Annotated in this window: 43 protein-coding genes and 1 pseudogene (1 of these 44 running past the window's edge); 26 read left to right on the forward strand and 18 right to left on the reverse strand. The window is 65.4% G+C overall.

Annotated features, from left to right (window positions below; all coding sequences use genetic code 11):
• Positions 1-971, forward strand: the 3' portion of a protein-coding gene (locus WKW79_RS20305) for a CoA transferase (RefSeq protein ID WP_340336999.1). It extends 532 nt beyond the left edge of the window; only the last 971 of its 1503 coding nucleotides appear in the window; the start codon falls outside the window, past its left edge; its stop codon occupies positions 969-971.
• Positions 972-975: 4 nt separating this feature from the next.
• On the opposite strand, the gene WKW79_RS20310 is transcribed toward WKW79_RS20305, so the two are convergent.
• Positions 976-1458: a LuxR C-terminal-related transcriptional regulator gene (locus tag WKW79_RS20310; protein ID WP_340337000.1), complete on the reverse strand. Its 483-nt coding sequence runs from the start codon at positions 1456-1458 to the stop codon at positions 976-978.
• Between the two features lie 5 nt (positions 1459-1463).
• Positions 1464-2348 carry a S1C family serine protease gene (locus WKW79_RS20315; RefSeq protein WP_340337001.1) on the reverse strand — a complete coding sequence of 295 codons (885 nt, stop codon included), beginning with the start codon at positions 2346-2348 and terminating at the stop codon, positions 1464-1466.
• 230 nt (positions 2349-2578) lie between these two features.
• Between WKW79_RS20315 and WKW79_RS20320 the strand changes: the two genes are divergently transcribed.
• Positions 2579-3214: an MliC family protein gene (locus tag WKW79_RS20320; protein WP_340337002.1), complete on the forward strand. Its 636-nt coding sequence runs from the start codon at positions 2579-2581 to the stop codon at positions 3212-3214.
• A gap of 36 nt (positions 3215-3250) precedes the next feature.
• On the opposite strand, the gene WKW79_RS20325 is transcribed toward WKW79_RS20320, so the two are convergent.
• Both WKW79_RS20325 and WKW79_RS20330 read right to left on the reverse strand, forming a co-directional pair.
• Complete coding sequence (locus tag WKW79_RS20325; RefSeq protein WP_340337003.1) at positions 3251-3982, reverse strand: SDR family oxidoreductase; 732 nt, start codon at positions 3980-3982, stop codon at positions 3251-3253.
• Between the two features lie 152 nt (positions 3983-4134).
• Positions 4135-4734, reverse strand: coding sequence for a VOC family protein (locus WKW79_RS20330; RefSeq protein WP_340337004.1), 600 nt, complete (start codon positions 4732-4734; stop codon positions 4135-4137).
• Between the two features lie 115 nt (positions 4735-4849).
• Here WKW79_RS20330 and WKW79_RS20335 point away from each other — a divergent pair.
• The 15 genes and pseudogenes from WKW79_RS20335 to WKW79_RS20405 form a co-directional block, all read left to right on the forward strand.
• Positions 4850-5545 (forward strand): annotated as a pseudogene (locus tag WKW79_RS20335) (dienelactone hydrolase family protein); the annotation flags it as partial.
• Between the two features lie 274 nt (positions 5546-5819).
• Positions 5820-6842 (forward strand): hypothetical protein, encoded by a 1023-nt coding sequence (locus tag WKW79_RS20340; protein WP_340337006.1) that lies wholly within the window; start codon positions 5820-5822, stop codon positions 6840-6842.
• The gene (locus tag WKW79_RS20345; protein ID WP_340337007.1) at positions 6839-9907 is read left to right on the forward strand and encodes a T6SS effector BTH_I2691 family protein; all 3069 of its coding nucleotides are present in this window, start codon (positions 6839-6841) and stop codon (positions 9905-9907) included. The genes WKW79_RS20340 and WKW79_RS20345 overlap by 4 nt, the downstream gene beginning before the upstream one ends.
• On the forward strand, positions 9904-10623 hold the full coding sequence (locus WKW79_RS20350; RefSeq protein ID WP_340337008.1) for a DUF6708 domain-containing protein: 720 nt from the start codon (positions 9904-9906) through the stop codon (positions 10621-10623). The genes WKW79_RS20345 and WKW79_RS20350 overlap by 4 nt, the downstream gene beginning before the upstream one ends.
• A complete protein-coding gene (locus WKW79_RS20355) occupies positions 10620-10880 on the forward strand; it encodes a hypothetical protein (RefSeq protein WP_340337009.1) in 261 nt (86 codons plus the stop codon). The genes WKW79_RS20350 and WKW79_RS20355 overlap by 4 nt, the downstream gene beginning before the upstream one ends.
• Positions 10881-11455: 575 nt before the next feature.
• On the forward strand, positions 11456-12628 hold the full coding sequence (locus WKW79_RS20360) for an ABC transporter substrate-binding protein (protein ID WP_340337010.1): 1173 nt from the start codon (positions 11456-11458) through the stop codon (positions 12626-12628).
• Positions 12629-12669: 41 nt separating this feature from the next.
• Positions 12670-13890 (forward strand): dienelactone hydrolase family protein, encoded by a 1221-nt coding sequence (locus WKW79_RS20365; RefSeq protein WP_340337011.1) that lies wholly within the window; start codon positions 12670-12672, stop codon positions 13888-13890.
• Position 13891: 1 nt separating this feature from the next.
• A complete protein-coding gene (locus WKW79_RS20370) occupies positions 13892-15241 on the forward strand; it encodes an aromatic ring-hydroxylating dioxygenase subunit alpha (protein ID WP_340337012.1) in 1350 nt (449 codons plus the stop codon).
• Positions 15231-15764, forward strand: coding sequence for an aromatic-ring-hydroxylating dioxygenase subunit beta (locus tag WKW79_RS20375; protein ID WP_340337013.1), 534 nt, complete (start codon positions 15231-15233; stop codon positions 15762-15764). Before WKW79_RS20370 ends, WKW79_RS20375 begins: the two co-directional genes overlap by 11 nt.
• Positions 15764-16369, forward strand: coding sequence for a cysteine hydrolase family protein (locus tag WKW79_RS20380; RefSeq protein ID WP_340337014.1), 606 nt, complete (start codon positions 15764-15766; stop codon positions 16367-16369). The genes WKW79_RS20375 and WKW79_RS20380 overlap by 1 nt, the downstream gene beginning before the upstream one ends.
• A 22-nt stretch (positions 16370-16391) precedes the next feature.
• Entirely contained in the window at positions 16392-17195 is an 804-nt protein-coding gene (locus WKW79_RS20385; RefSeq protein WP_340337015.1) for an SDR family oxidoreductase, read from the forward strand.
• A gap of 79 nt (positions 17196-17274) precedes the next feature.
• Complete coding sequence (locus WKW79_RS20390) at positions 17275-18195, forward strand: branched-chain amino acid ABC transporter permease (RefSeq protein ID WP_340337016.1); 921 nt, start codon at positions 17275-17277, stop codon at positions 18193-18195.
• 7 nt (positions 18196-18202) lie between these two features.
• Positions 18203-19171, forward strand: a complete 969-nt coding sequence (locus tag WKW79_RS20395; RefSeq protein ID WP_340337017.1) for a branched-chain amino acid ABC transporter permease — start codon at positions 18203-18205, stop codon at positions 19169-19171.
• Entirely contained in the window at positions 19168-19923 is a 756-nt protein-coding gene (locus WKW79_RS20400; RefSeq protein WP_340337018.1) for an ABC transporter ATP-binding protein, read from the forward strand. The genes WKW79_RS20395 and WKW79_RS20400 overlap by 4 nt, the downstream gene beginning before the upstream one ends.
• 71 nt (positions 19924-19994) lie before the next feature.
• Positions 19995-20639: an ABC transporter ATP-binding protein gene (locus WKW79_RS20405; RefSeq protein WP_340337050.1), complete on the forward strand. Its 645-nt coding sequence runs from the start codon at positions 19995-19997 to the stop codon at positions 20637-20639.
• Here WKW79_RS20405 and WKW79_RS20410 read toward each other — a convergent pair.
• Positions 20624-21361 (reverse strand): helix-turn-helix domain-containing protein, encoded by a 738-nt coding sequence (locus WKW79_RS20410; RefSeq protein WP_340337019.1) that lies wholly within the window; start codon positions 21359-21361, stop codon positions 20624-20626. The genes WKW79_RS20405 and WKW79_RS20410 overlap by 16 nt on opposite strands.
• A gap of 105 nt (positions 21362-21466) precedes the next feature.
• On the opposite strand from WKW79_RS20410, the gene WKW79_RS20415 reads away from it, so the two are divergent.
• Together WKW79_RS20415 and WKW79_RS20420 are read left to right on the forward strand one after the other, a co-directional pair.
• Positions 21467-22603 carry a branched-chain amino acid ABC transporter substrate-binding protein gene (locus WKW79_RS20415; protein ID WP_340337020.1) on the forward strand — a complete coding sequence of 379 codons (1137 nt, stop codon included), beginning with the start codon at positions 21467-21469 and terminating at the stop codon, positions 22601-22603.
• Positions 22603-23955: an aspartate aminotransferase family protein gene (locus tag WKW79_RS20420; RefSeq protein ID WP_340337021.1), complete on the forward strand. Its 1353-nt coding sequence runs from the start codon at positions 22603-22605 to the stop codon at positions 23953-23955. Before WKW79_RS20415 ends, WKW79_RS20420 begins: the two co-directional genes overlap by 1 nt.
• A 25-nt stretch (positions 23956-23980) precedes the next feature.
• On the opposite strand, the gene WKW79_RS20425 is transcribed toward WKW79_RS20420, so the two are convergent.
• Both WKW79_RS20425 and WKW79_RS20430 read right to left on the reverse strand, forming a co-directional pair.
• Complete coding sequence (locus tag WKW79_RS20425) at positions 23981-24964, reverse strand: AraC family transcriptional regulator (RefSeq protein WP_340337022.1); 984 nt, start codon at positions 24962-24964, stop codon at positions 23981-23983.
• A 357-nt stretch (positions 24965-25321) separates the two neighbouring features.
• Entirely contained in the window at positions 25322-26134 is an 813-nt protein-coding gene (locus WKW79_RS20430) for an outer envelope protein (protein ID WP_340337023.1), read from the reverse strand.
• A gap of 214 nt (positions 26135-26348) precedes the next feature.
• Here WKW79_RS20430 and imuA point away from each other — a divergent pair, with 214 nt between their 5' ends.
• Genes imuA through WKW79_RS20450 form a run of 4 tightly spaced genes read left to right on the forward strand, consistent with a single transcriptional unit; the run spans position 26349 to position 32717 of the window.
• Positions 26349-27203: a translesion DNA synthesis-associated protein ImuA gene (imuA, locus tag WKW79_RS20435; protein ID WP_340337024.1), complete on the forward strand. Its 855-nt coding sequence runs from the start codon at positions 26349-26351 to the stop codon at positions 27201-27203.
• On the forward strand, positions 27172-28476 hold the full coding sequence (locus tag WKW79_RS20440) for a Y-family DNA polymerase (RefSeq protein ID WP_340337025.1): 1305 nt from the start codon (positions 27172-27174) through the stop codon (positions 28474-28476). Before imuA ends, WKW79_RS20440 begins: the two co-directional genes overlap by 32 nt.
• A complete protein-coding gene (locus WKW79_RS20445; protein WP_340337026.1) occupies positions 28469-31795 on the forward strand; it encodes an error-prone DNA polymerase in 3327 nt (1108 codons plus the stop codon). Before WKW79_RS20440 ends, WKW79_RS20445 begins: the two co-directional genes overlap by 8 nt.
• Positions 31796-31811: 16 nt before the next feature.
• On the forward strand, positions 31812-32717 hold the full coding sequence (locus WKW79_RS20450; RefSeq protein ID WP_340337027.1) for a hypothetical protein: 906 nt from the start codon (positions 31812-31814) through the stop codon (positions 32715-32717).
• Positions 32718-32759: 42 nt separating this feature from the next.
• On the opposite strand, the gene WKW79_RS20455 is transcribed toward WKW79_RS20450, so the two are convergent.
• Positions 32760-33569 (reverse strand): esterase/lipase family protein, encoded by an 810-nt coding sequence (locus WKW79_RS20455; protein WP_340337028.1) that lies wholly within the window; start codon positions 33567-33569, stop codon positions 32760-32762.
• Positions 33570-33671: 102 nt separating this feature from the next.
• On the opposite strand from WKW79_RS20455, the gene WKW79_RS20460 reads away from it, so the two are divergent.
• Positions 33672-34364 carry a Crp/Fnr family transcriptional regulator gene (locus WKW79_RS20460; RefSeq protein WP_340337029.1) on the forward strand — a complete coding sequence of 231 codons (693 nt, stop codon included), beginning with the start codon at positions 33672-33674 and terminating at the stop codon, positions 34362-34364.
• Here WKW79_RS20460 and WKW79_RS20465 read toward each other — a convergent pair.
• Both WKW79_RS20465 and WKW79_RS20470 read right to left on the reverse strand, forming a co-directional pair.
• Entirely contained in the window at positions 34359-35861 is a 1503-nt protein-coding gene (locus WKW79_RS20465) for a wax ester/triacylglycerol synthase family O-acyltransferase (protein ID WP_340337030.1), read from the reverse strand. The two genes, WKW79_RS20460 and WKW79_RS20465, sit on opposite strands and share 6 nt — an antisense overlap.
• A gap of 16 nt (positions 35862-35877) precedes the next feature.
• Positions 35878-36837, reverse strand: coding sequence for an alpha/beta fold hydrolase (locus WKW79_RS20470; RefSeq protein ID WP_340337031.1), 960 nt, complete (start codon positions 36835-36837; stop codon positions 35878-35880).
• A 334-nt stretch (positions 36838-37171) separates the two neighbouring features.
• Here WKW79_RS20470 and WKW79_RS20475 point away from each other — a divergent pair, with 334 nt between their 5' ends.
• The gene (locus tag WKW79_RS20475) at positions 37172-39412 is read left to right on the forward strand and encodes an LTA synthase family protein (protein ID WP_340337032.1); all 2241 of its coding nucleotides are present in this window, start codon (positions 37172-37174) and stop codon (positions 39410-39412) included.
• A gap of 9 nt (positions 39413-39421) precedes the next feature.
• Here WKW79_RS20475 and WKW79_RS20480 read toward each other — a convergent pair whose 3' ends face one another.
• Together WKW79_RS20480 and WKW79_RS20485 are read right to left on the reverse strand one after the other, a co-directional pair.
• Positions 39422-40372 (reverse strand): cupin-like domain-containing protein, encoded by a 951-nt coding sequence (locus WKW79_RS20480; protein ID WP_340337033.1) that lies wholly within the window; start codon positions 40370-40372, stop codon positions 39422-39424.
• 358 nt (positions 40373-40730) lie between these two features.
• Positions 40731-41486: a hypothetical protein gene (locus WKW79_RS20485; protein WP_340337034.1), complete on the reverse strand. Its 756-nt coding sequence runs from the start codon at positions 41484-41486 to the stop codon at positions 40731-40733.
• Positions 41487-41948: 462 nt separating this feature from the next.
• On the opposite strand from WKW79_RS20485, the gene WKW79_RS20490 reads away from it, so the two are divergent.
• On the forward strand, positions 41949-42548 hold the full coding sequence (locus WKW79_RS20490; protein ID WP_340337035.1) for a recombinase family protein: 600 nt from the start codon (positions 41949-41951) through the stop codon (positions 42546-42548).
• 65 nt (positions 42549-42613) lie between these two features.
• Here WKW79_RS20490 and WKW79_RS20495 read toward each other — a convergent pair whose 3' ends face one another.
• From WKW79_RS20495 to WKW79_RS20520, 6 genes are all read right to left on the reverse strand, one after another.
• Positions 42614-43015: a hypothetical protein gene (locus WKW79_RS20495; RefSeq protein WP_340337036.1), complete on the reverse strand. Its 402-nt coding sequence runs from the start codon at positions 43013-43015 to the stop codon at positions 42614-42616.
• A gap of 1439 nt (positions 43016-44454) precedes the next feature.
• Positions 44455-44934 carry a hypothetical protein gene (locus WKW79_RS20500; protein WP_340337037.1) on the reverse strand — a complete coding sequence of 160 codons (480 nt, stop codon included), beginning with the start codon at positions 44932-44934 and terminating at the stop codon, positions 44455-44457.
• A gap of 163 nt (positions 44935-45097) precedes the next feature.
• Positions 45098-45472: a hypothetical protein gene (locus WKW79_RS20505; protein WP_340337038.1), complete on the reverse strand. Its 375-nt coding sequence runs from the start codon at positions 45470-45472 to the stop codon at positions 45098-45100.
• Positions 45472-45867: a hypothetical protein gene (locus tag WKW79_RS20510; protein WP_340337039.1), complete on the reverse strand. Its 396-nt coding sequence runs from the start codon at positions 45865-45867 to the stop codon at positions 45472-45474. Before WKW79_RS20510 ends, WKW79_RS20505 begins: the two co-directional genes overlap by 1 nt.
• An 18-nt stretch (positions 45868-45885) precedes the next feature.
• The gene (locus tag WKW79_RS20515) at positions 45886-46368 is read right to left on the reverse strand and encodes a hypothetical protein (protein WP_340337040.1); all 483 of its coding nucleotides are present in this window, start codon (positions 46366-46368) and stop codon (positions 45886-45888) included.
• Positions 46369-46534: 166 nt separating this feature from the next.
• Entirely contained in the window at positions 46535-46804 is a 270-nt protein-coding gene (locus tag WKW79_RS20520) for a hypothetical protein (protein ID WP_340337041.1), read from the reverse strand.
• Positions 46805-48269 lie beyond the last annotated feature (1465 nt).

Raw genomic sequence — 48269 nt, forward strand, 5'->3', positions numbered from 1 at the left:
AATTGGAGGAGGCGAGTGCGCAGGCCGGCATCGTGATGCCGATGCTGCGTTCGGTCGAGGAGTTCATGGAGGAGCCGCAGTACCTCGATGTGCTGCGCCACCTGCCACTGATCGAGATCGAGCGCATCGGCGACTCCGCGCCCGAGCCCTTCACGCTCGACCCGCGGCAGCCGCTCGACGGTGTGCGTGCGCTCGGCCTGGCGCGCGTCATCGCGGGGGCCGGCACGGGCCGCACGCTGGCCCTGCATGGCGCGGATGTGCTCAACGTGTGGCCGCCCGGTGATTTCGAGAGTGACTTGCTCTATGCCACCGCCAACGTCGGCGTGCGCTCCGCGCTGCTCGACGTGGCTGATCGCGAGAACGGCGGCTTCGAGCGCATGCAGGCCTTGCTGGTCGGCGCCGATGTGTTCTATGCCAACCGGCGCCAAGGCTATCTGGCGCGCCGCGGCCTTTCCGCGCAGCAGGCCGCCGCCGTGCGGCCCGGCATCATCCACGCGAGCATCAGCCTGCATGGCGAAACCGGCCCCTGGGCCGGCCGACCGGGTTTCGACCAGACGGCGGGCTGCGTGACCGGCGTGATGACGCTGGAAGGCTCGGCGAGCCAGCCCAAGCTGCCCCTCATCATGGTCGTCAATGACTACCTGGGGACCTGGTTGCTGACCACGGGCATCGTGGCCGCGCTGATGCGGCGCGCGCGCGAGGGCGGTAGCTACAGGGTGCATGTGTCCCTCACGCGCTTGTCGCTGTGGCTCTACACGCTGGGCCTGTTCGACAAACCTTATGCGCATGCCACCGCGAACAGCGGCGAAGCCCATCGCTACCTGGACCCGGAGGTGTTCCAGGCCGAAACCCCGATGGGTCTCTACCAGGGCGTGACGGACCAGGTGCGCATGTCGCTCACGCCAGGCCAGTACCGCCAGGTGCTGGTACCGCGTGGGTCGTCGCGTGCGGAGTGGCTGCCGAAAGCCTGATCGCCTACAAGCCGATCAAGCCGCTGCGCAGCCCGGCGCTGACGGCCTCGGCACGCGTCGAGGCCTCGACCTTCGCGAGGATCTGTCCGACGTGGTACTTCGCGGTGTGCATCGAAATGCCGAGCACCCCGGCGATGTCGCGATTCGACAGCCCCTTGCCGAGCAGCTCGAAGACCTCGAGTTCGCGCGGCGTCAGCGGCTCGTGCGGGGGTGCGCCAGTCAGCCATGGCGTCTCGCGCACCGACAGGCCTTCCAGTACCGCGGCCAGCGCCGCGCGCAGCCGGGCGGCACTTGAATCGAGCGCGAGCTGTGCACTCGCACCGCTCGCGCCGCGCACGACGATGTCCTCGTCGAGCTGGACCCATGCGTCTGCATCGTCGGCCGCACGCCCGACCCGCACGTCCCAGTCACCCACCGCGCGCAATGCCGTGCAGACGCCCTCCGCCAGCAGCGGAGACGAACCGGTCACGACGATGCTGCGCCGCATCGACGCTATCCGCAGCGCGAGGCCGGCCGCTCGCCGACCTCCACCGTGATCTCGTGCGCCGCGCCGCCGCGCGACAGCAGCACACGAACCTGCGCGCCGACGGTCATCCGGTCGCGCAGGGCGGCCAGGCTGGTGACCGCCTCGCCGTCGACCTTCACGATCACGTCGCTGACGAGGATGCCCGCGCGTGCGGCGGGCCCGTCATCGGCGAGCGAGCTGACCAGCAGGCCATCGACCGCGCTGCCGTCGAACGTGGCGCGCACAGGCTGTGCGGCGATGCCGAGGTACCCGTGGCGCATGCGGCCATGCGACAGCAACTGGTCGAGCACGCGGTCAATCGTTGCCACCGGCAGCACCACGCCATGGTGGCGCGACAGCGCGTCGCTCGCAATCCCGATCACCTTGCCCGCGCCATCGGCCACCGGCGCGCCCGTCAGGCCCGGATACAGCCCGCCGTCGAGCCGGATCAACTGGTCGACCCGCCCGCCGCGCCAGGTGCGCCATTCGCCGGCCACGGAGCCGACGTGACCGAAGCTGGCCTGCGCCAGGCCGGAAGCGTCGCGGCCCAGGGCGAATACGAAATCGCCGATGCGTGATGTGCCGGCTGCGGCCCGCTCGGCGACCGGCATCGACCTCGACTCGAATGTCACTACCGCCAGATCCGTGCTGCCGTCGGTCCCGCGCACTTCTCCCGGCACGTGTTCTCCGTCCGGCAACGCCAGCGACACGCTCGATGCACGCCAGACGGCCGATGCACTCGTCACGACGACGCCTGCGCGCCACAGCACACCGGAGCCGGAACGCCGGCGCGTCGCGACACCGACCACCGAAGGGGCCAGGCGCGCGACCGCATCGGGCAACGCGGAAGAGGAATTCGAAACGTCCATCATGAGCTCCAGTTTCTTCAAATGATGGCTGCCATCGTGCACAGAACCGACCCGTCGCGCCCCGGTCGACCGGTGGAGCCGGACCTGACCGTTCGGGCGGGTCGAAGGCTCACTTGGGGACGATGGGGGATCAGGCAAGTACACGAATGGGCAGTTCGCATGGATCGCGGCCCGAGGGTTGCATCGACGGCCGACCTCCGCAACACTGGATGGCTTTCCCCAAGGAGCATGCCATGACGCTTGCACGGACCCGTACCCTGTCGGTCGCCACGCTGCCCATCATGCTGCTGGCCAGCGCGCAGGCCTTCGCCGCATCGCCGAGCTTCAGTTGTGCCAAGGCCAGTGGCGCCGCGGAGGAGGCCATCTGCAAGGACGACATGCTGGCGGCGCTGGATCGCGAAAACGCACGCGTCTACAGCCTCGCGCGCGGCATGCCCGGCCTGGACCCCTGGAAGCGGAATCAGCTGATTGCGATGCAGCGGGGCTGGATCAAGGGGCGGAACGACTGCTGGAAGTCGGAGGATGCGAAGGCCTGCGTCCGCGATGCGTACATGATGCGCATCGCGGAGATTCGCGGTGGCTATGCGGCCGCACGAGCGAAAGGCGGCGTCAGCATTGGCCCCGTGTCCGTCAAGTGCCAGGGCACGGCCGCCATGAACGCGACATTCGTCAATGTCGACCCGCAGCTGGCCTACCTGGGCGGAGGCGACACCGGCTTCGTGATGACGATTGACCGATCAGGCTCAGGCGCGAAATACACGGGCAAGACCGCGCAAGGCGAAGCCACGTTCTGGCAGAAGGGGCCGGAGGCCATGGTGCAGCTGCCCGGCGGCAAGGACATGACATGCAACGTCGGGCCGCTGAAGTGAAGCCACGCCGCGGTGTCCGACGCGGCTGCGTGCCCCTCAACCCGGCAGGTACTTCGCCAGCTCCCGCTCGATCACCTTCGGCTCGTCCTTCATTCCGGCGTTGATCCAGCCCGCGAAGTCGCCGACGTAGACCTCCTCGTCGCCGCTCTCGATCCCCGCCAATACGGCCTTGGCGACTTCGGCTGGCGACGACATCGGCCCCTGGAAGTCCTTGCTCATGTCGGTGTCGACGGCGCCCGGCATCACGGCGACCACCAGCGTGCCCTTGGCCGCCATTTCGGCACGGACGCCTTCGGTCATGCGCAGGCCGGCGGCCTTGGCAGCACACAGCGAGCCCATGCCAGGGATCGTGACCTTCGCGAGGATCGACATCATGTTGACGATGGCGCCGCTGCCGTCGAGTTGCGGCGCGAAGGCGCGGCACATGGCCAGCGTGCCGAGGTAGTTGGTCGCGACTTCGGCGTGCGCGTCGTCGAGCGAGCCGGCCGAGAGAAAGCCCTGGTGGCGGTTGATGCCGGCGTTGTTGACCAGCAGGTTGACGTCGGTGCAGCGCGCCTTCACTGCGGCGATCTGCTGTGCATCGGTGATGTCGAGGGTCAGCAGTTCGAGCCGCCCAGGGTTCGCCTTGGCGAGCGCATCCAGCGATGCGGTGTTGCGTGCGCTGGCATAGACCTTCTTCGCGCCGGCGGCCAGCAGGTGCTGCACGAGTTCGAGGCCGATGCCGCGGTTGGCGCCGGTGACGAGGGCGATGGCGTTCTGGATCTTCATGGTGGACTCTCTTTCTTCAGTGGATGGGGCGCTTGTGGTTCGTCGCATGGCGACAGCGAATCGTCATTGATCCCGGACAGGGCGATGGCGTCGAGCGGGTTGTGAAGAGTGAAGCGGGATGGATGGAGCCGGATGCGCGGCGCGTCCTCGTCCTATTTGTCCGGCGCCTTGGGCGTCCACAGCACGGTGCGCGCCGTCGCCTCGTAGGCCATGCCGTTCGGGTAGCTGATCAGCTCCAGTTGCAGGCCCCAGGGCGCCAGGAAGTAGTTGATCGTGTGGCCGGCGGCGGGCCCTTCGGTCACCGGAAGCGGCCCGGCCAACACGCGCACGCCCTTCGCCTTCAGGTAGGCCACGGCGGCGTCGATGTCGTCGACGTAGAAGGCCAGGTGGTGGCCGCCGATGTCGCTGTTCCTGGGAATGTCGTTGCGCTGGTCCGGCGCGCTGTACTGGAACAGCTCGATGTTCGATCCCATCCGGCACCGCAGCAGCGCGATCTTCTCGATCACCGCGCGCGGATGGACGTTGAGCGTGTCGGCCATGAAGCTGCCACTGTCGTCGCGGTATGGGCCGAAGGTGGTGATCAGCTCGCAGCCGATCACGTCCACGAAGAAGCGGATGGCCGCGTCGATGTCGGGCACGGTGATGCCTGTGTGGTCATGGCCGCGCAGGCTGGGAATGCCGCCGGGTGCGGGCGCCGAAGCGCCGCCACCTTCCGGCGCGGGCGCTTGCAGTCGATATCCTGTGCGATTCATCTGGTCGTCCCATCCTGGCGTCAGTTGATCATGCAAGCAGCGTCGCGCCAGCAAACTGCTTTACACCTAAACTATATGAGCGCAGCATGCGCGCCCTCACTCAGGAGAACCCTAGATGGCAAGCCAGTACATCGACATGAAGGCCGCTGACGGCAGCGGCAGCTTTCGCGGCTACCTCGCGTTGCCGCCCTCGGGCACCGGCCCGGGCCTCGTGATTGCACAGGAAATCTTCGGCGTCAACAAGACCATGCGCGACGTGGCCGACGCCTACGCCGCCGAAGGCTACGTCGTCCTGGTCCCCGACATCTTCTGGCGCCAGGAGCCGAACGTCGAACTCGGCTACACCGAGGCCGACTGGCAGCGCGCCATGGCCTTCTACGGCCGCTTCGACGAGGCCAAGGGCATGGAAGACATCCAGACCGCCATCACCACCCTGCGCGCCCGGCCCGAAGTGAGGAACCACAAGGTCGGCACCGTGGGCTTCTGCCTCGGCGGCAAGCTGGCCTACCTTGCGGCCTGCCGCACCGATGCGGACGTGTCCGTCGGCTACTACGGCGTGGGCATCGACGCCGCGCTGGGCGAGGCGGACAACATCAGGAAGCCGCTGGTGCTGCACATCGCCGAGCTCGACAAGTTCTGCCCACCCGAGGCCCGCGACAAGATCCTGAAGACGCTGGCCGGTCGCCCTCACATCACGCTGGACGTGTACCCCGGCCAGGACCATGCGTTTGCGCGCGTGGGCGGGGATCACTACGACAAGGCGTCGGCTGATCTGGCGCATGAGCGGACGGTTGGGGCATTCAAGGCGGCCGGGCTGGTTTGAGCAAAGGGGGCGGGCGATGCGCCAATGCGTCGCCCCAGGACCAGGCGTCTCGCTTGCGAATTCGCTTTAAATACTGAGTTCGCCCGACTTGCACCACTAGGAGTGGCCGGTGGGCGCAAGTGCTGCAGATGTTCTTCAATCGCCTGCGATACGATAGGCGCGGTGCCGTTGAGGCATCAAGGGAGGGTGGTCAAGCGCGCCAACTGAGGTTGAGCAAAGTGCACGCTGCCCGTGTTTTGCATTCATCACACCGGCAGCCGCCATGTCAGAAATATCCCTCCCACCTTGGCCGTGGGACGCGCCCCCACGGAAACTCCTTGAGGAGCGCATTCAGCAACTTGCTGACCAGTTGCGTCCTGGTCCCGTCTACCTGCTCGTGGACCCAGGCTTGGGCGGTGATCCACCGGGGATTGATATAGGTGGAGAGCCTGCAGTCCATTCGCCAACCGACTCGCAGCAGGCTCGCGAACGCGCTTGGGGCCGCTCGGTTCTTTCACTGCATGTTCCCGAGTTTCGTGGGCATAAGGAAATTGAGTTCCCGTACCTGGTACGCCTCGAAGGTGTACGAGATCCACTGCTGGCTGTCAGCGTTGAATGGGCCATGCGAGAGCATCTTTTTGTTTGCGCCCAAGGGGGCGGCGCCTACCGCATTGGTGGATGGATCCAGCCGAATGGTGCCTTGGATGATCGCAACATGTTGGCGCGCCTGTCATCGGGCATCGACGATGAGGGGTTGGCGCTCGCGCGGCAATTGACCCATTTGATCCAATGGGGAGACAAGCTGCTTCGCCTCTTTGATCGACGCGTGCTGCACACCCTGCGTGTTGGCAGCACTCGCATCGATTGGTCCGGCGCTCTGCGGGGCATCCGGACCTGGATCTATCTCGATCACAACTTCAACCTGCATTCTCAACAGGGCTCACGTGGCCAGCCGTCCAGCCTGCCCTTGATGCAGGGCGCCACCCACACTGGCCTTGTCCGTCATTTCCAGGCGATTCATGGTGCGCAAAGCACCATCTTGCGGACGACATTTCCCTTGTCAGACGACAGCTTGAGCGTCATTGCCGCGAAGGTGAAAAAGATGGAACACCGCTTGAGCTATCCCGAAGATCGGGCCGCCTATGCCGCTGAGGCTGTGCTTGAACCCGCTTTCGAGTATTGGCCAGGGCTCCCTAAGCTGATCATGGAAATCCGACGCACGCGCCAGGAGTTGGCTGATGCACTCGACGACCTACGCCACGAGTGGGCCAGCAAGCCCATAGATCAATGGAGCGCCGCAGCATGAGCAAGGAAGAATGCAAGAGATGTGACAACAAAGCCGGTTTGTCGATCCTTCTGGTGCGCCCCAGCGCGATTGCCAAGGACCCCGACTTTGCGCCGGACGACGCGGCCAGAATGCAGACGCACGATGACAGCGTGCGTGCGCTCGGACTCCCCTCACTGGAAAAGTCCCGGCATGTGCTGCGCATGCTGCGCAAGGGTGGTTTTGTCTATGCCTACTACACCAAACGCCCGCCGCAATTGCGCAGGTCATGGCAGGCCTTTCGAGTCCAGGGCAGCGGTGCGTTGATCCCAGAAAGTCAAATCGTATGGGCCGACACGAAGGCGGAATTCTCTTGCAGTCGCAAGGATTCGCACCCACACGACGTTCGCACCTTGTGCATCGAGCTACCCGAGGATGACCCGGGCAGCGCCGGCCCGGTGTGGATCGGATTCAGCATGAACTGGTGGGACGACAAGTTGCGCAACACCATTCAAGCCAATCCGGCCGCCTCCGGCATGGTGTGTATCGACCCGCTGGCTGAACTCGGCGGCGTCAAGAATGCGTTCAAGGCAGAGGCGGGCAAGATGGAGGAATACATCGCCGATTTCGGCTTGCGGTCGTTCCGCCACGGAAGTAGCAAGAAGTTCTGCAAACTCCCAGATGGCGGTACCGAGCCCGCTACGCCGTTTTATAACGCGGTAGCTGACAAGACGTGCGGTCAGGCGAAAAGTCTGCAAGAAGTGATGCAGCGGCAGGCGGCAAAGCACCCGTTGACCAAAGCCAAGGAATTCGTACTGGCCATCCCTGACCCCGTCGGGTTTGTCGCAGATCTGAACGGCATTCGCGTCGCCATCGATCGGTTCCACAAGCAGCAGTGGCTTGCAAACGATGACTGGGTGCGCTCCGAGACATGCTATTCCACGCTCGAAGGCATGCGAAAAGCCATCATGGCCGCGGGCGTGCGGCAGGCGCCCGAATGGGCAACTCGTGCCTCGGAAAAACAGTGGAAGTCGCTGCAGGGGCGTGACGTCCCGTACGAGTGGGCGCCGAATCCCGATGGCACCTATGCGTCGGACGGGAGCCGAAATGGCCGGATGAGACCGATCGGTCCGAACGCAGTCGCCATTCGCAAGCGCATCGAAAGAGACGGCCTGGCAATCGGAAAGCGCAACTGGGGAAAGTTCACCGCCGAGTTGAATATGGGGAAATTTGAGGCCTGGCCGGCCAAGCGTGACCAGATCGACAGGATGTTCGCGGATTCCCTTGCCACCTACGAAGCGGACTGGATGGCCGCGCTCGATCGCGATGCGACGCGCGATTACTTCAAATTCGGTTTCGATGAGAACGACGAGGGCAAACTGACGGCCTGTGTCGAGGCGGGCTACGTCTACTGTCGCGAAAGCGATTTGATGCATTTCCCGCAGCCGCAGGCCATCAAGCACACGGCGCGCTGGACCGGGATCATTCTGGATTCGGATCTGACCGATCCCAAGGCTGTGGCGCTGCGAGCCTTCTTTGGAAACCAGCGCAGTATTCTGACCAAGGTCAAGGCCATCCTTGTAGGCAACGCCGATCGTCGCGCGACCGAGGCCAAGGACGGCCAGAATGAAATCACGGATATCCGGGACAAGACTTATGACTTGCTCAAGGGTGCGCTGTCACACGAACTCGGCGCGCGCTTCAATTGGCTGCACCCGCGTCTGATGGCGTTGTCGGCGGGTGGGCTGGCTGCGAGCGCGGCCGGCGCGTTGCAGACTATTTCTATCCTGTCGGGAGGGAAAGCGGCCCCGGACGCCCCAATGGCCAGGAAATATTTGGGCATTCTCGGTGGACTGACGCTCGCGCAGCAACAACTCGATCGGGTGTCAGAAGCTACCAAGCCCGGCGGTAACAAGGCCTTGCTGTCCACCATGCTGTATATCAGGACAACGGTTGATGAGGCCACTGCAATGCGCGTGCTCAATGGGTATGTGCCCAAGGACCAACTTGGAAACTCTGTTGTTGTCTCCCGTGGCGGCATCGTTGAACTGCATCTGATCACGGACGTCAAGACTGCGCTGGAGATCAATGAGGGAAAGATCAAGGTCGATCAAGTGCCAGGGGCGCGCGTTGAGGTCGCGCGTGCAACAGGGGGCAAAGCTGATCAGAGCCTTGACGAATTGCAAGCGCAGACCAAGAGCCTACCGGTTAAACAAGCGTTGACACCAGCACAGGTGGCGCAAGTGATGGAACGTCAGGCCGTCGCCAAGGAGCTGAGACTGACCAGTGTGGAAGGCCGCGTTGCAATGGGTGCCATGCTGGTGCAAGCACTAGGGCTCTATCAGGGTGTGCCGCAATTGTTGGGCGAGTTGAACAAGAGCGAGCGCGACCAGGACAAGATCGAGGACGCAGCGATCGGCGTACTTGACAGCATGGGGGGCTTCGTGGGCGCAACATGTGAGGGGCTGGCCGCCGTATACAAGTCTTCGCTGCTCATGAAGCAGGGAGGCGCGCAGTTGGTGGAAATCAGCACGGAGCTCACGGTACTGCGTACAGCGGCGGCGCTGACGGGGATGCTGGGTGCGGCTATTACCGTCTATTCAATGGGCAAGAAAGCCGATGCGGCGCAGGTGGAGGGCGATTCGCAATCAGCCTTTGGATATCGGTTGTCGTCCCAGATGGGACGTGCGTTGCTTGCGACCGGTGGCATTGCGGCCGTCGACGCCGTAGCCCAAAAGGTCGCCAGCCGCACTATTGCCCGCCTTGTGCTCTTGCGCGTTGCGGGCACAGTTGCAACGGAAGCCGCTGTAGCTGGTGCTGCCGGCACGGTCGCCAGCGTCGTGTCCGGTCTCGGTCTGGTACTCATGCTTGTGGCGGTCGGTGGCTATATCTATGGCGTCGTCAACGAACGTGATTCGCATCAGCGCTGGGCTGGCCGCTGCTATTTCGGAAAAGACACCGACAAACGTTTTGAGACAGCCAGGGCCGAAGAAGGCTGGCTTATGGCGATCGAGTACGAGGCCGACGCGCAGGAAGACGTTCGCCGCAAGTCGCAGCAATATCCCGCCCCGTCGCGCCCCGATTGGGGTATGGGAACTATGCTGTGATTGGCTTCAATACCAGCGGCATCAGCACAGATGATGCGCGAAGAGAAGGCTTCATTTCAGGGTTGATACAGCGCTATGACAAGCGGCTTCCAGGCGGGGGGCACGCAGATCACCAGGCGCGATTGAGCGGCCTCTACCGACATTCAATTGAACTCAATGGCGGCTCACTGGTCAGTGCCGGCGGGTATGTCACGACAGTTGGCTTGATCGGCGGCGTTTCCGGAACCGTGGCAGAGTGGCATTCATTCGTATATGAGATCGGCTACGGAGCGTGGTTCTTCGTCATAATCGGTTTCCTTGCCATGTGGGCGGTGTTCTTCGTCGGCGTGTACTTCGAGATGTTCAGCCCGAGCGAACAACCCATCTATTTCGATCGGTCGCGCAGGAAGGTCTACTACGTGCACCAAGGCCGCAAGAAGCGGTTCATCCTGTTCGGCCCTGCGAAGGTCGAGGCGCGCGAGGCAGACTGGTCCTTGGTGGACTGCGAATTGCATGCCAAGATGGGCGGAAGTACCACCAGCATCAGCCGCACTTACCATCTTCTCTTTCTTGTGCGTGCGAACAAGACGGATCCAACGATCGTGGATTCATTCGTGCTGCCCTCCGTAGAGTTTCCCGGGGCGCTGTGGGAGTACATCCGGCAATACATGGAAGCCGACATGCCGCCGCTGACGGCCGGTGAGACTGCCCCTGTCAAGGGAAGGGCTTCGACATGATCGAAGCCTTGAAGCGGCGCAGGCGCGACTACTGGCGCGACTGGAAGGAATTGCCATGGACGCAACTTTGGCAGCACATGGTTCTGCCGCTATTCCTTGTCTTCTTCGTCGTCAATCGCTTTGTGGTGTGGACAGCGCAGACCGTGACGTGGCCTCAAGCCATTAGAGAGGCATTGGGCGCACCGATCACCGATGCGGATCTGGCCGCAGACACATTGCACACGCTGCGCTCCGCGGTAGAAACATCGGCCCCATAAGTTCGATCGTTGAAGTTGGCCAATCGCGACTCCTCGTTCACGACCTTAACGCACGAGCGGACGGCCGGGGCGTTCCAGGCGGCGGGGCTAGTGTGAAGCTGCATGCAGCGGTCCAAACCATGCCTGCCGCGCACCAAACCGTACAGGGCTGTCCCGCCGCTCCTCCAAAGGGCCGGTCCTCAGATCACCCCCAAGAGCCCGGCACGCGATACCCTCCGGTCGCCGCCTCTGTGCCGCCGAGCAGCGCAGCGTGTCGCGGATCAGGGCTGGCGATTGTCTGAGCGCAGCGCAGCGGAGCGAGTTCGAGCCAGACCCCGCGACACGCGAGCAGCGCAGGGCAGTCGCGTAGCGACCGACACAGTGAAGGCGACCGGAGGGCATCGCGTGCCAGGCGGACGTCGATGTGCGCGCAAGTCAGAACAGAAACTGACGCCCGTCCAAACCACCAACTCATCAAATCGGACAAACCCTCGGTCTGCCCGATTCGACCAAAACCTGCCAAATCTGGCTTGCACATCCCCCGCAAAGCACTGCACCATCCGTGGAGAGAACGAACCCCACTCGCTGGAGACACGATGAAGTTTGGATGGATCGCCGCCGCGCTGACCGCGGCCGCCTGCATTGCACCCGCGCACGCGGCCGACAAGATCAAGGTGGGCTTCCTGTCCACCCTTTCCGGGCCGGGCGGTGCCCTCGGCGTCGACATCCGGGATGGCTTCCAGCTCGCCCTCAAGCACCGCGGCGACAAGCTCGGCGGCCTGCCCGTCGAGCTCTCCATCGTCGACGACCAGCAAAGCGCCGACACCGGCCGCCAGGCCGCGGAACGCATGCTCAAGCGCGACAAGGTCGACGTCATGACCGGCATGGTCTTCTCCAACGTGCTGCTGCCGATCATGCCGAGCATCCTCGGCAACGACACCGTCTACCTTTCCACCAACACCGGCCCCGCCGAGTATGCCGGCGACAAGTGCAACAAGAACTTCTTCGCCGTCGCCTGGCAGAACGAGGACATCCCCGCAGCCATGGGCCAGTACGTCGACGGCAAGGGCCCCAAGAGCGTCTACCTCATCGCGCCCAACTACCCCGGCGGCCGCGAATCCATCGGCGGTTTCAAGCGCCTCTACAAGGGCAAGATCGCCGAAGAGGTCTACGTCAAGATGGGCCAGCTCGACTTCTCCTCGGAGCTCGCGCAACTGCGCGCCTCAGGCGCCGACTCGGCCTTCTTCTTCCTGCCGGGCGGCATGGGCATCAGCTTCATCAAGCAGTTCGTCGCCTCGGGCCTGAGCAAGGACATCACGCTCTACGCGCCCGGCTTCTCCGGCGACCAGGACACCATCAAGGCCGTCGGCGAGCCGATGCTCGGCATGTTCAATTCATCGCAATGGGCCGCCGACCTGCCGAACGAGGCCAACCAGAAGTTCGTCGCCGACTTCGAAAAGACCTATGGCCGCATCCCAACGCTCTACGCCTCGCAAGGCTATGACGCCGCCATGCTGCTCGATGGTGCCGTGCGCGACGTCAAGGGCAAGATCGAGGACAAGGCCGCCTTCCGCAAGGCGCTGCGTGCGGCCAACTTCAAGTCGGTGCGCGGCAACTTCAAGTTCAACGTCAACCAGTACCCGATCCAGAACTACTACCTGCGCGTCGTGGGCCGCGACAAGGATGGGCGCATCACCAACCGCACGATGAAGACCATCCTCGCCGACTACCACGACCCCTTCGCGTCCTCCTGCAAGATGGCGCAGTAATCATCCAACCCACGACAACCACCAACCGGAAGAGACACCCCATGGGAAGCTACATCACCGTCCAGGCCGCCGATGGCAGCGGCCAGTTCCGCGCCTACCTCGCCACGCCCGCCTCGGGCAAGGGCCCCGGCATCGTGCTCGCGCAGGAAATCTTCGGCATCAACGCCTACGTCCGTGAGGTCGCCGACTACTACGCGGAAGAAGGCTACGTCGTCCTCGCGCCCGACCTGTTCTGGCGCCAGGAGCCCAACGTCGAGCTGGGCTACACGCCGGAGGACTGGCAGAAGGCCTTCCAGTTCTACCAGGGCTTCGACGAGAACAAGGGCGTCGACGACCTGGCCGCGACCATCGCCGCGATGCGCACACGGCCCGAGGTCACCGGCGGCGTCGGCGTGCTCGGCTTCTGCCTCGGCGGCAAGCTGGCCTACCTCGCGGCCTGCCGCACCGATGCGGACGTCAGCGTCAGCTACTACGGCGTCGGCATCGACAAGAACCTCGACGAGGCGAAGAACATCCGAGGCAAGCTGGTGCTGCACTTCGCCGAACTCGACCAGTTCTGCCCGGCCGAGGCACGCAACACCATCATGCAGTCGCTGGCCGGCAACCCGCATGTGCAGATGTACCTCTACCCCGGCGTCGACCATGCCTTCGCCCGCACCGGCGGCGACCATTTCGACAAGCCCTCCGCGCTGATGGCGCACCAGCGCTCCATCGCGGCCTTCAAGCGCGCCATCGGACCGGAGCATGACCTGTCGGCCCTGTGGGACAAGCACTGCGAATACGAGTTCGGCACGCGCAACGTCGACGACACCATGGCCACCATGGTCGCGCAGCCCTACGTCAACCACATCCCGACGATGACCGGCGGCGTGGGCCACGACCAGCTCAAGCACTTCTACGCCAATCACTTCGTCAACAGCAACCCGCCCGACACGAAGCTCGTGCCGCTGTCGCGCACCATCGGCGCGACGCAGATCGTGGATGAGATGCTGTTCTGCTTCACCCACACCTGCGAGATCGACTGGATGCTGCCGGGCGTGCCGCCCACGGGCAAATACGTGGAGATCCCGCTGGTCGCCATCGTCAAGTTCCGCGGCGACAAGCTCTACCACGAGCACATCTACTGGGACCAGGCCAGCGTGCTGGTGCAGATCGGCAAGCTCGACGCCGCCGGCCTGCCGGTGGCAGGTGCTTCGACCTCGCGCAAGCTGCTGGACGAGTCGCAACCCTCCAACACGCTGATGAAGAACTGGAAATACTGACATGTCGCGCTCGGACGAGCAAATCGCCGCACTGGTGCGCGGCGACAGCGTGCACAAGTCGGTCTACACCGACCCGGACCTGTTCGCGCTGGAAATGCAACGCATCTACGGTCGCGTGTGGATCTACGTCGGCCACGAGAGCCAGGTGCCCAACCCCGGCGACACGCACACCACCCGCATCGGCGACCAGGACGTAGTGATGGTGCGCGCGGCCGACAAGCAGGTCCACGTGCTCTACAACCGCTGCCCGCACAAGGGCGCGAAGCTGGTGGCCGAGGGCGATCACAACGTCGGCAAGTTCTTCCGCTGCCCGTACCACGCGTGGACCTTCAAGCTGGACGGCCAGCACCTGGCTGCGCCGATGAAGCTGGGCTTCGAAGGCACCTGCTTCGACCCGAAGCACCCGGACTTCTCGATGCGCCAACTCGCGCGGGTCGAGAACTACCGCGGCTTCGTGTTCGCGAACCAGAGCGCGGAAGGGCCGGGCCTCAAGGACTTCCTCGGTGGCGTGATCAGCTCCATCGACAACCTCTGCGACCGCTCGCCCTCGGGCGAGGTGGAAGTGGCGGGCGGCGTGTTCCGCGTGCTGCAACCGTCGAACTGGAAAGTGTTCTACGAGAACCTGCATGACACCATGCATGCCCGCGTCACGCACGAGTCCTCCTTCATGGCGGCACGCGACGAAGCCAAGGCGATCGGCAACATGCCGCTGGAACTGCACATCATGGACGGCAACGGCGAGCCCTATGAGTTCTGGGAAAAGCTGGACCTCTGCGCCTACGACAATGGCCACGGCTACATGGAAGGCATCTTCGACCCGGGCGCCGCCGACAAAGACCCGGTCACGCGCTCGCACTTCGAATCCCTCAAGCAGGCCTACGGCGAAGAACGCGCCCGCGAGATCCTCGGCATGAACCGCCACAACACCATCATCTACGGCAGCGGCTCGCCGCACACCGTGTTCCAGCAGTTCCGCGTGATCCGTCCCATCTCGGTGGACCGCACGCTGGTCGAGATCCAGGTGTTCCGCCTCAAGGACGCGCCGCCCGCGCTGTTCAAGCGTGCGCTGGTCTATGCCAACCTCATCAACTCGCCCTCGTCGAACGTCATGCCCGACGACATCGAGGTCTATGGCCGCTGCCAGGACGGCAACCTCAACCACGGCGGCGACTGGGTCAGCATGCACCGCTACCACGGCACCGACCGTGAAATGACCGGCGGCATGGTGTCGACCAACGGCACCAGCGAACTGCCGATGCGCAACCAGTTCAAGGCCTGGAAGCAGTTCATGATGAGCGAGAGCGCCTTCGCGCAAGCCGAGCCAGCGAAGGAGCCGGCCCATGCTGCTTGACCTAGACTTCGATGTCTCCACCGACAAGCTGAGCCCGGTCGACGTGCCGATGGAGACTTGGCTGCGCCTTCAACAGTTCGTCTACCGGGAAGCCCGCCTGCTCGACGAGCGCCGCTGGGACGACTGGCTTTCCCTGTGGACCGACGACGGCATGTACTGGCTGCCACAGCAGCACGGCCAGGCCAGCCCCTACGACCACATCTCGCTCGCGTGGGAAGACAAGATGCTGCGCGAGGTGCGGGTGCGCCGCGTCGAGCATGCGCGCAATTGGTCACAGCAGCCGCCGACCCATGCGACACGCCTCGTCGGCAACGTGAGCGTGGATGGCACCGATGCCGCCGGCAACCTGGTCGTGCGCGCCGTGTTCCAGATGACCGAATGGCGCAAGCGCCAGACCCGTCAACTCGCCGGCGACTACATCTACAAGCTCGCGGCCGAGGGCAACGGCTGGCGCATCCGCATGAAGCGCGTGAACCTGGTCAACTGCGACGCGGCCCACGAGAACCTGGAAATCTTCATCTGATGGCCGCCAAGCCCAAACCCAAGCCGGGGGTGCTGCTCGCGCTTCACTACCAGAACGACGTGCTGCATCCGGAAGGGAAGATCCGTGTGGGCCTGAGCGCCGACAGCCCGGTGCGCAGCGCGGTCATTGCCGCGGCGCACGCGCTTCTGCAGGGCGCACGGCAGCGGAACTGGCCGATCGTGCATGTGCGCATCGCCTTCCGTCCGGACTACGCCGACCTGATCCAGAACGCACCGATCTTTCGCAACGTCGCGGCCATCGGCGCGGTGGTGGAGGGGTCCTGGGGTGCAGCGTTCTACGAGTCGTTGGCGCCGGATGCGGATCGGGCCAATGAGTTCGTGGTGCGGCACCGGCGCGTGAACGCCTTCTATGGCACGCAGCTCGAGGAGTTGCTGCGCATCGTGGATGCCCGGCGCCTGGTCATCGCTGGCGTGGCCACGCATTCGGTGGTCGAGAGCACAGTGCGCCATGCGGTGGACATGGGCTACGAGGTGACCGTCGCGGCGGATGCCTGCGCCTCCGCGCAGCCGGCCGAGCACGAGGCCTCGCTGCGCAGCATGGACCTGATCGCGCGAATCGCGCGTGGCGAGGCGGTGTTTTCATGAATCGACACAGGGAGGCTTCGCCGTGAGCGCGGACCTGACAGGCAAGGTCGCCATCGTCACCGGCAGCACGCATGGCGTGGGCGCCGACATTGCGCGGGTGCTGTCCGCGTCGGGCGCGCATGTGGTGGTCGTCGGTCGCAGCAAGGATGCGGGCCATGAGCTCGTCTGGGAGCTCACCGAGCGCGACGGTGCGCAGGCCATCTTCTGTGGCATGGACATCGAGCAGGATGCGCACATCGACCAGTGCGTGAAGACCACGCTGGAGCGCTTCGGCCGCATCGACATCCTCGTCAACAATGCCTGCATCTATACGGACGAAGGCATCGCGTCGAGCCGTGCGCAGTGGCACCAGACGCTGGGCGTCAACCTGGTATCGGCAGCGATCTTCTCGCAGAAGGTGCTGCCGCACATGCAGCGCGGCAGTGTGATCGTCAACCTGGGCAGCGTCGGCGGCAAATTCGGCTCGGCGGGGCGCGCGTTGTATCCCGCTTCCAAGGCCGCGATGCTGCAACTGACCAAGAGCATGGCCGTGACAGTTGCGCCGCAAGGCATCCGGGTTGTGGCCGTGTCTCCGGCCTGGACCTGGTCGCCATCGGTCGAGTCGCTGAGCGAAGGTTCGCGCGAGCGTGCCGATGCGGTGGCCGCGCCGTTGCATCCGCTCGGGCGCGTGGGCGATGGCGCCGAGGTGGGCAACGTGGTGGCCTTCGTCTGCTCCGATGCGGCCTCGTGGATCACGGGCGTGGACATACCGGTGGATGGCGGTTATTCCGTGCTGGGCCCGGACCAGGGCCTGGGACCACGCGCCTGGTTCGAGCGCGGAAAATGAGACATGGCCAACCCCCTTTGCATGGGGGCAGCGGACTGGCAAGGCCGTTTTCGCGGTGTTTCTGGAAGGGAGAGGGTTCTTGAATTCGGTTCTGCTCCTGGAGCATGCCCTCAACGGGCTGCAGTTCGGGTTGATGCTGTTCCTGCTCGCGGCGGGCCTGACGCTGATCTTCGGCATCATGGATTTCATCAACCTGGCGCACGGCTCGCTCTACATGGCGGGCGCGTATTTCGCAGCCACCTTCACCGAGATGAGCGGCTCTTTCTGGCTGGGCCTGCTGGGCGCGGTGGTGGCCACGGCCATCGTCGGTGCGGTGCTGGAACTGGTCATCTTTCGGCGGCTCTACAAGCGCGACCACATGTCGCATGTGCTCGCGACCTTCGCGCTGATCCTGATCTTCAACGACGCCGCGCGGATGATCTGGGGGCCGCAGCCCCTGATGCTGAACACGCCGCCCTCGCTGTCGAATCCGGTGGAGTTGCTGCCCGGCTTTTCGTACCCCGCGTTCCGCCTGTTCATCATCGGCGCGGGCCTGGCGGTGGCGGGCTTGCTGTACCTGCTGGTGGTCAAGACCCGGCTCGGCATGCAGGTGCGCGCGGGGGCTTCCAACCGCGACATGGTGCGGGTCATGGGCGTCAACATCCAGCGCATCTTCACGGTGCTGGTGGCGCTGGGCGCGGCGCTGTGCGCGATGGCCGGGGCGCTGCTGGGCTCGGTGTTGTCGGTGCAGGTCGGCATGGGTGAGAGCATCCTGATCCTGGCCTTCGTCGTGATCGTGATCGGCGGGATCGGCTCGGTGCGCGGCGCGCTGTTCGGCGCCATCCTCGTGGGCGTGGTGGACACGCTGAGCCGCAGCCTGCTGCCCGCCGCACTGAAGGCGGTGGCGCCCGCGGACATCGCATCGAACCTGGGGCCGACACTGGCTTCCATCCTCATCTACGTGCTGATGGCGACGGTGCTCTTCTTCAAGCCCGAGGGGCTGTTTCCCGCGCGTGGTTGAAGGCCGTATGAAAAGCACCTTGCACCACGCGGTCTCCGCGCCGCTGGCCCTGGGCTTGCTGGCGCTGCTGGCAGCCGTTCCATTCATCGCGCAGGCCACGGGGCTCGAGTTCTACGTCGGCTTCGCCACGCGGCTGCTGATCTTCTCGCTGGCGGCGACGAGCCTCAACCTCATCCTCGGCTTCGGTGGCATGGTGAGCCTGGGGCATGCGGCCTACTTCGGCTTCGGCGCCTACCTGGTCGGCATCCTCATGCAGCAGGGCGTGGCCTCGGCATGGATCGCATGGCCGCTGGTGATGGTGGCCAGCGGCGTGCTCGCGCTCGTCATCGGCATGGTGTCGCTGCGGACCAAGGGCGTGCACTTCATCATGATCACGCTGGCCTTCGCGCAGATGATGTTCTACGTGATGACCTCGCTGAAGACCTATGGCGGGGACGACGGCATGAGCCTGTCGGGACGCTCGACGCTGGGCGCATCGGCACTTGACCTGGCCTCGGAGCCGGTCTTCTACTGGGTCGTGCTGGCGGTGACGGCCGTTGCGTCGTACCTGCTGTACCGGCTCATCAACTCCCGCTTCGGCCGCGTGATCCAGGCCATCCGCGAGAACGAGGTCCGCATGCAGGCGCTGGGCTATCCGGTGTTCCGCTACAAGCTGGCCTGCCTGGTTATCGCCGGAGCGCTGGCGGGCCTGGCGGGCGCGCTGATCGCCAACCAGAACATGATGGTCACGCCGGCGCTGCTGCATTGGTCGCAGTCGGGCACGCTGATGGTGATGGTCATCCTGGGCGGCATGGGCTACCTGTCCGGCGGCGTGCTGGGCGCGGTCGCGATGCTGGGGCTGGAGGAGATCCTGTCGGCGTATACGACGTACTGGCAATTCGCGCTGGGCATCATCCTGCTGTGCGCGGTGATTGCGTTTCCGAAGGGGTTGGCCGGGATGCTGGAGCGAGTCTTCCCAGGCAAAGGCAAGGCATGACCGAACCCATCCTGCAACTCCATGACCTGGTCAAGCGCTACGGTGGCCTGACGGTGACGGATCGCCTGAACCTCGTCGTCATGCCACGGCAGGTGCACGCCATCATCGGCCCGAACGGCGCGGGCAAGACCACGTTGATCCAGCTCATCGCAGGTGCGTTGAAGCCCAACAGCGGGCGCATCGTCTTCGGTGGCCGCGACGTCACGGCGCTCGCCATGCACGAGCGTGTCGCGCTGGGCCTGGCGCGCTCCTACCAGATCACCAACGTCTTCAAATCCTGCTCGGTGCTCGACAACCTCGCGCTGTCGGTACAGGCCCGCAAGGGTACGAGCATGCGCTTCTGGCGGCGCGCGATCGACGAGACCGCGCTGTTCCGCGAGGCCGCCGAAATCGGCGAGCGCGTGGGCCTGGCCGATCGGTTGCAGGTCATTGCCGCCAGCCTGTCACACGGCGAGCAGCGCCAGCTTGAACTGGGCCTGGCCTTGGCCAGCGCGCCGCAACTCTTGCTGCTGGACGAGCCCATGGCCGGCATGGGCCCCGAGGAATCGGCGCGCCTGATTCCCCTGATCAAGGAGCTTGGCCGGCAACACACCGTGGTGCTGATCGAGCATGACATGGACGCGGTGTTCCAGTTGGCCGACTGCATCTCGGTGCTCGTCGCGGGGCAGGTGATGTCGACCGGCACGCCGGATCAGATCCGTGTCGATGCCGCGGTGAAGAAGGCCTACCTGGGCGACGAGGTGGTCGCGTGACCGACGCCCGCGAAGTCCTGCGCGTCGATGCGATCGACGCCGGCTACGGGCAGAGCCAGGTGCTGTTCGGCATGCACCTGTCCATTCGCGAGGGCGAGACGGCGACGCTGCTGGGGCGCAATGGGGCAGGGAAGACCACGACGGTGCGCGCGATCCTCGGACTGACACCGCTGGCCAAGGGCAGCATCCACTTCAACGGCCGGCGCGTCGATACGTGGGCCACCGACCGTATCGCCCGACTCGGCGTCGCGCTGGTGCCGGAAGGGCGGCAGATCTTTCCGAACCTCTCGGTCACGGAGAACCTCATCGCCTTCGCCGCGAACCGCAGCGGCGCCAAGGGTCCGTGGACCCTTGAGCGCGTGCATGCGTTGTTCCCGCGCCTGAAGGAGCGTGCCCGCAACATGGGCAACCAACTCTCGGGAGGCGAGCAGCAGATGCTCGCGATCGGCCGGGCGCTCATGACCAATCCGGCGCTGTTGATTCTGGACGAAGTGACCGAGGGCTTGTCGCCGCTCATCCGCGAGGAGATCTGGACCTGCCTGCGCCAGCTCCGTGCCGAAGGCCAGACCGCCCTGGTCATCGACAAGTACGTGGAGCGCCTGCTGTCGCTGGCCGACCATCACACGGTGGTGGAGAAGGGCCGTGTCGTGTGGACCGGCAGCAGCGCGCACCTGCGCGAAGCGCCGGACATCTGGCACCGCTACGTGGGTGTCTGAAGCCGCGTCATGACCAGCAGGATCTGTGCGTCCTTCCTGCTCGTGGACAGGTAGGCATGGCCGATGCCGCTGTCGAAATAGATCCACTCCGATTTCTTCAGCGCCACCGTCTCGCCGCTCTCGAAGCACAGTTCGATCGCGCCCGACAGCACCAGCAGGAACTCCTGCCCCGGATGCGAGCCATAGCCTTCGAACTCGTCCATGCTGCGTGCCCGGATCCGGCTGTACGCCGGCGTCATGCGCTTGTCCGCAAAGTCGTTGGCCAGCAGGTGATGGTCGTAGTGGTCGCTGATGTAGTTGGGCGTGGACTCCAGCGACGAGCGGCTGTAGATCGTCGGCTTGACCTTGCGCGCCGACCTGGCCTTGGGCTCCGGCTGGAACAACTGGGCGATGTCGATGCCCAGCGAGAGCGCGACTGCGGCGAACTTCTCGTAGCTGATGGACACCTGGCCGAGTTCCATCTTCGACAGCGTCGGCAGCGACACGCCCGACTTCTCGGACAACTGCTTGAGCGTGAGGCCGCTGCTCTTGCGGACTTCGCGGATGCGATGGCCCATGGCCTGGCGGTCGATCTGCGTGGCCTGCGATGGGGCGGTGGTCGCCGCTTTCGCCACGGGCTTGGCCGCTGGTGGCCGGACCTTTCGGGGAGGGGCCTTCGCGAGAGGAGGTGTCTTGGGCACGATGGCGGCAGTATGCCTTGGCGAGGCATTGGTGGAAACCATGTTCTCCCTTGTGAGAATTCTCATTTACGATAATTGCCGCGAGTCAACCGACGGGGAGGAAGTGCTCTACGGGGCTCGTATCGAACAATATCTGGAGCCAATCAAATGAAGCCTTTCCGATTCATTCTCGTTGCCGGTCTCGCCACGACTTGCGTGGCCGTCTGGGCGCAACAGCCCACCCAAACTGTCACCATCGGCTACGTCGGGCCCACTTCCGGCTCCATGGCCCACTACGGTGTGGATGCCCGCAATGCCGTGACGCTCGCCATCGACGACCTGAACCAGCAGGGCATGGTGATCGACGGCAAGCGCATCGAATTCAAGCTCGCAGCCGAGGATGATGCGGGAGACCCCAAGCAAGGCACCCTCGCCGCGCAAAAGCTCTGCGATGCCAAGGTCGCGGGCGTGGTGGGCCATATCAACTCCGGCAGCGCGATCCCGGCCGGGCGCATCTACAGCGAATGCGGCATTCCGCTGATCTCTCCGGGCGCCACGAATCCCCAGTTCACCAAGCAAGGCTACAAGAACGTGTACCGCCTGGTGGCCAACGACAACGCGCTCGCCACCGGCCTGGCACGTTATGCGGCCGAGCAGTTGAAGGTCAAGCGCGTGGTGGTCATCGACGACCGCTCCGCCTACGGCCAGGGCGTGGCCGAGGTGTTCGAGCGCGAGGCGCGTGCCGCGCACATCCAGGTCATCTCGCATGAGTTCACCACCGACAAGGCCACGGACTTCCAGTCGATCCTGACCGCCATCAAGGCCAAGAACGCGCCCGCCATCTTCTTTGGCGGCAACGATGCGCAGGCCGGTCCGATGCTGCGCCAGATGGAGCAACTGGGCATGGGCGACGTGCGCCTCATGGGCGGTGACGGCATCTGCACCACGCAACTCGGCAAGCTGGCCCAGAACGCCAAGCCGCTGGCCAATGTCGTGTGCGCCGAAGGCGGGCTTTCCGTCGAGAAGATGAACAACGGCAAGGCCTGGAAGGCGAAGTACGACCAGCGCTTTCCCAAGGAGTACGTGCTGTTCGCGCCCTATGCCTACGACGGCGTGATGGTGATGGCCGACGCGATGAAGCGGGCCGGCTCGACGGACCCCGCCAAGTACATGGCGGAACTCCCCAAGACCAACTACCGCGGCTTGTCGACACGCGTGCAGTTCGACAGCAAGGGCGACCTGAAGAACCCGCAGTTCACGCTGTACACGTACCAGGACGGTGTCAAGACGCCGCTGTACGACTGATGATCATTGACGACTACCTTCGCAAGACGCCGACTTCGGCGCAGTGGTCGCAACGTGCTCGCAAGAGCATGCCCGACGGCGTCACGGTCGATACGCGCGTGTTCAATCCGTACAGCCTGTACGTGGCCCGCGCGTCCGGCGTGCACAAGACCGACGTGGACGGCAATGTACTGCTGGACTTCTTCGGCGGCCATGGCGCCATGGTGCTGGGGCACTGTCATCCGCGTGTCACGGCGGCGGTCACCGAGGCGATGGGCCGCGGCGTCCAGTACGCCGCCTGCCATCCGCTGGAAGTGGGTTGGGCCGAGCGCATCGTCCGGCACATTCCCGGCGCCGCGAAGGTGCGATTCACCGGCAGCGGCACGGAGTCCACGATGCTGGCCTTGCGCCTGGCGAGGACACGCACCGGCCGCGAATGCATCGTTCGCGTGGCCACGCACTACCACGGCTGGCATGACTTCGCCACCTCGGGCTACAACGCGCAATTCGACGGTTCGCCTGCGCCCGGCGTGCTGGGCGAGGTGGCGGCGAAGACCTTGCTCGTGCCGCCCAACGACATCGCGGCGCTCGAGCAGGTGTTCGCGCAGCACGGTGCGTCCATCGCGGGTGTCATCGTCGAGCCGCTGGGCTCGCACTTCGGACTGGTGCCCGTGGCCGACGCGTACTTGCAGCGATGCGCCGATCTGGCGCGCTCGCATGGGGCGCTGTTCATCCTCGACGAGGTGGTGTCGGGCTTCCGCATCGCACCGGGCGGTATCCAGAGCCTGCTGGGCCTGCGGCCCGACCTGACCTGCCTGGGCAAGGCGGCCACGGGCGGCATGCCGGGCGGCGCGGTCGCGGGCAGCGAGGACGTGATGGGCATGCTGCAGTCGTCGTCGCCGCGCAAGGTCTTGCACCAGGGCACCTTCACCGGCAATCCGGTCACGGCGGCAGCGGCGATCGCGGCCATCGACGAGATCGTCGAGAAGGATGTCTGCACGCACATCAACGCACTGGGCGACTACGCACGCGCGAGCCTCAACGACATGTTCGACCGCAAGGGCGTGCGCTGGCTCGCTTATGGACGCTATTCGGGCCTGCACCTGATGCCGGGCTTGTCGCCACGAGGTTCCGATCCGTTCGCGATCACGCGCGGGGAGGTCGCCAAGCCTTCCGCGGAACTGGCGGCCGCGTTGCGCATGGGCCTGATCCTGGAAGGCGTGGACATCGGTGGGCGCGGGACGGTGTTCCTCGCCTGGCCGCATCAACGCGAGCACGTGGACCAACTTGTCACGGCCATGGACCGTGTGTTGGAGCGCCTGGGCGAGGATGGGTTGCTGGACGCGTACGAAATGACGCAGGCGACCGCCTGAACCTCGCGTCTCGCGGGCTCGGCAGCTACGCCGCCCTCAGCGTCTGCAAGGGCGATTCACCATAGCGCTTGCGATAGGCCGTGCTGAATCGCCCCACATGGTTGAAGCCCCAACGCAGTGCGATGTCCGTGACCTGCGCCCCGGGTGGCGCACTGAGCAGGTCCTGCCGCGCCCGCTCCAGCCGGGCGGTGCGCACATAGGCCATCGGCGACTGTTGCAGGTGCTTCTGGAAGGCCAGGCACAGGCCGCGGACACTGGCACCGCTGGCCTTGGCGACCGTCTCCAGCGTCAGCGTTTCATACAGGTGCGCATGGATGAAATGCTGTGCCGCGCGCACCTGGCGCGGCGCCGCGGCGCGTTGCGACTGCGACAGGCGCACTGAATAGTTGCTGCCCTGGCGCAGCAGCAGATGATGGATGAGCGCTTCTTCCTGCACCGGCAGCAGTTGCGGCGCCAGCGCCTGCGAAGGCATGTGCAGGCTGCAGAAATGACTGGCGAGCTGGTGCTGCCAGCTGCGGCCCGTGTCGTTGTCGAGATGCAGTTCAGGGTCGAACTCGATCGGCCGGCGCAACTCGTCGTCGAGGAGGTTGCGACACGTGTTCTCCACCCGTTCGCGCGGGATCTTCACCAGCAATTGGCGGCAGCCCTCGTGCCAGTCGAGTTCCAGGCCGAGGCTGGGCGAGATCACCGCGCCGGTGCTGGGTGAAGCCGCCACGGGCCGGCCGTCCACGCGGATCGCGGCGGAGCCCGCCAGCGGCACCTGGAACAGCACGAAGCCGTCGAGTTGCCCCGGTTCGATATGCACGGCCGCGCCGTACTGGAGAACGAAGAAGGAGAGCGAGCCCACATGCGCACCGAACAGTGCCGCATCGACCTTGCCCTTGCCCCAGGACAGGTCGTGTTCCTTGAATGCGAGGGCGGTCTGGTGCTTGACCACGTCGGGGTCGTCGGAGACGAACACAGGCGACTGGCAAATCGGCTGCATTTCCGAACTGAACCACGCTTCCATGAAGTGCCCTTTGCACTGTGTGCCGCCGCAGCGGAATTGAACCTGGAAAAACTGATACCGATCACGGTGTACTCAGGCGCATCCAACTGCTTGTTCCAGGTTCAACCGATTTCGCGTCGAATTATAGGAATCGGGTCGCACCGCTCTCATAGGGTCTGTATTGACCCACCCCCGAAGCGCCTGCGGCGCCCGGGCGGCCGCCATAGGCGGCTGCTCTTGCGGGCCGTCCAAGCCTGCGCAGGCAGGCTTGGAGCCGCGGCCCTCAGCCCCTTCGAGGGGGCGCACCCAGTGGCCCGGCAAAGCCGGTTCCACGGGTGCTCCCGAACAGAACGCACGGACGGCATGCGTCGTTGGTGTTTAGAAGTGGTATTCGGCGCGGATCTGCGGCGTCTTGGCGAGCGAGCCCGGGACGCTGCTGGGGTTGCCGAACTTGTTGCGCCAGTACTGGTATTCCAGGCCCACGCGGAACTTGTTCTTGCCCCAGTTGAGCGGCACGCCCGCGTCGTACCAGAGGATGCCGTCGAAGTTGGTTTCGGTCGCCGTGTTGTTGCCGAACTCGTCCTTGCCCTTGGGCGCGATCCAGTTCAGGTAGCCCTCGAAGGACAGGTTGGTGTCACCCAGCGGTATTGCCCAGGTCACGCTGAGCGCGGGGTGCGTCTTGTAGTAGTAGCGGCGGTCGATGCTGTTCGGCTCGTTGCTTTCCCACAGGGCCAGCACGCCGATGTTGAGGAAGCCGGGCACGTCCATCATCACCGTCGGGCCGAGCACGACCATCTGCTTGCGCGAGGCGTAGCCGGGGTCGTTCTTGTGGTTCCAATCGAAGCCGCTGGTGATGCCCAGGCCGCGCACCGGGCCGAAGGCGAAGCTGCTGCCGGTGATCTTGCCGAGGTCCAGCGTGTTGCGGTAGACGATGTAGGTCTCGGTCGCGTCGCTGTCCTTGCTGTCGGACTTCAGCACGTCGATGTTGAGGTAGTTGGTGCCGTACTTGAAGCCGTCGGCATGGGTGAAGTTGACGATGTTCTTGGCGATGTCCTGCCTGTTGTAGGGCTCGCGGAACTGGGTCCCGTAGCGGTAGCCGATGGAGGTGTCGCTCCAGTCGAGGAAGTCGGCATGGGCGAAGGAACTGGCGAAGGCGAGGGCGGCGAGCGCCGAGGCGGCTTTGAATTTCATCGGGGAACTGTTGTTGGGGACATGGAGAAAGCGCCTGGGGGCGCGACACATCTGGTTGCAACATTTGTGCCAAAACTGACCGATGGGTCAGTAGCGATTGTAAGACCTGTAAGGGTATACCCTTGTCTCTCCCTTCCGGACTCGACTGGACTGTCAAAAAGAAAAACCCGGTGGGCTCGAAATACTGTATAAAAATACAGTTATCGATTCCATCATGGGCCTCCTTTCCCTCGACCCTTTCTTGACTTCGGGGCGTCACAACGTCTGGCGCGGCGACGAGCTCGGCGGCGCCGACGCACAGATTGTCGCGACCGGCCATGCGGCGCTGGATGCGCAGTTGCCTGGCGGCGGCTGGCCGGTTGGCGCGATGACGGAGGTGCTCCAGTCCGCGCCCGAGGCGCATGTCTGGCAACTGCTGCTGCCCGCGCTGGCGCAGGCGGTGCAGGCGCGTGGCGGGCCGGTCGTGCTGATCGGTGCGCCGCAGGAGCCCTTCGGGCCGGCGCTTGCGGCGGGGGGCTTGCCGGTGGAGGCCTTGATGTGGATCCGAGGGGAGGCTGCGGGCGCCCGCCTTTGGGCCTGCGAGCAGGCGCTGCGCTGCGCCGACATCGCGGCCGTGCTGGCCTGGCTGCCGCAGGCGCGGGTGGGTGAGTTGCGTCGGCTGCAACTGGCGGCCGCGCAGCATGAAGGGCTGCTGTTCGTGTTCCGGCCGGAATCCGTGGCGCAGAACGCTTCGCCCGCGCGGCTGCGCCTGCAGGTGGTGCCGGAAGCGGAAGGCCGGATGCAGGTCCACCTGCTCAAGCGCCGCGGCCCGCCGCTCGCAGCGCCCCTCACGCTGCCGGCGCGCAACGGGCGCATGACGGCGCTGCTGGCTGCCAGCCAGTTGCGTCGCAAGGCGCGGTTGCAGCAGTTGGGCGGGGTGCCGGTGGAGGCGGGGGCGACGGTGGTGAGCATTCCACTTGGGCGGCAGCGAGGTCTCGAAGTGCCGGGCGTGGGGGCCGAGGTTCGCGCCGGGCCGAGCGCTTGGAAAGGAGCACCCAGTGCACTGGATCGCCCTGCGCTGGTCGCCTGAATCCGGCCTCCCGCGCGATGCGCTCGGCTGGTGGGCGCTGCAGTTCACGCCGCGCGTCACCTGGCTCGACGAAGGCTTGCTGCTCGAAGTCTCCGCCTGCGAACGCCTGTGGGGTGGCCGACTTTCGTTGATGCGCCAGATTTCCGCGTCGAATCCGTCAGAGGCGCCCGTACAGCGGGTCCAGGGCGCCACCAGCCTCGTCGCGCTGGCTCGCCTTCGCATGTTCGCCCGCGGCCAGAAGCCGCCGGCAGATGTGCCGGCCGCCTTGCCGCTCGACACCCTCAGCGCGGCGCAACCGCACCTGGACGTGCTGGCCCGTCTCGGCTGCCAGACCTGGGGCGATGTCGCGGCGCTGCCGCGGGGCGGGCTGGCAAGGCGCTTCGACACGACCCTGAGGACTGCACTCGACATCGCCTGGGGCCTGCGCCCCGACCAGCACACCTGGCTCACGCTGCCCGACGTGTTCGAGCAGAAGCTGGAACTGCCCGCACTCGCCGAAACCGCGCCCGAGCTCATGTGGTCGGCCAACCGCCTGCTGTCCGCCCTGCAGATCTGGCTGCGCGGCCGCCAGCGCGGTGCGGTGGCACTGGAGCTGGAATGGACGCTCGATCTCCGGCGCCTCAACGGCGTCGACCTGCCCCCGCACCAGCACATCACCGTGCGCACGGCCCAGCCCACGCAGGACATGGCGCACCTGCGCCGCCTGATGAGCGAGAAACTGGCGCTCACCCAGCTCGCCGCTCCCGCGAGCTGGCTGCGCCTGCGCACGTTGGAGACCGCGTCCTGGGCCGGCGCCAGCACCAGCTTCCTGCCCGAGGATTCGCGCAAGGGCGACAAGCTGCATGAACTGGTGGAACGCCTCAGCGCGCGGCTCGGCGCGCAGCAGGTGCTCGTGCCGGTGACGCAGGCCGACCATCGGCCCGAAGCCATGCAGGCTTGGCAACCGGCGCTGGGCCGCCCCCGCGCCGCCAAGCCCGCCTTGCAACCCGATGGCTTGTATCCGCCCTGGCTGTTGCGCCAACCCCTGCCGCTGGAAATTCGCGGCGGCCATCCCTATTACCGCGGCAAGCTGCGCCGCCTGAGCGGCCCGCAGCGGCTGGAGGCGGGCTGGTGGGGCGGCAAGGAGGAAGAGGGCGGCCATCCGGCGGTGCGCGACTACTACATCGCCGAAAGCCCCGAGGCAGGGCTCGTGTGGGTGTACCGCGAGCGCCTCTCCGCCCCGCTGGCCCTGGACCAGGCGCCGCGCTGGTACCTGCAAGGCCTCTATGCCTGAACTCAGCGACAAGCAACTGCAGGCGCGCATCCCGCATCCGCTGCGCGTGCCGCCCAAGCCATCGATCGTGCCGGGCCTGCCCGATTACGCCGAGCTGCATGCGCTGAGCAACTTCAGCTTTCAGCGCGGCGCATCGAGCCCGGAGGAACTGGTCGAACGTGCGTATCAACTCGGCTATCGCGCGCTGGCCCTCACCGACGAATGCTCGGTGGCCGGCGTGGTGCGGGCGCATGTCGGCCTGCGCGATCATCTCGAGGCGCTCACCGAGTACGAGCGCACACATCCGGAAGAGCCGAAGCTGCCGCGCAATCCGGGCTTCCGCGTGCTGCTCGGCAGCGAGTTCGACTTCGGCCGCTTCCGGCTCGTGGCGATCGCGCACGATCTCGAAGGCTGGGGCAACCTCTGCGAATTCATCACCGCCGCGCGCAACACCTCGGCGCCCAAGGGCGAATACCGCGTGGACTGGGCCACGAGCGACGTGGCCTCGCTGCAGCGCTGCGAAGTGCTGTTCGTGCCGCGCCGCGTGCCCGGCGAGATGCTGGACCTGGAGGCTGCCGGCGCCGATGTGGCGAGCGCCTTCGCGCTGTTCGGCGCCCATCTGTGGATTGCCGTCGCGCTGCAGAACGAGATCGACGACGACCTCTGGCTCGCCTCGCTGCAGCAACTCGGTGCGCAGGCCGGCGTGCCCCTCGTGGCTACCGGCGACGTGCACATGCACAAGCGTTCCCGCAAGCCCCTGCAGGACGTGGTCACCGCCATCCGCGAAGGCAAGCCAGTGGGCGAATGCGGCTTCGCACTGCAGCCCAATGCCGAGCGCCACCTGCGTTCGCGCATGCGCCTGGCCGACCTCTACCCGCCGGAACTGCTGGCCCACACGCTCGTCGTGATGGAGCGCTGCCGCTTCGATCTTGAACGCATCCGCGATCACTACAAGTACCCGCTCGAACTCGTCGGCGGCGGCGAGACCCCCACGCAGACGCTGGTGCGCAAGACCTGGGAGGGCGCGCGCATCCGCTATCCGAACGGCGTGGAAGACAAGATCCGCCGCCAGATCCAGCGCGAGCTCGACCTCATCATCGAGCTGAAGTACGAGATGTTCTTCCTCACCGTCGAGGACATCGTCCGCTTCGCGCGCGAGCGGCACATCCTCTGCCAGGGCCGCGGGTCGTCTGCCAACTCGGCCGTCTGCTATTGCCTGCAGATCACTGCCATCAACCCCGAGACCGGCAACCTGCTGTTCGAGCGCTTCCTGAGCCGCGAGCGCCGCGAGCCGCCCGACATCGACGTCGACTTCGAGCACCAGCGACGCGAGGAGGTCATCCAGTACATCTACGACAAGTACGGCCGCGACCGCGCCGCCATCGCCGCCGTCGTCATCTGCTGGCGCACCCGCAGCGCCTTGCGCGACGTGGGCAAGGCGTTGGCCATCGACGACCGTCTCATCGAGGCCTTTGCCAAGGACCACCACTGGTTCGACCATGACGTGCAGGACGAGCGCCTCGAGCAGGCGATGGAGGCCGCCGGTGTGCGCGAGAGCACCTTCAAGCTGCGCCAGTGGCTCGAACTCACGCAGCAGCTCAAGGGCTTCCCGCGCCACCTGAGCCAGCACGTCGGCGGTTTCGTGCTCACGCAGAGCAAGCTCACGCGGCTGGTGCCGGTCGAGAAGGCGTCAATGAAGGATCGTTCCGTCATCCAGTGGGAGAAGGACGACCTGGAAGCCATGGGCATGCTCAAGGTCGATGTGCTCGCGCTGGGCATGCTGAGCGCCATCCGCCGCGCGCTCGACTTCGTCAACAAGTGGCGCGGCACCACATTGGAGATGCACCAGATCCCGAACGACGACGAGAAGGTCTACGACATGATCTGCGAGGCCGACACCATCGGCGTGTTCCAGATCGAGAGCCGCGCGCAGATGTCGATGCTGCCGCGACTGAAGCCGCGTTGCTATTACGACCTGGTGATCGAGGTCGCGATCGTGCGGCCCGGGCCGATCCAGGGCGGCATGGTGCATCCGTACCTCAAGCGTCGCCAGGACCCGAGGCTGGTCAACTACCCGCCCGGCCTGCACGAGGCGTTGGGCCGCACGCTCGGCGTGCCGATCTTCCAGGAGCAGGTGATGCAGATCGCGATGATCGCCGCCGAGTTCACGCCCGACGAAGCCGACAAGCTGCGCCGCTCGATGGCCGCCTGGAAGCGCAAGGGGGGCGTCGGTCACTTCTACGACCGGCTGGTCAACGGCATGGTCGAGCGCGGCTACGACCGCGCCTTTGCCGAAGCCATCTTCAAGCAGATCCAGGGCTTCGGCGAATACGGCTTCCCGGAGAGCCATGCCGCGAGCTTCGCGCTGCTGGTGGTGGTGAGCTGCTGGCTCAAGCACTACGAGCCCGCCTGCTTCCTCGCGGCCATGCTCGACTCGCAGCCGATGGGTTTCTATTCGCCCTCGCAATTGGTGCAGGACGCGCGCCGGCACGGTGTCGAAGTACGCCCGGTCGACGTCACCGTCAGCGACAACGACTGCACCCTGGAATCCCCGGTTTTGCTCCCTCTCCCGCCTGCGGGAGAGGGCCGGGGTGAGGGCAAAGCCAACCCCCACCCACCCGCCGTAAGACTCGGCCTGCGCCGCATCGTGGGCTTGAGCGAAGCCGGCGCCGAACGCCTCCTCAGGGCCCGCGAAATCCAACCCTTCATCAGCACCGAAGACCTCGCCCTGCGCGCAGAACTCGACGCCAAGGACATGGCCGCCCTGGCCGGCGCCGACGCCCTCATGGCCTTGTCGGGCCACCGCCGCCAGCAGGTCTGGGACGCCACCGCCCAGCGCCGCTCTCCCGCGTTGCTCAAGGGCGTCCCCATCCACGAGCCCAAGCTGGAACTGCCGGCCGCCCCCGAAGGCGAGGAGATCGTCGGCGACTACGCGTCGCTGCGCCTCACCCTGCGCCGCCACCCGCTGGAACTGCTGCGCCCCCGTCTGGCCCGCATGAAGCTGCTCAGCGCGCAACAGTTGCGCGACCTGCCCAATGGTCGCACCGTGCGCGCCTGCGGCATCGTCATGGGCCGGCAGCGCCCGCAGACCGCCAACGGCACCATCTTCGTCACGCTGGAGGACGAGACCGGCAACGTCAACGTGATCGTCTGGAGTTCCATCGTCGAGGCCTGGCGCGGCCCGCTGCTGCAGTCGCATCTGCTGGCCGTGCAGGGCACCTGGCAGCGCGACGTCGACAGCGGCGGCAAGGTCTGCCACGTGGTCGCCACCGGCTTCCGCGATTTGACCCCGCTGATGGGTCGGCTGGCCGCGAATCACACGAGCCGGGACTTTCATTAGCCATTACCCTGTGCCCATGCCAGTCGCAACCATCGCCCACGAGGTGCCCGTCGACCCGCCACCCACCGGCGTGCCGCCGATGCCCCCGCCCTACATGCCGCCAGGCCCGTCGCCCGAGGGCGATCCGCCGGCCGTCGATCCGCCCATCACCGACCCCGGCACCGCGCCGCCGGTCAAGGATCCGCTGCTCAACACCATCGCGCTCGGCCGCATGCATGCGCGGCGCCTGCGCGAGATCCATCGCTCGGCAGGCTGGCCCTGCTGCGACACGATCGAGATCGAGCTGCTGGCCGCCGGCCTGCTCGAACGCGTGCGCTCGACACATGGCCACGAGACCTTGCGCCTCACCGACAGTGGCATCGCCCACGTCGCGAGTTCCCTGGTCGTCAACCGCTCGGCGATGTCAACCCACGAGGCCCTGGTCGAACAGGTCGCGCGCGAGATGACACGCGCCGGCCGCATTGCCTGGCGCGGCCTGAGCCTGCGCGCGCGGCTGGCGCCATTGGAGGAGGGCGGCAAGCCGCGCTGGTGCATCGCCAAGCCCGATGTCTTCTCGATCCGCAACACCACCGTCGAAGCCTATGCCCATCCCGTCGTGCACGAGGTCAAGGTCAGCCGCGCCGACCTGCTCGGCGACCTGCGCAAGCCCGACAAGCGCGCGGCCTACCTCGACCTGGGCGGTGAATGCTGGTACGTGCTGGGCAACGATGCCAAGGGCCGCTGCATTGCCTCGCCCGATGAAATCCCGGAAGGCTGCGGCGTGCTGGTGTTCGAGGGCGGCCGGCTGTCGGTCGCGCGCTCGGCCCTGCATCGCCCGGTGCAGCGCATTCCGTTCAGCGTCTGGATGGCGCTGGCCAAGGCCCAACCGGTCATCGGTTTCGACGAGGACGCGCAGGACACGCTGGCTGATTGCGTCGACTGAAAACGACTGGGCGGGCGCTGCCGCTGCCCGGACCCGCGAGGCTTAAAACGCTGACAGCGCGCGGTAGGTCGCCCCAGGCATCCCCGCCGGCGCAAAGGGCTTCCAATCGTCCTCCGGCTGCGACAGGCGCTCCGCGATGATCCACAACACCATCGCATTGAAGGCGAGCCCGCAGTGGCTGCCCGGCACCACGATGTTCTCGTGAACGGGTGAGTCATCGGCCACCTGCGCTTCCATCGGCGGCACCACGCCGTCCGTGCGCGACCACAGGCAGCTCATCGGATGCGCGGGCGAATGTGCCAGCGCTTCGCGCACATGGGGCTGCAACATGTGCGCATCCGGTCCGAGGCGGTGCGCCACCGCGCGGTAGAGCGCGATCACGCCGGGTGCGGCGCCATGGCCCGCGGCGCCGGCCGTCACCGGGCTGCCGAGCGTGATCAACTGGCGCACGCACTCGGGCGCACGGTGCGAGGCATAGAGCCCGAACACCCCGCCCAGGCTCCAGCCGACCATGCTGACCTTGCGGCCGTGCTGGTGGCGCATGTATTCCAGCTTGCGCTCCAGCGCGGCGGCATGCTTGGCCTGGAAGCCGACGTTCTGGCCGAAGCCCCAGCTCTCCACCGCGTAGCCGCGATTCGACAGGAAGGCCTTGAGCGGCATCATGGTCGACTCCGGCGCCATGAATCCGGGCACCAGCAGCACCGGATGCCCATCGCCCTTGGGTGCGGTGCGCAGCAGCGGCCAGGACCAGGTCGACACGGTCGCCTCCGTCATGGCGCGGGGCACTTCCAGCATGGTTTGCCAGAAGCGGACCTTGCGGCGGCCGGGTGTGACTTGTGGGGCGTTGTTCATGATGTTCGGGCGCAAGCTGTTGGAGAGTGAGGTCATTGAGCGTAGGGTCGCGGGTTGCGGCCCGAGGTCCTCGGGCGAAAAGAAGATGGGTTGCACATGGTCATGCCTGCATCACTGAACGCCGAATCCAGTCCGCCGTTGTCGATGGTGGCCGACGGCCCCGTGCTGTCGACCTTGCCCGCCGAGGCCGTCGAACTGCTGCTCCAGCGCGGCAAGCGCAAGGAATGGCAGCGCGGCCAGGCCATCGTGACGCACGGGGACACGGTGCGCGCTGTCATCGTCGTGGTCGAAGGGCGCGTGCGCGTTTCGATACTCACTTCCGATGGCGACGAGAACCTGCTGGGCTGGCTCCGCGAGCAGGAGTTGTTCGGCCTGCCCAACGTGCTGGCCGACATGCCCTTCTCCGCCAACGTCGTGGCCGACGGCCCTGTCGCGACCCTGCATGTGGCGCGCGAGGATTTCCTGGAGATCCTGCACAAGGTGCCGGCAACGGCCATCGGCGTGGCCATCGCGCTGAGCCATCGCATGGGCACCCTGTTCGAGATCATCAATGCCAGCGGGTACCGCACGCTGGCGGCGCGGGTGAGGGCACAACTGGACCGGATCGCCACCCAGTTCGGGCAGAAGGACGATGGCGGGCAGGTCGTGCTCGACATCGCGCAGGACGACCTTGCCGCCGCGGTCGGTGCTTCGCGGCAACGCGTGCATATCGAACTGCGCAAGCTGGAAGATGCGGGCGTGCTCAAGCTGGCCTACCGGAAGATCATCCTGCTGGCCCCGTCGTCGCCCTCATGACGCAGCCCTGACCCGACCGGCGCGCTTGACGGCGACCCGGGGCGGGCGCTTCTTCCCGGCCTTCGCGCCCCTGGCCTCGACCAGGGCGGCGTATTCGTCGAAGCTCTCCTGCAGACACTCTGCGAACACCGCCGGATCGGTCAGTTGCTCGCGGCAGGAGGTGACGGAGATGTTCATCCCGCCGTCGTAACTGGTGGCCGCCAGCACCAGGCCCATCCCGTCGCAGATCGGCATCAGGCCAGTGAAGCGGGCGAGGCGCGCGCCGACCAGGTACAGGGGCCTGGAAGGCCCCGGCACATTGATGATCGAGCAGTTGGCCAGTGGCGCCAGCTGGCGCTGGTCCGATTGCGCCATGCTCAGCACCTTGCCCGACAGCGCCAGGGTGGCCGAGGACGAATGCTTGTCGCCGTCGACCAGGTCGGCTGCGCCCACGGCGCGGGCGCGCAAGCCGGCGGTCTGCGTGCTGATGTGGGCCAGCCGCTCGGCCGGGTCGTCGATGCTGGTGCCCAGGTCGACCCGCACGCGGCCGATCTTGTAGCGCCGCGACTGGGCATAGGTCGCGTTCATGTTGAGGTAGGGGACGACCGCCGACATGTCCAGATCGGGCAGTTCGCCATGCCGGTCCAGGTAGCGCCGCAACGCGCCGCCGCAGACCGCGAGCACGCAATCGTTGACGGAAGCATCGCGCGCCAGTCCGCGCATGCCGCGGAAGGTGTCGAGCGCGAACAGCCGGGTCTCGAAGACGCGGCGCGCTGACACGACGGCGTTGAAGCGTGACACGGCCCTGGCGGGCGGCGCTTCGAGCATGCCGTGCGCCAGCGTGCGTGACATCGAGGTCAAGCCCTCGACCGCGCGCATCACCGGCCACGCGAAGGTGGCCGGGTCCTTGAGCGTGCCGAGGCGCGGGCGCAGGTACAACGCTTCGCTGCGCGGCGCCGGCCGGGGAAACCAGGGCACCGGCGGCGTGGCGTCGGCCACCTTGGCCGTGTGGTCGTGGATCAGCGCCGTGATGCCATCGGTGCCGTCCGTGCCGATCAGCGTGTGATGCACCTTGGTCAGTAGCGCGAAGCAGCCGGGCGGCAGGCCGGGCAGCGTGTCCAGCCCTTCGATGACATGGATCTCCCAGGGCGAGCGGTTCATGTCGAGTCCGCGCGCATGGATGCGCGAGGCCATGATGCAGAACTGGCGCCAGTCGCCCGGCTTGGGCAGGGCCGAATGGCTGACGTGCGATTCGATGTCGAAGCGCTCGTCGTCCACCCAGTACGGCCGATCGAGTTCCATCGGCACGTGCAGCAGCTTCTGGCGGAACACCGGTGCGAGGTGCAGGCGGCTCTCGATCTGCGCCAGCACGGCCTTGAAGCGGACCATGCCGCCCGGCGCCGTCGATGGATCGTAGATGTGGACCAGCGTGGCATGGGCGCGCGCATGCGGCGCCTCGGATGCAAGAAGCCGTGCATCCTCGCCGTTGAGTTGCTGGAGCCTGGGTTTTCCGATCATCGAAATCATTGTCTTCTCAGTTCTGGTAGGCCTGTTGATTCGTCGTCGCGTGCACAGTAAGAGTGTTGGCCGGGCCCGCCTGTTCCGCGATCGCGTCGACGATGGCCGGCCACAGTTCGAAGGGCAGGTTGTGTCCCATGCCTTCGAGGATGCGCAGCCGGGCATCGGGGATCGCCTCCGCCGTGTCGATGCCGCAGGCCATGGGCACCAGCCCGTCGTCACTGCCGTGCACGACCAGCGTCGGGATGCGCACGTCGGCGAGCGCGGGCTTGCGGTTGCCCGATGCCAGCACGCCGGCGAGCTGGCGCGCGGTGCCTGCGGGGTGGGGGCCGTGCGCGAAGAGTCGCTGCGCCATGGCGTCGCCGCGCACGGGGTCGTACGGGTACTTGTAGCCGCACAGGACCGACCAGACCTGCCGGTGCCGCGCGAGATAGCCGGGCCAATCGGAGGGCGTGGGCGTCATCAGTGCCGACATCGCCTCCGGCCGGGCGGCGGGCAATCCGGGCCTGCCGGTGGTGGACATGATCGACGTCAGCGACGCGACGCGACGCGGGTGCCGGATGGCCATCTCCTGCGCGATCATTCCGCCCATCGAGACACCCACCACGTGGGCGCTGGCTATCTCCAGGGCATCGAGCAGGCCGACGGCGTCATCGGCCATGTGCGAGAGCAGGTAGGGCGCCTGCACGGGCAAGCCGGCAGCCAATTGGCCGAACATCGCGGCCATGTCGGGAATGCCGCAGGCATCCAGGTGAGTGGAGTGGCCGCAGTCGCGGTTGTCGAAGCGGATCACGCGGAAGCCCCGCTCCGCCAATGCCAGGCAGAACGCATCGTCCCACGCGACCATGGGTCCGCCGAGACCCATGACCAAAAGCAAGGGCACGGCGGAAGAACTGCCGAACTCCTGATAGGCCAACTCGATGCCGTCGGATACATGGGCTCGTGCCTCGGGCGAGGCGGTGTCGATTGAATACATTGGCTTTCCCCCTGTCGGCGTGTCTCGTCGCACGCGTTGACAGCCACTCTATGCAGAGCGCAAGCACTTGAAGTGAACGGCGGCGACACTTAGGTGAAAACGCTGCCTGGTGTGTGGTCAAAATCACGACAAGTGCAGCATCCTGGCGGCGGCGAACCCGCGTGGAAGCACAAGGCAAAGACCTGTGGCCGACACGTGTGCCATTGCGCTATGCCTCCCGATGTAGCCATCTTTTTTATGACTTTCTCATGACATTCGCCGGTAGGATGGCCGGCCCATCTCGCCAGCGCTTCGATCAGCGTCTGCCGCGGTGTCCACTGAGGATCAGACAAGGATGAGCATTTCGCACTCGGGCGCGCACGTTCGCCCGGCATCGGCGGGCGAGGCGCCGTCGATCAGCATGGCGCAACGCATGGGGCCATGGAAACTCGCATGTCTCCTGGTCATTCCGTTGGCTGCATGGTTGGTCGTTGCCAAGACCCTCCTCGTCATGGACGGGTTCAACGGAGTGCCCAAGGGTGACCTCAGCCTGAAGGCCATCGCGGGCTGGCTGGCGTGGTTCCAGCCGCTTCGCTTTCTCGCCGCCTTGTTCGTGGGCTGGTGTGTCCAGCGCTTGTTCTTCAGGCGCCATCGTTGGGTCATCCTGCCTGTTGCCCTTGCCGTGATGCTCGGGCTCGCGTTTGTCTTCACCTTGCGTCAGCCAGGGACGAGCGTGTTGCCTGTGCTCGCCAGGTGGGCCGGCACCGCGGTCGCCAACTGCTGGGCCTTGTTGATCTGTCTCTGGCGCGATGTCTTGTCGATGGCCGCCACGGTGCTGGTGTTCGGAACCGTGATCCGGCTCGCACCGCGCAGCGCGCACGCGGGCACGGTCACCGTGCTGCAGTTCGTGGTCGTCGTGCTGTGCGCGCTGGTGGGGGTCGACCTGGCCTATCAGTTCGCCACGGGCCAGCCGGCCAACACGATGGTGCTGCTGTTCGCGTTGCAGAACGCCCAGGACATGGTGCCGCTGGTCAAGTCCGAGACGACCTTCTTCCGCTTGCTGGGCCTGCTGGGTGGCGTGGTCCTCGCGCTGGCGTGGGCCTGGCGCACGCGCGCGCTCGTGCGCCAGCCGGTGGCCACCGGGCCGCGGGTGTATGCCGGCGGCGCTGTCGCGCTGGCCGGGACGCTGGCTCTCCTGCTTCCGACGCCTTCTCCCGCTCAGATGGAGGTGCATCGCTATGCCGAGAGCTCGCTGATCGTGCTGGCCAAAACGGCCCTGCCGTCGGCCGCGTCGGAGGCCGAGGCCAACGTGGACAAGGAATTCCGGCGCACCGGCAGGCCGCCCTGGTACAGCGCGGGCCTGACCTTCAAGGCCACCGACAAGACGCAACGCAAGAACGTGGTCATCGTGATGATGGAGTCGGTCCGCGCGCAGTCGAGCACCGTGACTGCGCCGAAGCTTCCCACCATGCCGTTCCTGAAGCGGCTGGCCGATGAAGGCCTGATGGTCGAGGACATGAGCGTCGTCTCGCCACGCACCACGATGGCCTGGGTGTCGGTGCTCGACGGGCAGTACCCGCTTGCCAACCAGGGCATGGCGCGATGGGCGGCCGCCAACGAGAAGCAACTGCGCATCCGGTCGCTGCCGTTGGCATTGCGCGACGCGGGATATGCCACGAGCTTCTTCACGCCGACCGACATTCAGTTCCTGAGCGACCCGCAGGTCATCCGGTCCTTTGGCTTCGATCTCGTGCAAGCGGAGCGCGACCTCGCCAAGCCCGGCGATGAATGGCCGACCTATTTCGGGATCGCCGACGAGAAGATCATCGATCCGATCATGGCCTGGACGGCGACGCAGGTACAGGCGAAGCGTCCGTTCATGACCACCATCATGACGAACGTCGGCCACCATGACTTCAGGACGCCGTCGACGTGGAAGAAGATCCAGTTCGAAGGCGTCAGCAACTCCTCGCTGCAGGCCTACTACAACTGCCTGGCCTACATCGACAGCGTGTTGGCGCAATTGATGGACGGCTACAGGAAGCTCGGCGTGCTCGATGACACCATCTTCGTGATCCTGGGGGATCACGGCGTGCTGCTCGACGAGCACGATGCCAAGCAATCGTTCAACATCCTCTATGAAGAAGGCGTGCGCATACCCTTCGTGATCTATGCGCCGGGCCTGCCCGGATTGAAGGGTTCAAGGGTGCAGGGCGCGCGCCAGCAGATCGACATCCTTCCGACGATCGCGGAGCTTCTGGGCTTCCGGGTCGAAGGGGCGAGGCTGCCAGGGCTATCGCTGCTGGCGCCGGTCGATCCGAATCGGGATCTCTACTTCACCAGCAGCATCAGCGGGTCCATGCTGGGCACGCGCCGCGGCATGCGCAAGTACCACTACCCGCTGGATGGCTCGCCGATCCTGACCTTCGATCTCGACAAGGATCCTTTCGAAGCGGCGCCGGTCCAGAACGTTCCGGAGGCCGAACTGGCGCAAGCCCGCACGCGCATGCTCGAATGGCGGGAGCGCGCGACCTTGTCGATGTTCGCGCGGCCCGATCCCTCGGCGGGACCCGACGCCCCCTGGCTCGACAAATAGCGGTCGCGTTCAGGTGGCCATGCGGCGCGCGCGCCAAGCCCTTTGCAGCAGGCTGATCGGCACCTTCGCGGCATTCGAGGCCACCACCTTGATCTCGTCGGCGACGGCGCTGTGCCCCACTTCCTCGGGCAGCCAGCCGCAGCGGCGCAGCAGGTAGTTGAAGGCGTGCGCACTGGTCAGCTTGTCGGATTTCTGGGTGCGGAAGGTGAAGGCCAGCGAGATGGACAACTCCGAGCCCGTGGTCACCCGGTGCGGCGCGATGAAGGGGTGATGCACGCCGATCCCGGGCAGCAGGTCATAGTGCATGGCCTTGGACTCGAAGGAGGGCGAGTAGGTGGCCCTCTGGCTGCCGAACATCGACAGCAGCCGGTCCCTGTCCGCCGGGCTCATGACCTCGTCGTCGGCCGGGTCCCACAGCGCCACGTGCTTGGTGCCGCGCACCTGCAGCAGGAAGTTCATCTCGCGGTCCATGTGATAGGGCGTGACCGAATCCTGCGTCGAGATGAAGATGTAGGTCGAGTACCAGGTGATCACTGGATCGCATTCGTCGATGGCCGCGGCGACCTCGGACAGGATGCTCTCCAGGATGGGCCGATAGGCGGGGTCGCGTTCCGGGTTGTAGATGCAGATGTAGGCCCTGGATTCCTCGAAGCGATCCAGCACGTCGTCGAGCGAGAGGCCTTTGCTGAAGCGCGCGTAGGAGGAGTCGAAATCGGCGGTCGCCGGAATCACGCCGACGCGGTACTTCACCTCGCTGAGGGGCAGGCGCCGACACAGGGAGAAAAGGGTCGGCAGCCGGAAGGCGGGGTGCTGGTCGAGGTGATGGCTGACCAGGAAGGGGTGCCGGTTGTAGGAGGCCCTGACCGTGTCGGGCGAGAAATCGATCAGGTGCTCCGGAAGCGCGCGCCCCCGCGTCGCCAGCTTCGCAGCCATGTCCCTTGGAACGAATTCACCCAGCATGTGTGTCTCCTTCGCCGGGAGCACTGGACACCTTTGCACGCGTCGATCAACAGATTGCACCCGCAAGTCACAATCTGTCACTTCGCGTGTGCGAGGTCAATTGGCCGAATGGCAGAGGTGGGGTTGGGACTGCCTCGCGAATGAGACAGGGAACTGGCCTGGCGGTCAGGCTGGAGCGGGTGAAGGGAATCGAACCCGACTGCTCCACCCCTCTGTCATAGGGAGAACCTGCACTGCGTCAAGTGCGCCGAGCGCTCCGGATTGACACAGTGACCAGAGTGTACTGGACTAACGATACTTCGTCGCCCAGCCTAGAAGAGAGAACGAGGCTCGCGCGTCTGCTTCCTGTTTATGGGCGCTACGCCGAGTGGTCCAGTGGTACTCGCCTGAGGCCGTCTTGGCTAAAAAGAAGAATGAAATTCCGCTGAATGACTGCAACTGTGTCAAAGGCTGTGAAAGCTGCTGCTTCCATGAGTTGACTTTGCGCCAGACGGCCAGCCAGCGGCAGATCAAGGATAGGGACCGGCCAGTTGTCGTAAACGAGTAGCCAGTTTGCGTCGAACTGCTTGTATCTCTTTGCCTTGTGGACCTTGTCCTTTACATACGCAGAGAGTGCCTCTGTCCACTGTTTCTCAACCTCGTCACCAACCCACCCAGGCCCTGGTGGATTGTTCCGAAGATCATTCTCAATTTCTGACCGTTCTTGCAGCGGAGCGCTTGGGAAGGCAGGACGTATGAACGACCAGTCCTGAAGCTTTTCGCCACGCTTCAGCATGTCGGCTCGAATCTGCCGCCGCCATGCTTGCCCTTGAGGAATCAACTCGACATGTTCGATGCCATAGCTAACAGTGCCTGAAAGAACCTCAAAGTCAGGTTCTTCCGAATGAACTATCTTGATGGGAAGCGCTGCTAGTGCTGGAACTTGTCCGACAAGGCGGGAGATGGCATAGACCTCTTTTTCTCGCTTCAGGCGCTCCTTTGGCCGGGGACTCTCGGGTCCCATGACGGCTTCGTCCCAGTCTTCAGGGTAGGTGACCATGCGCTCTCTAAGTTCGCGCACAGCAATCTCGAAGCTGGAAAGGTCCGTTTGCTCAAGCAAGATTTTGGGGGTCATCTGTACATGCTAAGCCTCGAGTGGTGACGGCCAGCATTGGTCGGGAAATCCATAAAAAAACAGTACAGGGGTCGGCAAGTGCGCGTGCATTGAGCGAACCTGGCGAGCCCGCAATTTGAGGCAGGAGCGCTTGGGCCGGCTCGCAGGGGTGTTGCCCCCAGTGCGAGCGTTGCGGCTCTTGTAGGGTTGGCAGCGCGGTAGTTGCCAGCAAAATTGCTGGCTTCGAGTCTGGAAGCGGACGAGATCAGTAAAGTCAGAATTTCTGACGTTAAGGTCGGACGCCCTGATCGGGTGGTTGTCAGTTCGAGGGGGGCTTTGCGGGCTCCGTCGGCCCATAGCCACGGCTCAAAAGGTCTAGGCTGTGAGCCACCCCATCCCTCAGTTCACACTCTAGGCGCAAAAGGTGTTGACACCTTTTTTTGAGCCGGCTCATAATCGGTCACCTTCTTATGAGCCAGCCCAATGAACCGCATCGCTTACTACCGCGTCAGCACCGCCGATCAGTCCACCGAAGCCCAGCGTCACGCCATGGGCGGCGACTTCAGCATGGAGTTCCAGGACGAAGGCGTTAGCGGCGCCATCCCTGCAGCCGAGCGGCCCGGGTTCGCGGCCATGCTGTCGGCCATCAAGGCGATGAAGAAGAAGCCGGAGCTATGCGTCTATGCCGTGGACCGGCTGGGCCGGGACAGCATCGACGTACAGACGACCGTGCGCGACCTGAGGGCCGCAGGGGTCCGGGTGAACATCCACGGCCTAGGGGTCATTGAGGGCGACACGGGCGAGCTACTGCTTACCCTGCTGGCCCAGTTCGCGCAGATGGAGCGCAACCGCATCCGGGCACGGGCTGACGCAGGACGCGAGGCGGCTCGGGAGTCGCTGGCGCGTACGGGGCTGACGCACCGGGGCAAGGTGAGCCTTGGACGCCCGGTGAAGGGCGATGCGCAGGAGGTCGCAGCGTGGCGCCTTGCCAACGGCGCGAGCATCGCGGCCACGGCAGAGCAGTGGGGCCTGTCCCTCGCGACGGTCAAGCGCTACTGCGTATCGGGCGCGGCTCTGGTCTAGCCTTCGTCCCGTGCCTCCCCGATCCGGCCTGCGAGCCGGCTTTTTTTTTGCCTGCCGCCATACCGTCAAGCCGGCGAGTCCTCGCCGACTTCGCGCCTCAACTTCTGCAACTGCAGCCTGACCAACTCGTCTTGTATGGGCTGGACCTCTCTATGCCATTTCCAGAATCCGTAGAGCATGAGGTAGAACCCCGCGACGATGAGGCCCACTAGGCCATACGTGATGGCCTTTTTGTCGCCGCGCTCGACCTCAAGCAACCTCTCTAGCATCTGCGACTTGAGGGACGGCTTCCCTACCTTGTCGGGTGCTTGAGCAGCGGCCTCGGCCTCAAGACTCAGTTCGTAGATGCGGGTGTTCGTTGCCCGGTTTTGCACCAGCGCAGCCCCGATTGAGAAGATGAACATGAGCAACCCGAACAGGGCATAGAACTTGTAGATGTTGTCTGTCGGCAGCGGGAGCTTGTCCAATGTCTTTCTCCTTGAAGGGTCGGTCGCGTGCGCCATTGTCTCTGGGCGGCGCAGGGGTTCGCCAAAGCCTCTGGGAGGCCACTGGAGCCGCGAGGGGTCCGGGGGGGGGGGGGGGGGGGGCCCCCCCCCCCCCCCCCCCCCCCCCCCCCCCCCCCCCCCCTACCCCTGCCTGATCGCCCAGGACCTCCGTTGGCCGGCAGCGACTTTCGTTGTGGCGTGGTCGACCCGGGGGGCATGGGGGCGCTGGCGCAGGCGGTGGGGACGAAGGACACTCCTCGGCCGCGTAGGCCAAATTGAGGAGGGGGCATTTGCTGCGGCCCAATTTTTTTCGCCGGAATTTTTTCGGCCGCAGTGTTCAAACTATCAATGCACAGCCACCGGGTACTCTCGGAAAACCCCAAGCCCCAAGGAAGGCCCGGAGCGCCCCTGTAGGCCCTTCCGGGCAACAGAGGCAGGCTGCCCTACTGTGTCGCCTTCCGTGGCCTTCCACGCGGCCGCTTGGGGCCTACGAACTCCGGGCGGACCCGGGACGCCTTGGCACGCTTCGGAAGGTGCGGGCGGACCTTGGTAGTCAGCGTGCGCTCGACGGTCCAGCCGAGCTGTAGCCGGCCCTTGATCGCGCCAATGGTCATGCCGTGGGACTTGCCTAGTTCCGCTGCCCATGCCTCCAAGGATTGCGCACGACCATCGTGCGTCATCCATGCGTCCTTCGTGGGTGCCTCAGTGCGCTCGGCGGTCCTCTGGTTCCTGAAGATTACAGGCTGTACAAGCAGGCGCCCGGCGCCCCATTCGCGGACTTCTCGTCCGATGATGGACCTGGGGCCGGCAAGGCCAAGGTGCCTCGCCCATTCCTTGCGGGTGCGCTTGACGCCGTTGTACTCCAACAGTTCAGGCTCAGGCCCGAACCTGCCGACCTTGACTCGTGGGGGCTTCATGGCCTTTGGCGGTCCCAGGGCAGCCTCAGCCTCGCGCTGAGCCCTGCGGCGTTCCCGCTGCCTCGCCAGTGCCTCGGCCTTGGACTGCTTCGGGGGGCGAGGCTTCGCAGGCCGGCGCAGCGCATCCCGGACCTTCTCGCACTCGCAGCACGCGCTGCGCCACTTGCCCGGTCCATTGGACGGAAAGTCAGTCAGCAGCTTTACTGCGTCACATTTGGAGCAGCGCTTTGCGCTCATCGTTTGCGCTCCATCATGGCCTTGATGCTTACGAGCCCAGCAGGGGTGCCCACAACGTTGGCGACCGCCGGATGGGTGGCGCCCAGCGACACAGCGTTGTCGTTGCGTACCTTGGCGGCGTGGCGCTTCCTGGATTTGCAGGACTGGCAAAGCGCCCGCCGACCATCTGGGGAGACGATGGATGGTCTGAACTTCGCAAGCGGCTTGGAGGTGTCGCAGCAACGGCACACTTTGTAGCCTTGGGCAATCGGGTTTGCGGGCCTGCGCTCAAGCACGACGGGTCTCCTTGATGCGGCGGACGACGGTCACGCTTTTGTGATCGCTGAGATTCAGCGGGTCGACCATCGAGATGGTGTCGCCCTTCTGGAGGTCATGAATCATGGCGACGACAAGCACGCCCTCATTGGCGTACTTCGTGCCGGTGTCCCAGCGACAGTGTGCGCGGACCATGCCTTCTTCATCGCGGAACCAACGGGCGCGGGTGAGGCCTGGGTCGGTCCGTTGATCCTTCCTGCGCGTGCAGAACCCATAGGCGCTACGGCTCAGGCGGGCCTTGAGATGCGGCTCCCCATCGAGGGGCACAAGGACGTAGTAGGGGTCTATCGGATCAGGAGCAACGTTGTACGTCGGGTCCTTGGGAGATGAACGGGCGAGGGCTGCCTCAACTTGGCGCTCCGTGCGCTCAGTGAAGGCTTTGAGAATGCCGGTTGGCTTGCCGGTCTTGGGGATTCGGGGGTCGATGGTCATGGTGTCAGGGACGAAGGAAGGCCCCGCCGAGGTCAGAAGAATCTGACGACAAACAGGGCTTCTGGGGCGGGAGATCAGGTGAAGGAAGTGAGATCGAGAGGCGCCCGAAAAGGGGGCGAGAGGGTGCAGCGCTCCCCGGAAGGTCGGGGAAGGCTCGGGGCGGCTAGGCCACGCCGGTAGACAACAGGTTCGCAGCGTCACGCTGGACGCCAGCGACTCCCCGGTAGGCCAGAGCCACTGCGCGAATCTGCGTGGGGTCCGCCGATGCGTTGTCCATCACCGCGATAAAGCGGTTCAGGACCTCGCGCACCGGATGCACGATGGAAACGCCGTTTGGAATGGCAGCAGCGCCTGAGACAGGCAGAGCAGCCAGGATCGCGGCGGCTTGGGTGCGGGCGGTCGCCTTGTTGAATCCATCAGCCGCGATCAGCGGCAGCAGGGTGTCGAGGGACGTGCTGAGGTTGTCGAGTGCAGTGAGCGTTGCGTACGCAGGCGAAGTGTCGGACATAGGTCCGAAGCGGGTTGCGACGGTAGCCATCAGTAGCTCCCGTTTCCTGCTGGGTACGGGCGGCCATAGACGTCCGTGCTCACGGTCGCACGGTTGCCGCGCACCTCGACACGCGAAGCGGACTCGGCGAGCCTGTTCGCTGCCTGCTCCGCTGTCTCGCCTTGCTGGGCGTAGTGGGCCGCCAGTGGGCGGCTGTCGGGGGAGAAGAAACTGGCGCGGGCATAGCCCTCCTGAGGGCGCAGAGCGCTGGAGGGGACCGCCTTGTTCTGTGGCACCTCGGCAAGCTGTGGCATGCGGATGGGGGCGCCAATGGGCTTGCCGGCGGCGTAGTGCTGAAAGTTGCCCGTCTCGACCAACTCTTCTCGTTGGGTCAGAGGGTTGAAGCGCTTTTCCTTGATGGGCATCAGTACGGTGTTGACTCTCATGGTCGGTCTCCTTGTTGATCAGTAGTTGCCCGACATGAGGGCGCGTTGGTAGCCGAAAGCCGGCTCTTGCGGTCCACGGGGGAACGGCCCCGTATAGGGCCGCTCATGGCCCGTAGGGACCGACTCGCACGCATGGGCAGCGCCGGACACGCCGTGTCCCCATTGGTCGAGCGCGTGCCTGCGCAGCGTGCTCAGTTGAGCGCCGAGATAAATCTCGCTGTCGCCGTTCAAGCTGGCGCGGATGCGGGCAAGGGTGTCGCTTTTGAGGTAAGCGCACTGGGGTGGCAATGTGTCCCAGAAGCCGTCGATGCGCTTGACGGCATCGGGGGCGCTGACACGGAGTTGTTCCATGTCGTCCAGGAAGGAGGCCAGCCAATCGCGGATGCGACGCACCTCCGCGAAGTGCGTGAAAGCGGCGGTGTCGGTGTAGAGCACGCCGTAGGGCGTGGACTCGCTGGGGCGGCCAGTGTCGGCCTTGGGGGTTTGGTTCTTGCGAAACATAGGTCAGTGGTTGAAGTGCAGGGCGACCGGCCTGCGCGGACTCGGCCATGGGTGGCCTTGTTCTGGTGTGTGGGTCGTGGTGAAAAGGGACGCCCCAGCCGATGAGGGCCAGGGCGTCAAAGGTCAACCACGACCGCATCAAAAAGTGGGAGGGGTAGCGCGGCCCCTATAGGGCGCCTGCCTGCATGAGGGCCATGAGGCGCTCGGCGCCGGCCAATGCCGCAGCTTTGCGGGCGACCATCTCAGGCGATGCCATCGCGACCGCATCAGCGGCTCGGCGTGCGGCTCGCTCGGCTTCGCGCTTGACGCGGCGGTCATGTGCGCGGTCTTGGGCCTTGCGTCTGCTGGCCTCGCGGTGCGCTACGTTGTGAGGGTGGAATGCGTTCCAGTCCAGCCGGTAAGGCATGCCCGGAATGGGATAGCTTTGGTCTTGCATGTTGGGCGGTCGTCGTCTCGACGGTGCGCGATGGGATGAATCAGGGCGGGGCTGGCGCCCGCATGAGAGCCATGAGGCGCTCGGCATTCGCCAAGGCTGCGGCGCGTCGCTGCGCCATCTCGGTCTCGCTGGGAGCGCCGGGAGGTGCAGCGGGCGCCGGGGGCGCGGCGAGCGCGGCGAGCGCTACGGCTTGGGTCACACGCGCTGCGTCGTCAGCGCGACGCTGAACACGTCGGGCCGCCGTTGCCAACGCTCGGGCATGCTGGCGCTCTGTTGGCGGTCCTACAAAATCAGCGCGGCGTGGGCGCGGCGTGGGCGGGCTGGGTCGTGCCGGCGCGGAGGGGGGCGCAATCAAATCCTTCAATTTGAGGGATTTGGGCTTTGGGTTCTCCAAGCGCTTCAGTCGTGCTCGCTCTGTAAGTGCGTCAGCGTTCGCCAGCTTCCACGCCTTGTTCTTCGCTGCGACCTGGTCGGGGTTGCCTTGCGCCCATGCCCGTGCCTGCTCCTTCGCCTTGTCGGCATTGGCTTGATACCAAGCCTGAGCTTGCGCCTTGACCTTCTCGGCGTTCGCCAGCTTCCAGGCTTTTCGCTGGCAGCGGAGGCGCTCGCGTTTCTCTTCGGGGGGCATGGGCACGGTCCGATCAATGAAGGGCTGGCAGGAGGGGAGCGAGGGCCGGAGGCCCGAGCGGGGCGCTGTCTGGTTCGACCTACAGCTATGACGGCTAGAGGGCGGCTTCGCCGCTGACGACCATCAATGAGGAGAGCCGGTGGAGATCGAGCGAAAGCGAGCCAAGACCTATCCTGAGAGTCACAGGGAAACCTTGAGGTCTTTTCTTTATTCCTCTACCTCTCCCACCAAGACATCTCCGGGAATACTTCAGGCCCTTGGTGCATCCGGTGTTGTCTCCGGGACAGTCCTGAGACATCCCAAGATCACCATGAATACTTAGGAGCCCCCCTATAGTCCCCCCAGTCCACAGGTTATGCACAGGCTGGGCGCCGGCTTGATCACCGCGCCTCTTTTTGCATCGCAACCCGAAGGTACTTTTGATGTTGAGGGACTCGGCGCCCGCGCTGTTTTGCATCGCAACCCGAAGGTACTTTTGATGTCAGGCGGGAGGGTGTGTCGTGGATGGGAAGCGCCACGACGGCACATGTGAAGGGGTGCGGACGGCGCTGGAAGTAGGGCTGTCGCTGTGCGTGCTTTTAATCTTGCGCGGACAGTTCAGCGGATGGGCTGTCACTGTGGGTCGGTTTATTCGGAGACGACCTCAGCGGGTCAGGGTCGTCATTGTGGGCAGGTTTTATCGGGTGCAGGGAGCGTCGAACGGTATGGTCGTCGTTGTGGGCGTCTTTACTCAGCAGTCCGTAATATAGGCGACAGATGGCATCTGGAAGAACGATCGCACGAGTCGCCGGTTCTTCTGCATATTGCGCAGCTGTTGCTCGACTCGAATAGCCAGCT

This window comes from Variovorax robiniae, assembly GCF_037889955.1.
GTDB classification, from domain to species: domain Bacteria; phylum Pseudomonadota; class Gammaproteobacteria; order Burkholderiales; family Burkholderiaceae_C; genus Variovorax; species Variovorax robiniae.

Excerpts from the sequence above, each read along its gene's own strand:
- WKW79_RS20310 (WP_340337000.1), bottom strand. The coding sequence starts at position 1,458 with ATGCGGCGCAGCATCGTCGTGACCGGTTCGTCTCCGCTGCTGGCGGAG.
- WKW79_RS20315 (WP_340337001.1), bottom strand. The coding sequence starts at position 2,348 with ATGATGGACGTTTCGAATTCCTCTTCCGCGTTGCCCGATGCGGTCGCG.
- WKW79_RS20320 (WP_340337002.1), top strand. The coding sequence starts at position 2,579 with ATGACGCTTGCACGGACCCGTACCCTGTCGGTCGCCACGCTGCCCATC.
- WKW79_RS20325 (WP_340337003.1), bottom strand. The coding sequence starts at position 3,982 with ATGAAGATCCAGAACGCCATCGCCCTCGTCACCGGCGCCAACCGCGGC.
- WKW79_RS20330 (WP_340337004.1), bottom strand. The coding sequence starts at position 4,734 with ATGAATCGCACAGGATATCGACTGCAAGCGCCCGCGCCGGAAGGTGGC.
- WKW79_RS20340 (WP_340337006.1), top strand. The coding sequence starts at position 5,820 with ATGTCAGAAATATCCCTCCCACCTTGGCCGTGGGACGCGCCCCCACGG.
- WKW79_RS20345 (WP_340337007.1), top strand. The coding sequence starts at position 6,839 with ATGAGCAAGGAAGAATGCAAGAGATGTGACAACAAAGCCGGTTTGTCG.
- WKW79_RS20355 (WP_340337009.1), top strand. The coding sequence starts at position 10,620 with ATGATCGAAGCCTTGAAGCGGCGCAGGCGCGACTACTGGCGCGACTGG.
- WKW79_RS20360 (WP_340337010.1), top strand. The coding sequence starts at position 11,456 with ATGAAGTTTGGATGGATCGCCGCCGCGCTGACCGCGGCCGCCTGCATT.
- WKW79_RS20365 (WP_340337011.1), top strand. The coding sequence starts at position 12,670 with ATGGGAAGCTACATCACCGTCCAGGCCGCCGATGGCAGCGGCCAGTTC.
- WKW79_RS20370 (WP_340337012.1), top strand. The coding sequence starts at position 13,892 with ATGTCGCGCTCGGACGAGCAAATCGCCGCACTGGTGCGCGGCGACAGC.
- WKW79_RS20375 (WP_340337013.1), top strand. The coding sequence starts at position 15,231 with ATGCTGCTTGACCTAGACTTCGATGTCTCCACCGACAAGCTGAGCCCG.
- WKW79_RS20380 (WP_340337014.1), top strand. The coding sequence starts at position 15,764 with ATGGCCGCCAAGCCCAAACCCAAGCCGGGGGTGCTGCTCGCGCTTCAC.
- WKW79_RS20395 (WP_340337017.1), top strand. The coding sequence starts at position 18,203 with ATGAAAAGCACCTTGCACCACGCGGTCTCCGCGCCGCTGGCCCTGGGC.
- WKW79_RS20400 (WP_340337018.1), top strand. The coding sequence starts at position 19,168 with ATGACCGAACCCATCCTGCAACTCCATGACCTGGTCAAGCGCTACGGT.
- WKW79_RS20405 (WP_340337050.1), top strand. The coding sequence starts at position 19,995 with ATGCACCTGTCCATTCGCGAGGGCGAGACGGCGACGCTGCTGGGGCGC.
- WKW79_RS20410 (WP_340337019.1), bottom strand. The coding sequence starts at position 21,361 with ATGGTTTCCACCAATGCCTCGCCAAGGCATACTGCCGCCATCGTGCCC.
- WKW79_RS20415 (WP_340337020.1), top strand. The coding sequence starts at position 21,467 with ATGAAGCCTTTCCGATTCATTCTCGTTGCCGGTCTCGCCACGACTTGC.
- WKW79_RS20420 (WP_340337021.1), top strand. The coding sequence starts at position 22,603 with ATGATCATTGACGACTACCTTCGCAAGACGCCGACTTCGGCGCAGTGG.
- WKW79_RS20425 (WP_340337022.1), bottom strand. The coding sequence starts at position 24,964 with ATGGAAGCGTGGTTCAGTTCGGAAATGCAGCCGATTTGCCAGTCGCCT.
- WKW79_RS20430 (WP_340337023.1), bottom strand. The coding sequence starts at position 26,134 with ATGAAATTCAAAGCCGCCTCGGCGCTCGCCGCCCTCGCCTTCGCCAGT.
- imuA (WP_340337024.1), top strand. The coding sequence starts at position 26,349 with ATGGGCCTCCTTTCCCTCGACCCTTTCTTGACTTCGGGGCGTCACAAC.
- WKW79_RS20445 (WP_340337026.1), top strand. The coding sequence starts at position 28,469 with ATGCCTGAACTCAGCGACAAGCAACTGCAGGCGCGCATCCCGCATCCG.
- WKW79_RS20450 (WP_340337027.1), top strand. The coding sequence starts at position 31,812 with ATGCCAGTCGCAACCATCGCCCACGAGGTGCCCGTCGACCCGCCACCC.
- WKW79_RS20455 (WP_340337028.1), bottom strand. The coding sequence starts at position 33,569 with ATGAACAACGCCCCACAAGTCACACCCGGCCGCCGCAAGGTCCGCTTC.
- WKW79_RS20460 (WP_340337029.1), top strand. The coding sequence starts at position 33,672 with ATGCCTGCATCACTGAACGCCGAATCCAGTCCGCCGTTGTCGATGGTG.
- WKW79_RS20465 (WP_340337030.1), bottom strand. The coding sequence starts at position 35,861 with ATGATCGGAAAACCCAGGCTCCAGCAACTCAACGGCGAGGATGCACGG.
- WKW79_RS20470 (WP_340337031.1), bottom strand. The coding sequence starts at position 36,837 with ATGTATTCAATCGACACCGCCTCGCCCGAGGCACGAGCCCATGTATCC.
- WKW79_RS20475 (WP_340337032.1), top strand. The coding sequence starts at position 37,172 with ATGAGCATTTCGCACTCGGGCGCGCACGTTCGCCCGGCATCGGCGGGC.
- WKW79_RS20480 (WP_340337033.1), bottom strand. The coding sequence starts at position 40,372 with ATGCTGGGTGAATTCGTTCCAAGGGACATGGCTGCGAAGCTGGCGACG.
- WKW79_RS20485 (WP_340337034.1), bottom strand. The coding sequence starts at position 41,486 with ATGACCCCCAAAATCTTGCTTGAGCAAACGGACCTTTCCAGCTTCGAG.
- WKW79_RS20490 (WP_340337035.1), top strand. The coding sequence starts at position 41,949 with ATGAACCGCATCGCTTACTACCGCGTCAGCACCGCCGATCAGTCCACC.
- WKW79_RS20500 (WP_340337037.1), bottom strand. The coding sequence starts at position 44,934 with ATGACCATCGACCCCCGAATCCCCAAGACCGGCAAGCCAACCGGCATT.
- WKW79_RS20505 (WP_340337038.1), bottom strand. The coding sequence starts at position 45,472 with ATGGCTACCGTCGCAACCCGCTTCGGACCTATGTCCGACACTTCGCCT.
- WKW79_RS20510 (WP_340337039.1), bottom strand. The coding sequence starts at position 45,867 with ATGAGAGTCAACACCGTACTGATGCCCATCAAGGAAAAGCGCTTCAAC.
- WKW79_RS20515 (WP_340337040.1), bottom strand. The coding sequence starts at position 46,368 with ATGTTTCGCAAGAACCAAACCCCCAAGGCCGACACTGGCCGCCCCAGC.
- WKW79_RS20520 (WP_340337041.1), bottom strand. The coding sequence starts at position 46,804 with ATGCAAGACCAAAGCTATCCCATTCCGGGCATGCCTTACCGGCTGGAC.